The sequence below is a fragment of the Dyadobacter sp. CY347 genome (assembly GCF_021502655.1).
In the GTDB taxonomy this organism is placed as follows: Bacteria; Bacteroidota; Bacteroidia; order Cytophagales; family Spirosomataceae; genus Dyadobacter.
Genome location: NZ_JAKFFT010000009.1, coordinates 345,107 through 402,777 on the forward strand (window position 1 = coordinate 345,107; position 57,671 = coordinate 402,777).

41 protein-coding genes and 1 pseudogene (1 of these 42 cut by a window edge) are annotated in these 57,671 nt (G+C 45.9%); 25 read left to right on the forward strand and 17 right to left on the reverse strand.

Annotated elements, in window-relative coordinates:
* Positions 1–199 precede the first annotated feature (199 nt).
* Entirely contained in the window at positions 200–1,039 is an 840-nt protein-coding gene (locus L0659_RS22440) for a sulfurtransferase (protein WP_235128817.1), read from the reverse strand.
* Positions 1,040–1,150: 111 nt separating this feature from the next.
* On the opposite strand from L0659_RS22440, the gene L0659_RS22445 reads away from it, so the two are divergent.
* A complete protein-coding gene (locus L0659_RS22445; RefSeq protein ID WP_235128818.1) occupies positions 1,151–1,951 on the forward strand; it encodes a GNAT family N-acetyltransferase in 801 nt (266 codons plus the stop codon).
* Between the two features lie 58 nt (positions 1,952–2,009).
* Here the strand turns inward: L0659_RS22445 and L0659_RS22450 are convergent, their stop codons facing one another.
* Positions 2,010–2,702 carry a thioredoxin family protein gene (locus L0659_RS22450; protein WP_235128819.1) on the reverse strand — a complete coding sequence of 231 codons (693 nt, stop codon included), beginning with the start codon at positions 2,700–2,702 and terminating at the stop codon, positions 2,010–2,012.
* 198 nt (positions 2,703–2,900) lie between these two features.
* Here L0659_RS22450 and L0659_RS22455 point away from each other — a divergent pair, with 198 nt between their 5' ends.
* From L0659_RS22455 to L0659_RS22465, 3 genes are all read left to right on the forward strand, one after another.
* A complete protein-coding gene (locus L0659_RS22455) occupies positions 2,901–4,157 on the forward strand; it encodes a putative DNA modification/repair radical SAM protein (protein ID WP_235128820.1) in 1,257 nt (418 codons plus the stop codon).
* Entirely contained in the window at positions 4,157–4,927 is a 771-nt protein-coding gene (locus L0659_RS22460; protein ID WP_235128821.1) for a TIGR03915 family putative DNA repair protein, read from the forward strand. The genes L0659_RS22455 and L0659_RS22460 overlap by 1 nt, the downstream gene beginning before the upstream one ends.
* 226 nt (positions 4,928–5,153) lie before the next feature.
* Positions 5,154–8,957 (forward strand): CotH kinase family protein, encoded by a 3,804-nt coding sequence (locus tag L0659_RS22465; protein WP_235128822.1) that lies wholly within the window; start codon positions 5,154–5,156, stop codon positions 8,955–8,957.
* 68 nt (positions 8,958–9,025) lie between these two features.
* Here the strand turns inward: L0659_RS22465 and L0659_RS22470 are convergent, their stop codons facing one another.
* On the reverse strand, positions 9,026–10,843 hold the full coding sequence (locus L0659_RS22470; RefSeq protein WP_235128823.1) for a M61 family metallopeptidase: 1,818 nt from the start codon (positions 10,841–10,843) through the stop codon (positions 9,026–9,028).
* Positions 10,844–10,980: 137 nt separating this feature from the next.
* Here L0659_RS22470 and L0659_RS22475 point away from each other — a divergent pair, with 137 nt between their 5' ends.
* Together L0659_RS22475 and lspA are read left to right on the forward strand one after the other, a co-directional pair.
* Positions 10,981–11,670 carry a DUF1080 domain-containing protein gene (locus L0659_RS22475; RefSeq protein ID WP_235128824.1) on the forward strand — a complete coding sequence of 230 codons (690 nt, stop codon included), beginning with the start codon at positions 10,981–10,983 and terminating at the stop codon, positions 11,668–11,670.
* The gene (lspA, locus tag L0659_RS22480) at positions 11,671–12,183 is read left to right on the forward strand and encodes a signal peptidase II (RefSeq protein WP_235128825.1); all 513 of its coding nucleotides are present in this window, start codon (positions 11,671–11,673) and stop codon (positions 12,181–12,183) included.
* Between the two features lie 66 nt (positions 12,184–12,249).
* Here the strand turns inward: lspA and L0659_RS22485 are convergent, their stop codons facing one another.
* Together L0659_RS22485 and L0659_RS22490 are read right to left on the reverse strand one after the other, a co-directional pair.
* A complete protein-coding gene (locus L0659_RS22485; RefSeq protein WP_235128826.1) occupies positions 12,250–14,520 on the reverse strand; it encodes an aconitate hydratase in 2,271 nt (756 codons plus the stop codon).
* 57 nt (positions 14,521–14,577) lie between these two features.
* Positions 14,578–17,349: a bifunctional aconitate hydratase 2/2-methylisocitrate dehydratase gene (locus L0659_RS22490; protein WP_235128827.1), complete on the reverse strand. Its 2,772-nt coding sequence runs from the start codon at positions 17,347–17,349 to the stop codon at positions 14,578–14,580.
* 336 nt (positions 17,350–17,685) lie between these two features.
* Here L0659_RS22490 and topA point away from each other — a divergent pair, with 336 nt between their 5' ends.
* Genes topA through L0659_RS22510 form a run of 4 tightly spaced genes read left to right on the forward strand, consistent with a single transcriptional unit; the run spans position 17,686 to position 22,761 of the window.
* Entirely contained in the window at positions 17,686–20,139 is a 2,454-nt protein-coding gene (gene topA, locus L0659_RS22495; protein WP_235128828.1) for a type I DNA topoisomerase, read from the forward strand.
* 34 nt (positions 20,140–20,173) lie between these two features.
* Complete coding sequence (locus L0659_RS22500; RefSeq protein ID WP_235128829.1) at positions 20,174–20,860, forward strand: NAD-dependent deacylase; 687 nt, start codon at positions 20,174–20,176, stop codon at positions 20,858–20,860.
* Positions 20,860–21,741, forward strand: a complete 882-nt coding sequence (locus L0659_RS22505) for a bifunctional 5,10-methylenetetrahydrofolate dehydrogenase/5,10-methenyltetrahydrofolate cyclohydrolase (RefSeq protein ID WP_235128830.1) — start codon at positions 20,860–20,862, stop codon at positions 21,739–21,741. Before L0659_RS22500 ends, L0659_RS22505 begins: the two co-directional genes overlap by 1 nt.
* A 15-nt stretch (positions 21,742–21,756) precedes the next feature.
* A complete protein-coding gene (locus L0659_RS22510; RefSeq protein WP_235128831.1) occupies positions 21,757–22,761 on the forward strand; it encodes a helix-turn-helix transcriptional regulator in 1,005 nt (334 codons plus the stop codon).
* Here L0659_RS22510 and L0659_RS22515 read toward each other — a convergent pair whose 3' ends face one another.
* Both L0659_RS22515 and L0659_RS22520 read right to left on the reverse strand, forming a co-directional pair.
* A complete protein-coding gene (locus L0659_RS22515; RefSeq protein WP_235128832.1) occupies positions 22,762–23,535 on the reverse strand; it encodes a hypothetical protein in 774 nt (257 codons plus the stop codon).
* Positions 23,528–24,613, reverse strand: a complete 1,086-nt coding sequence (locus L0659_RS22520; protein ID WP_235128833.1) for an AMP-binding protein — start codon at positions 24,611–24,613, stop codon at positions 23,528–23,530. Before L0659_RS22520 ends, L0659_RS22515 begins: the two co-directional genes overlap by 8 nt.
* Before the next feature lie 113 nt (positions 24,614–24,726).
* Between L0659_RS22520 and menB the strand changes: the two genes are divergently transcribed.
* From menB to L0659_RS22590, 14 genes are all read left to right on the forward strand, one after another.
* On the forward strand, positions 24,727–25,551 hold the full coding sequence (gene menB, locus L0659_RS22525) for a 1,4-dihydroxy-2-naphthoyl-CoA synthase (RefSeq protein WP_082216399.1): 825 nt from the start codon (positions 24,727–24,729) through the stop codon (positions 25,549–25,551).
* A gap of 53 nt (positions 25,552–25,604) precedes the next feature.
* Positions 25,605–26,015 (forward strand): EVE domain-containing protein, encoded by a 411-nt coding sequence (locus L0659_RS22530; RefSeq protein WP_082216398.1) that lies wholly within the window; start codon positions 25,605–25,607, stop codon positions 26,013–26,015.
* Positions 26,005–27,579: a hypothetical protein gene (locus tag L0659_RS22535; protein ID WP_235128834.1), complete on the forward strand. Its 1,575-nt coding sequence runs from the start codon at positions 26,005–26,007 to the stop codon at positions 27,577–27,579. Before L0659_RS22530 ends, L0659_RS22535 begins: the two co-directional genes overlap by 11 nt.
* 54 nt (positions 27,580–27,633) lie before the next feature.
* Positions 27,634–28,521, forward strand: coding sequence for a class I SAM-dependent methyltransferase (locus L0659_RS22540; protein WP_235128835.1), 888 nt, complete (start codon positions 27,634–27,636; stop codon positions 28,519–28,521).
* Positions 28,514–29,710, forward strand: coding sequence for a lipopolysaccharide assembly protein LapB (locus tag L0659_RS22545; protein WP_235128836.1), 1,197 nt, complete (start codon positions 28,514–28,516; stop codon positions 29,708–29,710). The genes L0659_RS22540 and L0659_RS22545 overlap by 8 nt, the downstream gene beginning before the upstream one ends.
* Positions 29,711–29,769: 59 nt before the next feature.
* Positions 29,770–31,713: a threonine--tRNA ligase gene (thrS, locus tag L0659_RS22550; protein ID WP_235128837.1), complete on the forward strand. Its 1,944-nt coding sequence runs from the start codon at positions 29,770–29,772 to the stop codon at positions 31,711–31,713.
* Between the two features lie 113 nt (positions 31,714–31,826).
* Complete coding sequence (gene infC, locus L0659_RS22555) at positions 31,827–32,378, forward strand: translation initiation factor IF-3 (RefSeq protein ID WP_235128838.1); 552 nt, start codon at positions 31,827–31,829, stop codon at positions 32,376–32,378.
* 177 nt (positions 32,379–32,555) lie between these two features.
* The gene (gene rpmI / locus L0659_RS22560; protein ID WP_026631509.1) at positions 32,556–32,750 is read left to right on the forward strand and encodes a 50S ribosomal protein L35; all 195 of its coding nucleotides are present in this window, start codon (positions 32,556–32,558) and stop codon (positions 32,748–32,750) included.
* 102 nt (positions 32,751–32,852) lie between these two features.
* The gene (rplT, locus tag L0659_RS22565) at positions 32,853–33,197 is read left to right on the forward strand and encodes a 50S ribosomal protein L20 (RefSeq protein WP_026631508.1); all 345 of its coding nucleotides are present in this window, start codon (positions 32,853–32,855) and stop codon (positions 33,195–33,197) included.
* Positions 33,198–33,347: 150 nt separating this feature from the next.
* Complete coding sequence (locus tag L0659_RS22570) at positions 33,348–35,894, forward strand: phosphocholine-specific phospholipase C (RefSeq protein ID WP_235128839.1); 2,547 nt, start codon at positions 33,348–33,350, stop codon at positions 35,892–35,894.
* A gap of 186 nt (positions 35,895–36,080) precedes the next feature.
* On the forward strand, positions 36,081–37,994 hold the full coding sequence (gene dnaK, locus L0659_RS22575) for a molecular chaperone DnaK (RefSeq protein WP_235128840.1): 1,914 nt from the start codon (positions 36,081–36,083) through the stop codon (positions 37,992–37,994).
* 191 nt (positions 37,995–38,185) lie between these two features.
* On the forward strand, positions 38,186–38,401 hold the full coding sequence (locus L0659_RS22580; protein WP_035361740.1) for a hypothetical protein: 216 nt from the start codon (positions 38,186–38,188) through the stop codon (positions 38,399–38,401).
* Positions 38,398–39,222, forward strand: a complete 825-nt coding sequence (locus tag L0659_RS22585; RefSeq protein ID WP_235128841.1) for a glucose 1-dehydrogenase — start codon at positions 38,398–38,400, stop codon at positions 39,220–39,222. The genes L0659_RS22580 and L0659_RS22585 overlap by 4 nt, the downstream gene beginning before the upstream one ends.
* A 110-nt stretch (positions 39,223–39,332) precedes the next feature.
* On the forward strand, positions 39,333–39,719 hold the full coding sequence (locus L0659_RS22590; protein ID WP_235128842.1) for a VanZ family protein: 387 nt from the start codon (positions 39,333–39,335) through the stop codon (positions 39,717–39,719).
* Here L0659_RS22590 and pgi read toward each other — a convergent pair.
* The 3 genes from pgi to L0659_RS22605 all read right to left on the reverse strand — a co-directional run bounded on the left by pgi (position 39,698) and on the right by L0659_RS22605 (position 43,565).
* Complete coding sequence (gene pgi / locus L0659_RS22595; RefSeq protein WP_235128843.1) at positions 39,698–41,347, reverse strand: glucose-6-phosphate isomerase; 1,650 nt, start codon at positions 41,345–41,347, stop codon at positions 39,698–39,700. The two genes, L0659_RS22590 and pgi, sit on opposite strands and share 22 nt — an antisense overlap.
* Positions 41,348–41,454: 107 nt before the next feature.
* A complete protein-coding gene (locus L0659_RS22600) occupies positions 41,455–42,294 on the reverse strand; it encodes a sugar phosphate isomerase/epimerase (RefSeq protein WP_235128844.1) in 840 nt (279 codons plus the stop codon).
* Positions 42,295–42,359: 65 nt separating this feature from the next.
* Complete coding sequence (locus L0659_RS22605) at positions 42,360–43,565, reverse strand: DUF5009 domain-containing protein (RefSeq protein ID WP_235128845.1); 1,206 nt, start codon at positions 43,563–43,565, stop codon at positions 42,360–42,362.
* A gap of 204 nt (positions 43,566–43,769) precedes the next feature.
* On the opposite strand from L0659_RS22605, the gene L0659_RS22610 reads away from it, so the two are divergent.
* Positions 43,770–45,584 carry a glycosyltransferase gene (locus L0659_RS22610; protein WP_235128846.1) on the forward strand — a complete coding sequence of 605 codons (1,815 nt, stop codon included), beginning with the start codon at positions 43,770–43,772 and terminating at the stop codon, positions 45,582–45,584.
* Between the two features lie 116 nt (positions 45,585–45,700).
* On the opposite strand, the pseudogene L0659_RS22615 reads toward L0659_RS22610, so the two are convergent.
* The 7 genes and pseudogenes from L0659_RS22615 to L0659_RS22645 form a co-directional block, all read right to left on the reverse strand.
* Positions 45,701–46,435 (reverse strand): annotated as a pseudogene (locus tag L0659_RS22615) (DUF3800 domain-containing protein).
* 107 nt (positions 46,436–46,542) lie between these two features.
* Positions 46,543–47,724 carry a PP2C family protein-serine/threonine phosphatase gene (locus L0659_RS22620; protein ID WP_235128848.1) on the reverse strand — a complete coding sequence of 394 codons (1,182 nt, stop codon included), beginning with the start codon at positions 47,722–47,724 and terminating at the stop codon, positions 46,543–46,545.
* A gap of 60 nt (positions 47,725–47,784) precedes the next feature.
* Entirely contained in the window at positions 47,785–48,624 is an 840-nt protein-coding gene (locus L0659_RS22625; RefSeq protein ID WP_235128849.1) for a sensor histidine kinase, read from the reverse strand.
* A gap of 37 nt (positions 48,625–48,661) precedes the next feature.
* Complete coding sequence (locus L0659_RS22630) at positions 48,662–52,363, reverse strand: ATP-binding protein (RefSeq protein ID WP_235128850.1); 3,702 nt, start codon at positions 52,361–52,363, stop codon at positions 48,662–48,664.
* Complete coding sequence (locus L0659_RS26425) at positions 52,347–55,193, reverse strand: HEAT repeat domain-containing protein (RefSeq protein WP_235128851.1); 2,847 nt, start codon at positions 55,191–55,193, stop codon at positions 52,347–52,349. The genes L0659_RS22630 and L0659_RS26425 overlap by 17 nt, the downstream gene beginning before the upstream one ends.
* A 3-nt stretch (positions 55,194–55,196) precedes the next feature.
* On the reverse strand, positions 55,197–55,748 hold the full coding sequence (locus L0659_RS22640) for a GNAT family N-acetyltransferase (RefSeq protein WP_235128852.1): 552 nt from the start codon (positions 55,746–55,748) through the stop codon (positions 55,197–55,199).
* Between the two features lie 38 nt (positions 55,749–55,786).
* Positions 55,787–57,671, reverse strand: the 3' portion of a protein-coding gene (locus L0659_RS22645) for a TonB-dependent siderophore receptor (protein WP_235128853.1). Its footprint extends 743 nt past the window's final position; the window shows 1,885 of its 2,628 coding nt (coding positions 744–2,628); its start codon lies beyond the right edge, outside the window; its stop codon occupies positions 55,787–55,789.

Below are 57,671 nucleotides of genomic sequence, written 5' to 3' on the forward strand. Positions count from 1 at the left end.
TCTAATTACCAAATATCATACCACGGGTCTCTATTACCAGTTTAATACTCTCAAATTTAGACGAACACCCGTGGTTATGTTTTTTGAATACAGTAAAAAAATGATGGGCATGCGCATATCCCAATATGTGGGCTACTTCTTCCACAGATAGCGCAGGTCTTGCGAAATAATTTTACAAACTCGACAGAGTAAATTCAGGTTAATTTCCAATCGCCACCGGCCGGTCATTGCGTGACCATTCGCTCCATGATCCCACATAAAGGGCTGCGCCTTCGAGCCCTGCGTCAGCGAGCGCTAACAATGTATGACAGGCCGTCACACCGGATCCGCAATGCACGATCACGTGCTTCGGATCACGCGAGCCTAGAGCGCTCTTGTATTTTTCCGCCAATTCTTCACTGGACAGAAAATTGCCATCCTTATCCAGGTTTCCGGCAAATGGAATGTTGATCGCGCCGGGAATATGGCCTGCAACAAGATCAATAGGTTCACTTTCACCCACGTAACGATAATTTTCGCGAACATCAATCACCAAAAAATCTTGATTTTCGGCTGCGTCAGCAACCTCGTCCGCATCCACGCGGGGCAATTGATAATCCGTAAATGGATAATCATGCACGGCAACCGGGTTTTCAGGCGTGCCCTTTGTGATCGCAAAACCTTCTTTTTGCAATGCTTCAATCCCTCCGCTCACTACAAAAACTTTTTCATGACCCGCAGCTTTCAGCATCCACCAGAACCGCGCAGCAGCATTTGCTCCTTTTTTATCATCATATACGACCACGACAGCCTCGGGTGTAATGCCTAATTTTCCCAAGAAGGCTCCAAAAATTTTAGGCGCTGGCAGCGGGTGCCGACCACCATGCGCTGCATTGTCCGATTTCTCTGACAGATCCGTTTCCAAGTTGACAAAAAGCGCATTTTCAACATGTGCAGAGCGATAACGTTCCCACGCATCCGGGCCACCTCTGGCATCTATAATGATTGCTTTCTGGTCCTCGACAAGTTGTCTGACATCCCCGGCTTTAATGATCTCCATCGGTTTCGAATTTTGGAATTGATTGCTAAAAATATAAATATTTTTGGCCTGCGGTCAATTCTGAAAACGAATTTTAACTATTTAGCAACTCGAAAGCATCATTATCCCGCCATGAAAAGTACCGCATTTGTTACAGCAGATCTAGACCAACTTCCTGTCTTACAGCCTCCTGATTGGGGCAGCCTGATTCCCAGATTTGAATATTTTATCGCTTCGCCACTCTGTCATCCCATAAAAATTTCGGAGCAAGGTGAGCTCGTGGCCGTCGGCACGTCCATTATGCATGCGGATACGGTTTGGCTTGCATGCGTAGTTGTCCATGCCGGGCATCGGAACAAAGGTCTCGGAAAGGAGATCACGCAGGACCTGATCACCAACATTGACCAGACTCATTTTAAAACAATTTATCTGGATGCCACTGAATATGGGTTTCCTGTTTACTTAAAATTGGGGTTTGAGGTTGAAACCACTTATACGCATATGAGAAGCACAAGTGATTTGCTAACCGCTTCTTCCTCAGCATTTATCGTGCCTTTTGATGCACATTATCTGCCACAAATTCTTGCTATTGACCAGCATGTTTCCGGGGAAGACCGGAGCGGGGTGCTTTCTGATTTTATCCAAACATCACTATTATATGTTGCTGATGGCCAGGTGCTGGGATTTTACATTCCGGGCTGGGGCGACGGGCCGATTATCGCGATTTCAGAAGCGGCCGGAGCGGCTTTGATCAAGAAACGGGCGCAGGACGAAAATGCTGCCATCCTTCCTTCTGATCACGCTTTTGCTATAAATTGCCTGCAAGCGCTCTCTTTTAAAGAATACAGAACCTCACGGCGCATGTTTTTAGGAGAAAAAAGAATATGGCAGCCTACCGGGATCTACAACCGCATTAGCGGGCAGTTGGGCTAACAATTACTTTAAGCAACCTCAACCATATCAATTCGAGAACGATGAGATGATCTTTGTACTACCTCAGCACCAGATCACTGATCGAAGAAAACTCCGTGTGAGGAGCCATGGCTTTAATGTTTCCTTTTTTGTCCAATAAAATAAAAAAAGGCGTCTCGCTGATTTTGTAACGCTGGTTAAAACCATACGATTCCGGAACGGGGATGAAACCGCAGTTCCTTTTCGGGATCGCATCCAGGCATTCGTCTTCGGTATTCAGCGTGGTTCCCAGCGAAACTATTTCAATTCCTTTTTTACGGTTTTCATCAATAAAATTCGAGATTACTTTGGTGCTGGCCAGCGTGTAAAGGGGTTTTTCAAATTTGACCCAGAAACCGAGCAACACATATTTTCCTTTCAGTTTCTCCGAATTATATTCCTTTCCATCAAGCCCACGCATCACAAAAGGCGGCAATGGCTCCCCTATCTCGGGCATCAGATCAGGGTTTTGCATGACAGATCCATTATCCTGGATCAACAACTGGCTCTTTTTCACAATTTCAAAAGATGATGCTTTTCCAAATTTGTCAAAAATCGGCTGAGTCCTATAAACGCCTGGATTTTTTCGCAACATTTCATCATAGACAGCATAGCTGATCCGCTTGCCCGAAGCATGGTCATAAATGGGCGAGTCACGCGTCATCACGATCTTCTGGCTCACTTTTCCATTATACCGGGTCACTTTGGGCTCTTCCGGTTGGCCAAAAGCCAAGGAGCAAATTGAAGCGAAAAAAATGTGTAAAAAAATCTCAGTACGACCGAAATTCATCTGGAACGTTTTTATTAATTAAGATTCTGTGAGTATCAAATATTTGATACTATATTGCACTATTAAAACGCAAATATCGTTGTTATAACTGGTTAGTGCTTCACAATATTTTAAGTCGAGACCACTTATTGAAAAAAATATATGTTCGAGAGGATCCGTGAGAAGTTGGAAATTTTGGCAGATGCAGCTAAGTATGACGTATCTTGTTCATCCAGTGGCAGTAACAGAAAAAATGAAAATAAGGGTTTGGGCGACGCGGAAGGGACGGGGATTTGCCACACCTACACCGAAGATGGCCGCTGTGTTTCGCTGCTCAAAATCCTGCTGACCAATCATTGCATTTATGATTGCGCCTTCTGCGTTTCGCGGCGGAGCAATGATATAAAACGCGCAGCATTCACGGTTGACGAAGTGGTTGAGCTGACGATGAATTTCTATCGCCGCAACTACATTGAAGGTCTTTTCCTGAGTTCAGGAATCTTTAAGAATGCCGATTACACAATGGAGCGGCTGGTAAGGATCGTTAAAAAGCTTCGGAACGAGCAACGGTTCAATGGTTACATTCACCTCAAAACGATCCCCGGCGCAAGTGAGGAATTGCTGAAAGAAGCAGGCATGTATGCCGACCGGATGAGCATTAACCTTGAAATGCCTACTGAATCGGGTTTGAAGTTGCTTGCTCCCGAAAAGTCTCACGAAGACGTCAAGAAGCCGCTGGATTACATTCAGCAAACAATCACGCAGTTTTCGAGCGAAAAAGCGCTGATTAAGTCAGTTCCAAAATTTGTCCCTGCGGGCCAGAGCACGCAAATGGTGATCGGGGCGACGCCGGAATCTGATAAAGAAATTATGCATACCGCAAATGCGTTCTATAAAAATTTCTCGCTCAAAAGGGTTTATTACTCAGGCTATATTCCTATAAGTCAGGATGCCCGGTTGCCGGTCATCGGTTCGCAGCCGCCCCTGATCAGGGAAAATCGGCTATATCAAACGGACTGGCTGATGCGCTTTTACGGCTTTGATGTTAAAGAAATTTTGAATGACGCACATCCCAATCTTGACGTGGATATAGATCCTAAATTGAGTTGGGCTCTTCGGAATCTCGAAAAATTCCCGGTTGACGTCAATACGGCCGATTACAAAATGATCATGCGCGTACCGGGCATTGGCGTGGCGTCTGCCCTGAAAATTGTTCAGGCCAGAAAATTCGGGCGGCTTCATCAGGACCAGCTCAAAAAGATCGGGATCTCATTCAATAAAGCCAAACATTTTATAAGATATGCCGATAGCCCGCTGCAATTACGCGACTATGAAGCAGGGCACATCAAATCCGTGATTTTGTCTGAAAGCAGCAGCAAATACAACAAAGTACCGAAGAACCAGCTTTCTATTTTCTGATGGAAATATTCGTTTTCGACGGGACTTTGGAAGGCTTGCTAACAGCCGTTTTCGATTGTTATCAGAAGAAATCTGACGCTGTGAAACTCGTTAGCCAACTTCATTATGTGCCTGATGTTTTCAAAGAGGCATTTACCGTGATCAGTGACGATACAAAAGCAAAACGGGTTTGGAGTGGGTTGACCAAAAAGCTGGATAGTGACTGGATGAAATCAATTTACAAGTCTTTTCTCTCCGAACAGCCTGCTACATTTCAGGATCTCTTTGAATTCATACGGTACATTATAGATAGCCCGCCGGGTGCAGAGGCCAATTTTGGGAACAAATATGTTTTAGAGATTTCCCAAATGAGCCATAAGGTCCATCGTGAAAAGCATCGGATGGAAGCTTTTATCCGCTTTCAAAAAACAGGTGACAATATCTTTTACGCGCACATTGAACCGGATTTCAATGTTCTTCCCCTGATTATCGATCATTTCAAAAATCGCTACGCCGACCAGAAGTGGATCATCTACGACCTGAAAAGGAAATACGGGTTATTTTATGATCTTGAAAAAGTGGAGGAAATCGCCTTCGATTTCACCACAGAAATGTCGCCTGCCCTCAATGCCTTGCCTGCGAATGTGCTGGATCCACAGGAAGAACTTTACGCATTACTTTGGAAAGATTACTTCCGCAGCGTCAACATCCCGGCTCGAAAAAACATGAAACTCCACATCCGGCACGTGCCCAAGCGTTATTGGAAATATCTTTCCGAAAAGCAAAGTTGAAGTCACCATTATAGTCTGGCATTGCGAACTATAAATCAAAAGTTTACCAAAGTTATTCGATATCAAATCAAAAATTTATTCTAAAATATTTGGACTATTGTCTAGATTCAATGTGTAAACGGTAGTTTTCAATTATTATTCGGTAAGGTTGTAGACTATAAATATATTAAGTTTGAAATGCACTATCCGATTGTGGGTTAGCATTTACTACACAAAACTTAATAATATGAAACATCTGTTTTACCTGACTTTATGCTGGATGCTGTCCTTCGGCGCCTATGCTCAGATCCCCGCCGACAATTATAGGTTTTATGTAGATGAAGGACGAAAAATGATCGCCTGCAACCAGGTTCCAACGCAAGGGCAAATAACCGGTTCGCCAATTCAAATGCAGTTCGGGGCTAAGGTTTTTACCTTCCCTGGAAGTGTTACTACGCTAACCCACGGTGTTAAATATTTGGTTACCAACGCCGGACAACAATATTCTTTGTATTTCACACAATTGCCATTGGTGAACCTTGATGTGCCGGATCCTTCCCAGCTCAATCTGGAAGAGGAAATACCAGGTGGCATATCCATTGCGGAGGCGTCCAACTCTCCCCTGATCTCCAATATGGCCATCCGTATCCGAGGCAACAGTTCTTCATTTTTCCCAAAAAAGAATTACCGGGTTCAGTTTAAGGATGCGCAGGGTAAAAATAAAGATGAGTCTATTCTGGGGCTGAGGAGTGATAAACGCTGGCTGTTTTTTGGTATGTGGAATGAAGAACTGCGCGCTACGAACAATGTTTCACATAATCTCTGGATCGATATGCACAAGCTGTATTACGCTTCATCGGAGCCGTCAGCCGTTTCCTCGATCCGTACCCGATATGTCGAGGTTTTTATGAATAAATCATACAAGGGTGTTTATATGATCGGTGAGGATATGGACCGCAAGCAACTGCAATTGAAAAAGAATGACGGGGATGTGATCAGAGGCGAATTGTTCAAAGCGGATGATTGGTCTCTTTCCGCCGCATGGGAAGGAATTGGCGTGGCCAGACCAGTGGCAGGCGCGGAAGAATGGCAGAGCTGGGAACTTGAATATCCCGACTACAGCGATTGGAACAATCATCAAAGTTTATTGAAAGGCGTCATTGAATCATCAGACGATGAGTTCCGTGCTAACATCTGGACGCTTTTCAAGCAGGAAAATATTATTGACTATTTCATTTTCCTGAACCTGCTATCGGTGGAGGATAACATGGAAAAAAATTATTTTATCGGTCGCTACGACAAGGGACAGCCCTGGTTTTTTATTCCGTGGGATCTCGACGGGGCCTGGGGCTATTTCCCGGATGGGGTAAGAAGCAATAAAACGCAGGGCGACAGGCAAAATGGGTTATTTAAAAAGCTCTTCCGCGTTAATCCTGATGGCTTTAAAAACAAACTCGCCACCCGTTATTTTGAGCTCAGGCAAAATATTCTTGCAGAAGCCAATCTAAAAAACCGTTTCCAGGCAAATTATAATTTGCTCAATTCTAATCTGATTTACGAGCGCGACGCAGCCGTTTCACAAGACAATTACGGCGGCGCCAATCGTACCGGAGGTTTGGCATACGTGAACAACTACATTACGCAACGGCTCAGCTGGCTGGATGCCTATTTCTGCCCTATGAAGGATAGAGGCTGCAATGGCCAAACAACCTGCGCATTTGACATCACAGCAAACGCTTCCAACACCAGTCCGGCTTGCGCTGCAGATATCTCATTATCAACCACTTGCACAGGCGCAGATTGCTCGGGCGTAACGTACACCTGGACGGGAAATGGCATTAACCAAACGGGAAGCTCGATCAACATTATAGCTCCAGGCGCAAACGGTTCCTATGTTTACACTGTAAAAGCATCTAAAAGCGGCTGTACGGATAAAACGGCAACAGTGACTTTGAACATTACCAATTGCACCCCGCCAGTGGGCAACGATCCATTCAGCGCATGCCTGGAAGCGGAAAACCAAACTGGAAATGGTTTGATCACCGGCGATCCGAATGCCTCCAATGGCAGCACGCGGGGTGATAAAGATAATTACAATCATTATGTAGACTATGCAGTCAACGGTGTGAAAGCAACTGGCGCGCATCAGATAAAAGTTCGTTATTATGCCAATGCAGGAGCGCAAGCAAGTTTTTCTGTCAATGGAAATGTGGTTTTACCATCGGCCAGTTTCCCTCCTACTAATTCCTGGAACATTGTCTGGCGCGAGGAAACATTCAATGTTACATTGAATCAGGGCAATAATACGATCAGGATTCAGGGCTTACCGGGAGCCAGCATTCGACAGGATAAAATATGTGTGACCGGGCCAGGCAATCAGAACCCGCAGGAACCAACTTGTAATTTCAACATCACTGCAAATGCTTCCAATACAAGCCCGGCTTGCGCTGCAAATGTATCATTATCGACCACTTGCACAGGCGCTGAGTGCTCGGGTTTAACGTACACCTGGACAGGAAATGGCATTAACCAAACGGGAAGCTCGATCAACATGGCAGCTCCGGCCGGAAACGGTTCCTATGTTTACACTGTAAAAGCAGCTAAAAGCGGCTGTGCGGATAAAACGGCAACAGTGACTTTGAATATAACCAATTGCAACCCGCCCGTGGGCAACGATCCATTCAGCGCATGCCTGGAAGCTGAGAACCAAACTGGTAATGGATCTATAACCGGCGATCCGAATGCGTCCAATGGCAGCACGCGAGGTGATAAGGATAACTACAATCATTATGTGGACTATGCCATCAATGGGGTGAAAATAACCGGCGCGCATCAGGTGAAAGTCCGTTATTATGCAAATGCAGCAGCACAAGCGAGTTTTTCTGTGAATGGAAATGTGGTTTTACCATTGGCCAGCTTCCCTCCTACTTATTCATGGAACATTGTTTGGCGCGAGGAAACATTTAATGTTACATTGAATCAGGGCAATAATACGCTCAGAATTCAGGGTTTGCCGGGAGCCAGCATTCGACAGGATAAAATATGTGTAACCGGGCCGGGCAATCAAAACCCGCAGGAACCGACTTGTAATTTGAACATTACTGCGAATGCTTCCAATACAAGCCCGGCTTGCTCTGCAAATGTTACATTATCAACTAATTGCACAGGCGCTGATTGCCCAGGTGTAACATACACCTGGACAGGAAATGGCGTTAACCAAACGGGAAGCTCGATCAACATTGCAGCTCCTGGGGCAAATGGTTCCTATGTTTACACTGTAAAAGCAGCTAAAAGCGGCTGTGCGGATAAAACGGCAACGGTGACATTGAACATTACAGATTGCACGCCACCGGTAGGCGGTGATTTTGCGTTGTGCCTGGAAGCGGAATCCCAAAGCGGAAATGGCACGATTACCGGTGATCCGAATGCATCAGGCGGAAACACACGGGGAGTCAAAGAAAACTCCGACCATTATGTTGATTATGCAGTCAATGGCGTGCCCAGCGCCGGGACTTATCAGCTTAAATTGCGCTATTCAGCGAGTTCGAGCCCTGCGATCTCTATTTTGGTAAATAATGCTACGGCCATAGCAGCCACTAACCTGCCCGCTACAAATTCCTGGAACATTGTATTTCGTGAAGAAGTGTTTAACCTGACGCTTGCGGCTGGCAATAACGTTGTGCGCATTCAAGGATTAAATGGCCCGAGTATCCGGCAAGACAAACTTTGCATCAACAGCATCGCTCCAAAAACGGCAAGACTGGCTGCACCGGAAACCATGTTCAGGCTCGCCGGTCCCGACAATCGCCTGAATGTATTCCCTAATCCGGCCCCGGGCGAAATCACTGCGAAATTCAACCTTTCCAGCGAGGAAGGCGGAACTATAACCGTCACAGACATCCGGGGCCGCGTTTGGCATAACTCAAAAGTAAGTGGAATCGGGATGCATGAAGAAAAAATAAAGCTTGCTAATGCACCTGCGGGAGTTTATTTACTTCAAATTAGAAACGGGGAAACGATGGAAACCAAAAAGTTGGTGATCACAAACTAACAGGCGTATTAAAAAAAGCAGCAAAGCCGGGCATCAACCCGGCTTTGCTGCTTTCTAACATTAAGTAACTATTTGATTTTACTTCCGAGCCAGTCTTTACGGAATTTTTTCATTTCCTCGGTCACAGGCAAGTTCGCCGTTTCGTTCAATTCTACGATCCATTTCGGATTTTCCATCAATGTGATCATGCCTAGTTTAACATTCTCGCGGTGTCGATATTCGATGCTAATTTCCTCTCCGGGCTTGTGTGCATTGAGGATGGCGTTTAATTCTGCTTGTGTCGGTACAGCCTTTCCATCCAGTTTCAGGATCTGATCGTCAATGTCCAGTCCTGCCATGTATAATGGTGAATCAATAATTGTGTTGGATAAAACAGTGAGCCCCGTTCCCTCACCATACCGGACATCGCCGATCCATGCTCTTCCCGCAAATTGCTTTTTCAATGTAAATCCGGCCATTTGCAGCAAGGGAGCATAGTCGAACCATTCGTGACCATTGACATATTTGGCAAAAAAACCTTCTGCAAACGATTTATCCTTGCTATAAGCAACCAGCACTTCGGCCAGGTCGCTGACCTGATAAGCTATTTCCGGCTTTCCGAATTTTTGCCAAACCGCTTGCATGTATCCGTCAAGAGTGAGTCCGCGCGTTCGCAATTGCAGATCGAGCGCTAACGCGATGGAAGCGCCATACGGATAGTAGGACGTGTAAATGTTAGGATAATTGGTCTTGTCAATGGAGACACCCGCATCAACAAAAATCGCATTCGTACTGGCCTGAACAGGTGAAATACGCTTGGCCCCTGCTGTATTTTCTTTTGTGTTAACCAAAAAACTTAATGTCTGGGAATACTCTTCGGGCGAATCGAAACCTGCGCGGGCAAGGATAAGATCACCGTAATATTGCGTGAAACCTTCGGCGAACCAAAGTTCCAAACTCATGTTGCTCTTTTCGAAATTGAATGGTTCGAGCGTTTTTGGACGTATGCGTTCTACGTTCCAGGCGTGGAAAAATTCATGGGAAAATACGCCCAGGAGATTATTCGACGCATTAAAGGCAATTGGAATAGAGATCATTGTGCTATTCCGGTGCTCCATTCCATCGCCACGCACGTAGGGATTAATGCTTGCAAGAAATGTATATTGGCCGAAATCAAATGCCGGAAATTCGCCAAAGACCATCTGACTTTCCTGCGTAATGCGTTTGATCTTTGCAGCAAAACCGTCTGCTAGTGAATCACTTCCGCTAATTTCAAGTGCTAATTTAAACTTAGCAGGCTTTTTGTCCGGGTTATTCAATGTCCATTCCTTAATAGTCAGCTTTCCGATCTTGATCGGAGAGTCCATAAAATATTGCAGGTCCGACGCGCTGAATGTGTTGGGCTGTGCAGTGGCTTTAAGTTGGGTGGCAATGGTCCATTTCCCTTCTTTCGGTAAATTAAATTTTACTTCAATCGGCGCTTTCTGCAATTCTTTTACCCATAAAAAAGTCGCAGGCGCATTCAAATGGATGCTGTTCTGATCCAGACCTGCATATGTCCCGTCGGCGTGATTGGCATAAAGCGTGTATTGTACTTTTACAAAACCATTCAATCCTGAAACCTTATAAACGTCCCCGTCAACGCGCTGGATGGCAATTTCCTGGCCTGCCTTATCCAGTGCTTTCACATCATAAACATTCTTCCCGTACTCATGCGTGGCGTAGCGCCCGGGCGACGAGCGGCTCATGCGAAATGTCAGCTCCTTTTGCGGAACCTCAGTAACCGTTACAGCGATGTTGGCTTCGTGGTGAACGAGGTTTGGAAAGGAAACTTCATAATTGATCTTCTGCGCAAAAGCGCTGCCCACAAAGAATGGAAGCGAAAACAGGTAAATAAGTTTTTTCATAGCAATGATAAATTCAAAATCGAAGCGGTCAATTTAGTCCTAATCTTCTAAATTTAATATGGCAGTGATTGCACTCAGCCGATAATTGCTTAATTTTTACGTTCTAAATGATATTCAAACCTGAAATAAGCTTATTAATGAAACAAATACTTTTGCCCTTATGCATGCTTTTTCTGACCATTTCCCAACAAGCGCAAAGCCAGACGAAAACACTTTTTAATGGTAAAGACCTGAAAGGCTGGCACATTGACGTCCCGGATATGGACAAGGATCCGGCGTTGAAAACTCCGTTCATAGTGCGTAATGGTCTGTTGGTAAGCCTGGGATCGCCCGGCGGGCATTTGATTACGGATGGTCAGTATGAGAACTTCCGTTTCACATTTCAATATCGCTTTGCCGGCAAGCCTGGCAATTGCGGCGCGCTTGTTTTCGTTTCTACGCCCAGGGCTCTTTACGAAATGTTCCCGAAATCCATTGAAGTGCAGCTGATGAACCAGAATGCCGGTGATTTCTGGTGTATACAGGAAGACATTACCGTGCCGGATATGGAGAAAAGGCGCGGCCCGAAAGAAAAGTGGGGTGTTAACGGGGATAAATTAAGAAGGATCCCGAACCTGACAGACAGCACAGAAAAACCGCTGGGCGAATGGAATTCCATGACGATCGAATGCGTTGAAAATTCAATTAAAGTTTGGTTGAACGGAGTGATGGTTAACCATGGTTATAATGCAACAGCTCAGAAAGGTCAGATTGCCTTGCAGTCGGAAGGATCGGAGGTTGAGTTTAAGGAAGTCAAAGTTGCGGCTATTAAATCTTTCTCGAAATAAATGTTTGAAATTAAATCGGACCGGCTGATCAGGAACATTGCGTTTTTTTTAATTCTCCTTTCCAATTTCGGCTGCGACCAGATATCGAAGGATGTTATTCGCAAAAATGTCGGCTTTTACGAAACGATCAGTGTTGTAGAAAACATTGTGACGATCACTTATGTAGAAAATACTGGGGCTTTCCTTAGCATTGGCGCGGGGCTTCCGCACACATTGAAGGTTATTTTGCTTTCGGTTATTCCGCTCATCGTGCTCTTTTTCGGCGTTGCCTACATATTATTAAAAAGAAACCTGACGCTGATGAGCGCGCTGGCGCTGAGCTTTGCGATTGGCGGCGGCATCGGCAACATTTACGACCGGCTGATCCACGGCTCGGTCACCGATTTTCTGCACATTAACTTAGGCTTTTTTCAAACCGGCATTTTCAACATGGCCGATGTTTCGATCATGATGGGAATGTTCATCTTTTTTATCCAGTCGTATACAAGACAAAAGGCCCGGATTCTGCGTTAAGCAAATGCTTTATAATGCAAAAAACTCCTTCGCAGGAGTTTTTTGCATTATAAACTGGTTCAACGATTACGCTGCAGCAACCGATTTACGAATAATATTCAATGCAGAGCCTGCTTTGAACCATTCGATCTGCTGCTCATTGTAAGTATGATTTACGGGAATTTCTTCGTTTGTACCATCCGCATGATGCAGAACAATCGTTAGCGGTTGTCCTTCTGCAAAAGTTTCCAGTCCGACAATATCAATGGTATCGTCTTCCTGAATCTTGTCATAGTCAGTTGTGTTTGCAAACGTCAATGCGAGCATTCCCTGCTTTTTGAGGTTGGTTTCGTGGATACGGGCAAATGACTTCGTCAGGATTGCGCGCACGCCAAGGAAACGAGGCTCCATCGCTGCATGTTCGCGGGACGATCCTTCACCGTAGTTTTCATCACCCACAACGATTGTCCCGATGCCATGTGCTTTGTAATCACGCTGCACCGCAGGAACTTCTGCATATTGGTTAGTAAGCTGGTTTTTAATGGTGTTGGTTTTCTCGTTATAATAGTTAACCGCACCAATCAGCATGTTATTTGAGATATTATCAAGGTGTCCACGGTATTTCAACCAGGGACCAGCCATTGAAATATGGTCAGTTGTACATTTACCTTTTGCCTTAATGAGGAGTTTCAAACCTTTCAGATCCGTTCCTTCCCACTCAGCAAATGGTTCTAATAATTGCAAACGATCAGAAGTTGGGCTTACCAAAACCTGAACCTGACTAGGATCTTCGGCAGGAGCCTGATAACCGGCATCTTCTACTGCATATCCCCGGATTGGCTGCTCCAAACCGGTTGGCTCATCAAGCATTACTTCAATGCCTTCCGAATTAACAAGCGTATCCGTGCGAGGGTCGAAAGTAAGCCGACCGGCAATGGCCAGTGCAGTTACGATTTCCGGCGAAGCTACGAATGAGTGCGTATTAGGGTTACCATCCGCCCGTTTCGAGAAGTTACGGTTGAATGATGTAATAATTGAGTTTTTCTCACCTTTCTCAGCACCATGACGTGCCCACTGACCGATACAAGGTCCGCAAGCATTAGCCAGCACAACTCCGCCGATTTTAGCAAATGTATCCAGGTAACCATCCCGCTCCACCGTATAGCGAACGAGTTCCGAACCTGGCGTAATGGTGTATTCTGAGCTTACTGTCAGTTTTTTATCCACTGCCTGCTGCGCTAATGACGCCGCGCGGCTCACATCTTCATAACTTGAATTCGTACATGAACCGATCAAACCGACAGAAAGCACTTCCGGCCATCCGTTTTCTCTCACCGCAGTCGCGAATTTAGAAAGCGGCCAAGCCAAATCCGGTGTAAATGGTCCGTTTACGTGCGGTTCCAATGTTGAAAGATCCAGTTCGATCAATTGATCAAAATAGGTTGCAGGATCTGCATAAACCTCCTCATCAGAGCGCAGATATTCTTTAATGTTGTCCGCTGCGTCTGCGATTTCAGCTCTTTCCGTTGCTCTCAGATAAGCTGCGCTTCTTGCATCATAGGCAAAAATGGAGGTTGTAGCCCCAATCTCAGCACCCATGTTACAAATCGTCGCCTTACCTGTTGCTGAAATGCTTTCAGCTCCGTCGCCAAAATATTCAACAATGTATCCTGTTCCGCCTTTTACAGTCAACTGACCTGCAACCCAAAGAATTACATCTTTTGCAGCAGTCCAGCCGCTTAGCTTGCCAGTCAGTTTCACACCGATAAGGCGGGGCATTTTGAGCTCCCATGCCAAACCGGACATGACATCACTGGCATCAGCACCACCCACACCAATCGCGATCATTCCCAAACCACCCGCATTAGGCGTGTGAGAATCGGTTCCGATCATCATACCGCCTGGAAACGCGTAGTTTTCAAGCACAACCTGATGTATGATCCCAGCGCCCGCGCGCCAGAAGCCTAAGCCGTATTTATTGGAAACGGAAGAAAGGAAATCATAAACCTCCTTGTTCTTGTCAACCGCGTTTTTCAAATCCTGCGTGGCACCTACTTCCGCCTGGATCAGGTGATCGCAATGCACTGTTGATGGAACCGCAACCTGAGGCCTTCCGGCTTGCATGAATTGCAAAAGCGCCATTTGGGCCGTTGCATCCTGCATAGCAACACGGTCGGGAGCAAAATCCACGTAGGACTTGCCCCGTTCGTAAACTTGTGTAGGGGTTCCTTCCCACAAATGGGAATATAAAATCTTTTCTGCAAGCGTTAAAGGCCGCCCCTCTATCTTACGAGCAGCTTCTACCCTTTCCTGCATACGGGCATAAACGCCCTTAATCATGTCTAAGTCAAAAGCCATAGTAATTTTTATTTATGCGAATACATTCACACGCGTCAACAACTGTGCCAGTATGGATTATCTTGCCAATTGCTTAACCGGTGGTGCAAACTTGGTCAGGTCAATGCCCACCACCGCTGCTTTATATTCATTGATATTAGGAATGCGGCCAAGAATTGCGGACAAAACCACAACCGGCGTCGACGCCAGCAGCGATTCTCCTTTTTTACGATCCGAATCTTCAACAACCCTTCCCTGGAAAAGACGGGTCGAAGTGGCCAGAACCGTATCGCCTTTGGCCGCTTTTTCCTGGTTACCCATGCAAAGGTTACAGCCCGGACGTTCCAGGTACATCATATTTTCATACTCTGTACGTGCTGCAACTTTTGGAGCGCTGTCGTTGAATTCAAAACCGGAGTATTTCTGCAAAACATCCCAGTCACCTTCGTTTTTAAGCTCTTCTACTATATTATATGTAGGTGCTGCTACTACAAGCGGCGCGCGGAACTCCACTTTGCCTCGCTGTTCTTCCAGGTTGCGCAGCATTTGAGACACAATTTTCAAATCCCCTTTGTGCACCATGCAAGAACCTACAAAACCCAGATCCACTTTTTTGTCTTCTCCGTAATACGAGAGCGCCCGGATCGTATCGTGCGTGTAACGCTTCGATACATCTTTATTATTAACATCCGGATCCGCGATCATTGGTTCCACGATCACATCCAGGTCGATCACGACCTCGGCGTAATATTTGGCATTGGCATCAGGGACCAGCGCAGGTTTTTCACCTGATTTGATTTCAGCAATGCGCTTATCTGCTTTATTGATCAAACCTTGTAAAACCTGCTTATGATTTTCCATGCCTTTATCGATCATGATCTGGATCCTGCCTTTGGCAATTTCCAGTGATTCTATCAATGTGTCGTCTTCGGAAATACAGATGGAAGCTTTCGCCTTCATTTCTGCGGTCCAGTCAGTAAATGTGAATGCCTGATCCGCCGGAAGCGTTCCCAAATGCACTTCAATGATGCGCCCCTGGAATACGTTTTCACCACCGAATTTTTGAAGCATCTGCGCTTGCGTGGCATGAACCACATCACGGAAATCCATGTGATCCTTCATGTCGCCCTTGAATGTTACTTTCACGGATTCAGGGATCGGCATGGAAGCTTCGCCCGTTGCCAATGCAAGTGCAACGGTTCCTGAGTCAGCACCAAAAGCAACGCCTTTGGACATTCTTGTATGTGAATCGCCACCGATGATGATGGCCCATTCGTCAATGGTAATGTCGTTCAGCACTTTATGGATCACGTCCGTCATGGCGTGGTATTCCCCTTTCGGGTCACGGGCGGTGATCAAACCAAAATCATTCATGAACTTCATGAGCTTTGGAATATTAGCCTGCGCTTTTTTATCCCAAACAGAAGCCGTATGACAGCCAGACTGATATGCCCCATCCACGATAGGTGAAATGGTCGTTGCGGCCATCGATTCCAGTTCCTGCGCGGTCATCAAACCAGTCGTATCCTGTGAACCGACAATGTTAACCTCCACACGAACATCCGAACCGGCATGCAACACTTTACCCGGCGTAATGCCGACAGCATTTCTATTGAATATTTTTTCAACCGCTGTCAAACCTTGTCCTTCGTTGGAAATTTCTTTTGAAGGAGCAAATACAAGCGGAATTTCGATGCCCAAGATCTTGGATGCAATCGTCTGGATTTTTTTACCAAAAACAATGGCATATGAACCGCCTGCTCTGATGAATTCCTTTTTCTGAGGCGTAAGCGCTTTCGAAATGTCAATCAGTTCGCGGTCGCCTTGATATAGTTTTTTAGTTTTTGTATTAATGGTCAGCACAGTGCCCGTTTCTACAGAGTAAACCTCTTCAAGAATTGGATCACCATTCTCATTGCGGACAACAGCACCATTTTCATCAACTTTTTTAACCCAGTTTTTCAGGTCAATTCCAATTCCGCCTGTCACATCAACCGTGGTAAGGAAAATCGGGGAAATGCCGTTTGTTCCGCCAACAATCGGAGCAATGTTCACAAATGGAATGTAAGGGCTGGCCTGTTTACCCGTCCACAAAGCCACATTGTTCACGCCCGACATCCTGGATGAACCTACACCCATTGTTCCTTTTTCAGCGATCAGCATCACGCTTTTGCCCGGATGTTGTTCCTGCAATGCCTGAATTTGGTTCTGCGCTTGCGGCGTGATCATGCATTTACCATGCAACTCGCGGTCGGAACGCGAATGCGCCTGGTTGCCCGGAGACAGCAAATCCGTAGAAATGTCGCCCTCGCCGGCAATGAAAGTGACGATCTGAATTTCCTCAGGCACTTCGGGCAGATTCGTAAAGAACTCGGCCTGCGCGTAGCTGCGGATAATGTCTTTCGCGATCTCATTATCGCTTTTGAATGCTTCTTTTAAACGGTCTATATCGGCGTCGTAAAGGAAAACCTGTGTCTTCAAGACCTCAGCGGCTTGCCCTGCGATCGTAATGTCATCGCCCAGTGCCAGGTCCAGCAAAACTTCAATGGAAGGACCGCCTTTCATGTGAGACAAAAGCTCAAATGCAAAAGTTGGCGTGATCTCCGGCAATACGGATTCCCCGAGAATGATTTCCTTCAGGAAGCGTGCTTTTACACTCGCAGCGCTTGTGGTTCCGGGTAATGTGTTGTAAATAAAAAATTTAAGAGAGTCTTCGCGATGCGCGTTATTGACATCCTTGATCTGTGCAATGATTTCGCCCAGCAATTCAGCGCCGTCTATCGGCTTAGGATGAAGTCCCTGGGTTGCTCTTTCTTCAATCTCCTTAATGTAATCGTTATAAATGTTCATAGTGAAAGTTTCAATATACGCCTCTTTATTTTGGAAGAATTCATGTCAATAAAACACGCGAAAATACAAATTTGCAGCATATACGCAGGCGTAACAGGTGTTTTTCGGCATTATTTAGCATCATTATATACTAAGGACGCATTTAAATAACCTCGCCCTGAATCTTTTTGTTCTTACAGCCGGGATATTTAGGAAATTATTTCAAAAAGGCCGAACCGGGCCTGCCGCATTATCGGCGATTTTAGATTACCTTTTCAGCGGCACTTTGATTTTTTGCAGGATTGTACCCTATATTTGGACATTCAAAGTGCTACAAGATCCCTTAAATCCAAAGTTATGTCAAAAAATCTGGTGATCGTAGAGTCACCGGCGAAGGCCAAAACCATTGAAAGTTATTTAGGAGCAGATTTCACCGTCAAGTCAAGTTTCGGGCACGTTCGTGACCTTCCGGAGCATGATATGGGCGTGGATGTTGAGCATGGTTTCCAGCCTTCTTATGAAATTTCAGCTGATAAAGTCAAGGTGATATCCGAACTTAAAAAACTGGCCAAAGGCGCAGAAGTGTGGCTGGCAACGGATGATGACCGCGAAGGAGAGGCGATTTCGTGGCACTTGAAAGAAGCGTTGGGGTTACCCGACGACACCAAAAGAATTGTGTTCCGGGAGATTACGAAAACTGCTTTACAAAATGCGATTTCCAAACCGCGTATAATAGATGTAGATCTGGTGGACGCCCAGCAGGCACGCAGGATCCTCGACAGGCTCGTAGGTTATGAGCTTTCTCCCGTGCTTTGGAAGAAGATAAGGATTGGGAAATCCAACCTCTCAGCCGGCCGTGTGCAATCTGTGGCGGTTCGTATTATTGTTGAAAGGGAAAGGGAAATTGATGCGTTCAGGAGCAAAAGCAGCTTTAAGGTAACCGCCCATTTTGACCTGGGTAATGGTAAAGTGCTGAATGCGGAGCTAGCCAAAAACTTCCCGCAGGAAGAGGATGCCATGAAATTCCTCGAAAAATGCATCGGCGCACAATTCTCGATCAAAAGCCTTGAAGTAAAACCAGCCAAAAAAACCCCAGCACCGCCATTCACAACTTCTACATTACAACAGGAAGCATCCCGTAAGCTGAGCTTTTCCGTAGCGCAAACCATGACGGTGGCGCAGCGGCTGTACGAAGCAGGTAAGATTTCCTATATGAGAACGGATTCCACCAATTTGTCGGAGGAAGCATTGGAAAAGGCCCGGGTTCAGATTACGAAGGAATACGGACAGGATTACTATAATAAAAGGATATTCAAGACCAAAAACGAGTCGGCCCAGGAAGCTCACGAAGCCATCAGGCCAACTGATTTTTCGACATTGAATGGCAGCAGCGACCGTAACGAGCAGCGCTTATATGAGCTAATCTGGAAACGTGCCATTGCATCTCAAATGTCAGATGCGCAACTGGAACGCACCACAGCAACCATTTCCATCTCAACCACTTCGGAAGAACTGGTTGCACAAGGCGAGGTGATAAAATTTGAAGGATTCCTGAAAGTATATCTGGAATCAAGCGACGATGAAGGCGATGAGGAACAAAAAGGAATGCTGCCCCCGCTGAACATTAACCAGATCCTTAACCTGGCAGACATGAAAGCGACGGAACGCTTCACAAGAAACCCGCCGCGCTATACGGAAGCGAGCTTGGTAAAAAAACTGGAAGAAATGGGCATCGGACGTCCATCCACATACGCGCCCACAATTTCTACCATATTAAGGCGCGAATACATTGTAAAAGAAGACCGCCAGGGAACAGAACGTGATTTTAAAGAACTGACGCTGGCTAATAACCAGATCAACAGCAAGGTTAATAAAGAAATTTACGGTTCGGAAAAGTCAAAACTCTTCCCTACCAGCACAGGAATGGTCGTTAACGACTTTCTGGTAAGCCATTTCAATGACATTATCGATTATTCTTTCACGGCGAATGTTGAAAAGGATTTTGACCACATCGCCGAAGGCCAGCTCGAATGGCGCCAGATGATCAAGAACTTTTACACGCCATTTCAGAAGAAAGTAACCGAAGCAAACGAAGAAGCCATCGACCGGAGCCTGACTTCCCGCGATTTGGGTGAAGATCCGGCAACGGGTAAAAAAGTCTCCGTAAGAATCGGAAAATACGGCCCTTATGTGCAGATAGGCGATGCGGAAGATGAGGAAAAACCGAAATTTGCGAGCTTAATGAAGGGCCAGCTGATGGAGAACATTACGCTGGAAGAAGCTTTTGAACTTTTCAAATTGCCGCGCGAAGTAGGTTTGTATGAAGAGAAAGAACTGATTGTGAACATTGGAAAATTCGGTCCTTATGTGAAGCATGACGGAAAATATTATTCTCTGGCAAGAACGGATGATCCAATGGCTGTCACGGAGGACAGACTTGTGGAAATCATCACCGAAAAACGCTTACAGGACAGCAACAGGACCATTAAAGAGTTTGCCGAAGACCCGGACGCAAAAGTGCTTAATGGTAAATACGGACCTTACATTGCTTTTGGAAAAAAGAATGTAAAAATCCCAAAAGGTACGGAGCCTACTTCACTTACATATGAAGATGTGGTGAAGCTGGCCGCTGAAACACCAGACAAACCAGCAGGAAGATTCGGTAAAAAGCCAGCGGCAAAAGCAGCAGCTGCGAAAGCGCCGGCAGAGAAAAAACCGGCAGCCGAAAAAAAGCCAGCGGCCAAGAAACCAGCAGCGAAAAAGCCCGCAGCGAAAAAAGCAGCGGCACCAAAAGCACCCAAAAAGAGCTAATAAATAATCAGTTACACACTAGAAAATAAAAATCATGAAAAAACTTGTAGTGCTGTCGGGAGCGGGCATCAGTGCCGAAAGCGGGATCAGTACATTCCGCGACAATGGTGGCTTGTGGGACAATTTTCGCATTGAAGACGTAGCCACGCCCGAGGCCTGGCAGCGTAACCAGGAGCTTGTGCTGGACTTTTACAACCAGCGCAGAAAGCAGGCAGCTGACGTGAAACCAAACGCCGCCCATTATGCGTTGGCTGAATTGGAAAAGGATTTTGATGTGACCATTATCACGCAAAACGTTGATAATCTGCATGAAGTCGCTGGCTCTTCGAATGTGATCCATTTGCATGGCGAACTTTTCAAATCAAGAAGCACAAAAAACCCGGACCTGATTTACGAAATGACTTCGTGGGAGCTGAAAACGGGAGATCTTTGTGAGCTGGGAAGTCAGTTAAGGCCGCATATCGTGTGGTTTGGCGAAGAAGTCCCGATGATGGAAATAGCGATGGATATTACAGAAGAAGCCGACATCTTCGTTGTTGTGGGCACATCTCTGGCAGTTTATCCCGCCGCGGGACTTGTGCATTATGTGGGCGCTGACAAACCTATTTACATTATTGATCCCGCACAACCGGATATCAGCCTGAAACCCAATATGACATTCATCCAGGAAAAGGCGACTACGGGAATGGAAATTCTTATTAAAAACATCATCAATAAATAATGCAGTTACTAGACGGGAAAGCAATTTCATCCCAAATTAAGTTTGAAATAAAAAACGAAGTGGAAGCGTGGGTTGCTAATGGTGGCAAAAAGCCACATTTGGCAGCAATCCTCGTGGGTGCCGACGGCGCGAGCGAAACCTATGTGGCATCGAAAATCAGGAGCTGCGAGGAAATCGGTTTTACTTCTACATTACTAAGATTCGGTCCCGAAATAAGTGAAAAAGAACTACTGGACGCCGTTGAAGGATTGAATAATGATCCTGATGTGGACGGATTTATCGTGCAGCTTCCCTTGCCCAAACATATTTCTGAAAACACTATTATGGAAGCCGTTAGCCCGGCCAAGGATGTGGATGGTTTTCATCCCGTGAATGTCGGTAAAATGTGCAAAGGCCTTCCTGCATACATTTCGGCAACACCGTTCGGCATCCTGGAAATGCTGATCCGTGCTAACATTGAAACGAGCGGCAAACATTGCGTAGTAATAGGCCGCAGCCAGATTGTGGGCCTGCCAATGAGCATATTAATGCAGCGTAACGAATATCCGGGCAATTGTACGGTGACTATCACGCATTCAAAAACGCAAAATCTGAAAGAGATCTGCCAGACAGCGGATATTTTGATCGTTGCGCTGGGCAGACCAGAATTTGTGACCGCAGATTACGTTAAAGAGGGAGCAGTGGTGATTGACGTCGGCATCACGAGAGTTGTGGATGAAACCAAGAAGAGTGGCTTCGCGATTAAAGGGGACGTTAATTTCAATGATGTCGCACCGAAAACAAGTTACATTACACCTGTGCCGGGTGGCGTTGGCCTGATGACCATTTGTGGTTTGTTAACCAACACATTTAAAGCTGCTAAGAAGGAAATTTACCAATAACCTGAAAGCATTACAATGAGCATCGTAAGCAATAACATCAAATATCTCAGAAGGCTCAACGGCCTTACACAAGAGCAATTTGCAAGGAAGATCGCTATAAAGCGCTCATTGCTTGGCGCTTACGAGGAAGCCCGAGCCAACCCAAACCTGACAAATCTAAAAAATATGGCGGCGGCGTTTGGCATTACGGTGGATAACCTGCTCAAAAATGACCTCAGAAAATTAAGGGAAACACCCGATATGTCGTTGCCCATGAATGCCGGTCGCCCAATGACGGTGTCGCATTCGGGAAATGTGCCTGCGCCATCGCAAATCCGCATTCCGGCTTTTTCGGAACCACAACCTTTATCTAAAATCATCGATAAATATCAGCAGCCGGAACCTGAAATCCGGATGGTTTCCAAGCAGGTTAATTTCAAACCTGTGAATGGTGAGCCGCAAAGTCAGCCAGCGGTTCATGCCCGGCCGGATGCTCAGTTGCCTGTTTTTAACAATCAGTTTGAGGGCAGCCAGTTTAATGCCCAGGTTGAAGAAAAGGTGGTTAACTACCCCACTATTCAATGGGTTGCGAAAGATTTGCAGCAGGAATATCTTGCTAACTTCCAAAACCCGGCCTATTTAAATCAACTGCCCGTTTTCCAGCTCCCTAACCTGCCTATGGGCTATTATCGGGCATTTGAAAGTGGTGAAGATTTCACATATCCGGGCTCTATCCTGGTCGGGACCTTTGTAAGAAACTGGTACGACATTAAGGATGGTATGCAATACATTTTCGTTCTGCGTGGTCACGGTTTTGTGTACAGAACAGCATTTAATCAGGTCAAAACTTCCGGATTACTGCTCCTAACATCCCATATGGCCGATTTGGAAGAACTTGAAGTTCCATTGCAAGATGTGCAGGAGGTTTGGGAGGTGAAGGCATTTGTGAGTTTGCAGCTCCCAACGCCGCAACCATCATTGGAAAGGGTCAGCCTGCTGGTAGATGAATTGCAGCAGGAACTGAACCAATACAGATCTTAATTATTTGGACAAAGCATTGAATAATGCTTCAATCTTTTCTAAATCTTTGCTTTTCCCAGTCGTTTCCAGGATTGCGACGCCCATTTGATACCAAAGGCCATCACCGGCAGTAATGTATTTTCCTTTTTTGGAAGGCTTCTTATCCGAAGCATTGTCCGGCACGAATTCGGCTTTGTAAACCGTATCCATGATCTTCTGCAATTGCGACCATTCCAGTTTCCGGGCCGGCGCCTGATCCTTCACTAATGTGAACGACTTTTCCGCAAATGATGCCCGCAGGTCTAACTGTTTTTGATTATCCCCATCAATTTCCAGATAGGTAAGCTCAAACGGCTTCTCTCTCCCACCCGCTTCAAAAACCGCTTGCATGAACTCCTGCAAGAAATACGACCAGCGCTCCTTATCAACCGGATAAATGGTCACCATTTTGCCATTTTCATCTAATTCAATTTCTATAAAATCCTCAAATTCACTTTCTTCCCTCTTTCTGATAATTTTGGAAGAAGCCATAATGTCCTGGAACTGATCAACCCAGATCGCAGGAACATTGCCTTTCCATGCATAATCATCATCCGGCGAAAAACCTTCATCCAAAAGATCGTCCTCATCCAGCTCATCTCGATCCAGATATTTAATGTCAAAATCAACCGTAAGCTGATCTTTGGAAGCAATGTTCAGTTTTAATGTATAAAAGTGCGAGTAAGGAGCCGGAACGACGGATGCCGTTTGAAAACGAATGATGTAGTAACCTGGAATTTGAATATTTTTATCCATTTTGAGATGCTAAAAGTTGTTGGACCGTGTGCCGCTTATCGACCTTGTCCGTGGTGGTTTTACTAAAATGCTGCACAAAGTAAACATGTTTCGGGGTTTCATAGGCGGAAAGGCGCTTCCTAATTTTCAAAATGATCTGATCAACGGGCAGTGCATTTTCTGTTCCTTCAATGACCAGCACCAGTTTCTGACCTAATTTTTCATCAGGAACAGACCAATTGAAAAACGCATTATGGATTTTGAATTCATAAAATACTTCACCCACGCGCTCATCAATTTTATCCAAAACAATCTTCACACCACCCGAATTGATCACATTATCCGCCCTTCCGATCCATTTGAATGTATTTCCGGAAATCTCGACCAGATCATTCGTTTGTACAACCCCACCATTCGTTACAGGGCCGGAAATGTGCAGACATCCGCGCTCATCTGTGCCGAAATCAATGTTGGGCAGGAAGTGGTAATCTTCCGAAGATTTTGCTCCGTTCAACCTGCGCAATGCAATGTGCGAAACCGTTTCCGTCATGCCGTAACTTTGGTAAATCGGAATGGTTAATGCTTCGATTTCCCTTTGCAAAGTGACATTAACCGGTGCGCCGCCGAGGAGTATTTTACCTAACCGTTCAATCTGTTTTTCTGTCTGCGGATTTTCCAGAATAGCAGTGAGTTGCAACGGGACCAATGCAGTAAAATCGAATTCAGCATGAGAATCAAACTCCAGTAAAGGGTTAGCAGACGGTTCAATGATTGTCATCTCCCAATCCAGCTCCATCCCCCGAACAAGCATCATCAACCCAGCTATATAATGTACATTCAGACAAACGAGTGCGCGCGTTCCCCTGCCAAGGTCAAGCGCCTTGCCCGTCATTTGTGCACTGGCGATTAACTGGTTTCTGTCAATTTCGATGGGCTTGGGAGTGCCCGTTGAACCGGATGTTTGTAATGTGAATGTTTGTTGCCCATTCAGCCACGATTGCATGAAATCATAGGCTTTGCCAAAGTAGGGATCCGCAGGGCGATCCTGGGTTCGGATAGCGGTTATACTTGTGTTCCAGGGCATTGGAAAGTTATTCATTTGTTTTTGAAGGAAACCCAAACAATCTGTAATTTCGCAGATTGTTGCGAACGAGTTAACGGCCGTTATAGTTAACTTTTTAACGCCAGATTATTCATTTACATTCCGAATTTATGTCAAGCTCAATCCAGTGGGAAACCATTAAAGAATACGAAGAAATCCTTTTTACGCTTCACGAAGGCATTGCAAAAATAAGCATAAATCGCCCGCATAAACACAACGCATTCACGCCGCTCACCGTCACGGAAATGATCGACGCGATGCACATTTGCCGCGAAGACACGCGCATTGACGTTATTATTTTAACCGGAGAAGGCGGAAAAGCATTCTGCTCCGGCGGCGACCAGTCTGTTCGCGGGCACGGCGGTTACATTGGCGACGACCATGTGCCGCGCTTGAATGTGCTCGACCTGCAACGCATGATCCGGTCTATCCCTAAGGCAGTTATCGCGATGGTTGCGGGCTGGGCAATTGGCGGCGGACACGTGCTGCACGTGATTTGCGACCTTTCTATTGCAGCTGAAAATGCGAGGTTCGGACAAACCGGGCCGAAAGTCGGAAGCTTTGACGGCGGTTTCGGTGCGTCTTATCTGGCAAGGGTAGTTGGACAGAAAAAAGCACGTGAAATCTGGTTTCTATGCGATCAATATGACGCGCAGGAGGCATTGCAAATGGGTTTGGTGAATAAAGTCGTTCCTTTGGAAGATTTGGAAACGACGACCGTTGAATGGTGTAAAAAAATTCAGGAAAAAAGCCCGCTATCGATCAGAATGCTGAAAAGCTCATTCAATGCGGAGCTCGATGGACAGGCAGGAATTCAGGAATTGGCCGGAAACGCAACGTTGCTTTACTATCTGAGCGAAGAAGCGAAAGAGGGACAAAAGTCGTTTCTTGAAAAGAGAAAGCCTGATTTCAGCAAGTACCCGAAGTTTCCCTGATCGCAAGAAGCGCCCATCAACCATAAAATCCGTTCAAAACCTAACTGTAATCCATGAACCATTGGCTTGTAAAAAGTGAACCGAATAAATATTCCTGGGACCATCTTGTAAAAGAAAAGGAAGGCATGTGGGACGGCGTCAGGAATTTTGCCGCGCGCAATAACCTGATGGCGATGAAAAAGGGCGACCTTGTTCTTTTCTATCACAGCAACATCGGGAAGGAAGTGGTGGGTTTGGCAAAAGTTTCAAAAGAACATTATCCCGATCCAACCATTGATACGGGTGACTGGGTCGTAGTGAATGTGGTTCCGGTGGAGCATTTCCCTAAAACAGTGACGCTTGAACAGATCAAAAAACACGATATACTTAAAAATATGGAGCTCGTGCGTCTTTCCCGGTTGTCCGTAGTGCCGGTAAAGCGTGAGGAATTCGACATTATTGTTGCCTTAGCACATGAATCTTAATTTTTCAGCATTTCGTCAGATTTTATTGATCTTAATCCTCACGGCAACATCATTAATCGTTGCTGCACAAGGTGTTAAGAGAATAGAATTGCCTTTGTCGGGGAATATGGCTTACCAAACCGTTCCGCTTGGCGCGCAAGGGGTTTTGCTTATTTCAAAACCTGAGAAAGGCACATTTAATGTTCAAAAGTTTGATACAAACCTGGAACGCGTTTGGTCGATTGACGGCCCTATTGAATCAAATCTGGATTACATTGCTTCTTCCTACGACGGACAGGCTGTGTTTTTGCTTTTCAGTAAATATCGGAGTTCCTTATACCAGATCGTGAAAGTGAATGTTGGCCCCGGCTTCGTGGAAACATTTACCATTAACACGCTCGACCGGTTTGAGATAACTGATTTCAAGACATTGGGTTACTCCGTTTTTATGGCCGGAATGGTCCGTAACGAGCCTGTTCTAATCTTGACCCAGCTCAGGACGTCCCAAACGAAGATCCTGCCATCCGCGATCAAAGGTTCTAATGCCATCCAGACCGTTGAGGTGGACACGGCGCATCATTTAGTAAATGTTTGTTTTGCTGTCAAAAAAGGAAGGCAAACCCGCATTGTGGCCCGCTCGTATGAGGAAACGGGAGAACTTTATGCACAGGTTTCGGTTGATCCCGAAGATGATTATTCGTTGCTAAGCGGCAGGTTACAGGTGCTGAATGATTCAGTCCGGGTTGTGATCGGCACATATGGTTATAGAAATATGCAGAGCGCTTCCAATGCTGCTTCGCAGGGACTTTATATCAGCAAAATCGTTGGTAATGAGCCCGTTTTCACACGTTACCACAGTTTTACCGAGTTCAAGAACTTCTTCAATTTCATGAATGAGCGGCAACAGGAAAAGATGGAAAAGCGCATTCGAAAAAAGAAAGAAAGCGGCGACGATCTGAAACTGAATTACCGTCTGCTGGTGCATGACATTGTTCCCAAAAACAATAATTTTCTATTAGTAGCCGAAGTTTTTTATCCCGAGTATCGTTACCAGAATCCAACCATGATGGGTGGCCTGGGTTACGGCAGCATGATGGGTTACCCGTTTGGAATGGGGCTTTATAACCCTTACTTATGGAATCCGATGTACGGCGGACGCGGTTACAACCAGCAGGTTTTCGATGGCTTCACTTATACGCACGCAGTAGTGGCCGATGTGGACGAAAACGGTAGATTACTCTGGGATAACAGCATTAACTTCGACAATGTAAAAAGCATGGAACTGCGCGAAAAAATCAAAGTGCAGACTTTCACTAACGGCAATTCGCGCCTGGTTTACAGCCATAATGGCGCCATTCGCAGCAAGATCATTAAGGGAAACCAGGTGGTCGACAGCGACCGGGTAATTCCGAACGAAACCAATGTGGAAGGTGATAAGGTAAGAAAAACCAGCACCGACGACATTGATTACTGGTACGAAAACTTTTATCTGGCATGGGGCGAGCAACGCATTATCAACGCCGCCGGAGATCCGCAGACCAGAGGCAGACGCAATGTATTTTATTTAAACAAAATCGCCTATTAATCCCATTCCCCCATTCCCGTCGGCTTAAGCCAACGGAAATTTTAAAATATTTTCATGATTTTATTATCTCCAGAGCAACATACAGATTACGAATTGATCGACACCGGCGGTTTCGAAAAGCTCGAACGGTTCGGCCCATATATTTTGTCGCGCCCTGAGCCACAGGCGATCTGGGATAAGTCCCTTTCTGAGGCCGAATGGGAAAAGCGCTCGAATGCGGTTTTCAAAAGAGATAAAAATTCACAGGAAAAAGGCCAGTGGATTGCTAAGGACGGCATGCCCGATAAGTGGGTTTTTCAATATCGGACCAAAGAACTGCATTTACGCTCGAAGCTCGCATTATCCTCATTCAAGCATGTAGGCGTATTTCCGGAACAGGCAACTAACTGGGATTACATTGCAAAAAAATTAAAACAAATCCCGGAAACGAAGCCTTCTGTACTAAACCTGTTTGCTTATACAGGCATCGCTTCACTTGCGGCAAAAGCTTCCGGAGCGGATGTTACGCACGTTGATTCCATAAAGCAGGTGATCAGCTGGTCGCGTGAAAATATGGAGCTGAGCGGGCTGGACAACATTCGCTGGGTTGTAGAAGATGCCTTGAAATTTGTTCAGAGAGAAGTGCGCCGCGGCAATCAGTACAACGGCATTATCCTTGATCCGCCCGCATATGGCCGTGGGCCGGATGGAGAAAAATGGCTTTTGGAAGAAAGTCTGAATGAGATCCTGAAACTTTGTGCATTACTTTTAAAGAAAGAAAATTTCTTTTTTATCATCAATTTATATTCTTTGGGCTTCTCGGCGCTCATTGTGGAAAATTTGATCAAAGCACATTTCGGAACGCAGATTCACCATGAATTTGGTGAGCTTTTCATTCCGGATTCTTTTGGCAAAAACCTTCCGCTAGGCGTATTTTCAAGATTCTCGGACCAGAATGTCTAAAACTTTCGAACGCATATCCCTTTTGCTTTGCATTGTTTTGGCCGGGTTGAATCAATCCTGCCAAAGCGACGCCAGGAATTCCACGCGCATTCCGCCCGTTGTGAAAAAATCTCATGAGCAATGGCAGAACGACGCCCTGCTTTCACTCACTGAGCTCATTAACCGCAGCATTGACACCGACCAGAATTATTTCAAACGAGCCCGCATTTACTTCGAAAGAGAACAATATACCGAGGCGCTTGACGATATCAACGAATCCATTTACGAGCAGGAAAATGTGAGTGAATATTTTCTTCTGCGTGGGAAGATCAACCGTGAGCTCGGCGAAATCGACAAAGCATTGGAGGACGCGCAGCGTGCAGAAGCATTACAGCAAAGCAGTCCGGAGCTGTATGTGTTGCTGGCTGATGTCCTTCAAGCCAAGGGGCGTTTCAGGGAAGCAGTCAATTACCTGAATCAGGCATTGAAAATGGCGCCTTATGACGGCTCTGCTTATTATGTAAAGGGAATGTTGCAGGCCAGGCAGGGCGATTCGTTAGCAAGTCTTTCCAGTTTTAAATATGCTATGAATGTGAATCCGAAGCTTTTGAGAGCTTACGAACAAAGCATTATTATACTAAGAAAACTGAACAATCCTGCCGAAGCGCTTACCATTAATGATCGGGCGATCAAACGCTTTCCAAAAGTGCCCGGCCTCTATTTCGAGCAGGGAGAAATTTTCAATGCATTGGCACGGCCGGATACAGCATTAATTAGTTACCAGAAAGCCATTGCCTTAAAGCCCGCATACGAGGAAGCGCTGATGCGCGTAGCGACGGTTGGGACACAATTGAAAGAATATTATAAAGCGATCCGTGCCTTGGAGCAGCTTTTGAAAATAAAGCCGAAGTCCAAGGATATCAATAATATGCTTGGTTATGCCTATGAAAAAGCGGGCGATTATACCAAAGCAGTCGATTATTATTCCACGGCGCTGGTCCTGAGCCCTGGTGATCAAAGCGCGCGAAACGGGCTTTACAGGATCAGGAGAGAAGAGAATGCCGACATTTACTCAACATATGATCCCAATGAAAGCGCAAGTTCAGGTTACAAGCTGCTGGACACGTCGCGGGTGAAAATTAACATTATCAGGCCGAGAGGAACTACAAATATCCGCGTAGACTCGTCTCGAAAAGCTAAAATTGAATAGATTTGTACTTTGTGGCCCTCACAAGCCTTTGATCAATTGTCATAGAATTAAATTTTTGAATGGAAGACGCGTCTCAAGTAAAAATTACCCTGCCCGACGGAAGTGAACGGTTTTACCCAAAAGGTATAACTGCTATGGGCATTGCGCTCAGTATCAGTGAAGGTTTGGCGCGAAATGTGATCGCAGCCAAAGTGAACAGTGAAGTTTGGGACCCTACGCGTGAGATCACGCAGGATTCCCTTGTGAAATTGCTCACCTGGAATGACGAAGACGGCAAATCTACGTTCTGGCATTCGTCTGCCCACTTGCTGGCGGAAGCTTTGGAAGCATTGTATCCGGGTGTAAAATTCGGAACAGGACCGTCGATTGAAAAAGGGTTTTACTATGACGTCGATTTAGGCGAGAATTCGATCTCTCAGGATGATTTTCCAAAGATCGAAGCCAAGATGCTTGAACTGGCGCGTCAGAAAAATGAGTATGTCAGAAAGCCCATCAGCAAGGCGGATGCATTAGAATTATTCACCCAAAAAGGTGACGAATATAAACTGGAACTGATTGATGGCCTGGAAGATGGCTCCATCACATTATACGAGCAAGGCGGCTTTACTGACCTTTGCCGCGGGCCGCATATCCCGAACACCAGCTTCATTAAAGCGGTTAAGCTAACCAACATTGCTGGCGCTTACTGGCGTAACAAGCAGGAAAACAAAATGTTGACCCGCATTTACGGGATTACTTTTCCAAAACAAAAAGAACTGGAAGAGTATGTAACATTGATGGAAGAAGCGAAAAAGCGTGACCACAGAAAACTGGGAAAAGAGCTGGAATTGTTCGCATTCTCGGAAAAAGTGGGTCAGGGACTTCCGTTGTGGCTGCCAAAGGGCGCTATGCTCCGCGAACGTCTTCAATCGTTTTTGAGCAAAGCACAATCGCGTGCAGGTTATCTTCCCGTGATCACGCCAAACATTGGCAGCAAAGAACTTTACGTTACTTCCGGCCACTGGGAAAAATATGGTAAGGATTCATTCCAGCCTATTAAGACACCCAATCCGGGCGAGGAATATTTGCTGAAACCAATGAACTGCCCGCATCACTGCGAGATCTATAAAACCTCTCCGCGCTCCTACAAAGATCTCCCATTGCGGTTTTCGGAGTTCGGAACGGTTTACAGATATGAGCAAAGCGGTGAATTGCATGGACTTACGCGTGTGCGTGGATTCACGCAAGATGACGCACACATTTTCTGCCGCCCGGATCAGGTGAAGGAAGAATTTGTCCGCGTAATTGACCTTGTATTATATGTTTTCAAATCCCTTGGTTTCGAGGATTACAGCGCGCAGATCTCGCTTCGTGATCCGAACGACAAGGTAAAATACATTGGAAAAGACGAAGATTGGGAAAGGGCTGAAAATGCGATCATTGAAGCGGCTCAGGAACGTGGGTTAAGCACGGTAACTGAACTGGGTGAAGCGGCATTCTACGGCCCGAAACTCGATTTCATGGTGCGTGATGCATTGGGAAGAAAGTGGCAGCTGGGCACAATCCAGGTGGATTACCAGATGCCAAAACGTTTTGGTCTTGAATACACAGGTTCTGATAATCAGAAGCATCAGCCGGTCATGATCCACCGCGCGCCGTTTGGTTCAATGGAAAGGTTCATTGCCATCCTGATCGAAAACACGGCCGGGCAGTTCCCATTGTGGCTTTCACCGGATCAGATCGCTATCCTGCCCATTTCTGAGAAGTTTGCGGATTATGCAGAAGATGTTTTCTTCCAATTACAGGATCACGACATCCGAGGCTTTGTGGATCACCGCGATGAGAAGATTGGTCGCAAGATCCGTGATGCGGAAGTTAGCAAGGTTCCTTTTATGCTGATCGTAGGCGAGAAAGAAGCGGCGGAGGGCAGATTGTCAGTCCGCAGAAAAGGCGAAGGTGACCTTGGAAGCATGACAATAGCGGAATTTGCCAGCTTTTTCAAGAAAGAAGCTGCCATTATTTGATGATTTTCTAACTTTTTGTTATTATTCCGGCACTAAGGCACTATTTTTGTGACAGCAGTGTTACCTTTTTTGATTTTTACCAACAAAACCCAAAGTACACCAAACCAAGTTATATGGCATTAAGACCCCCGAGTGGACGGTTAAGAGTTCCCGAAGAACCTTATAAAATAAACGAACGGATTACAGCAAAAGAAGTACGTCTGGTTGGAGAAAATATTGAACCAGGCATAGTTGATATTAATACAGCCCGAGCGCTTGCGAAGGCACAAAGCCTTGATCTAGTTGAAATTGCGCCGACAGCGGTTCCGCCTGTTTGCAAAGTGGTTGACTATTCAAAGTTCAAATACGAGCAGAAGAAGAAACAGAAGGAGATCAAGGCGAAGGCAATGAAAGTTGTCATCAAAGAAATCCGTTTCGGCCCTAATACGGATGATCACGATTTTGATTTTAAATTAAAGCATGCGATAAATTTCCTTAAAGAAGGTTCGAAAGTAAAAGCTTACGTGCATTTCGTGGGCCGTACCATTGTTTTTAAAGAAAGAGGTGTGAATCTGCTTAACAAATTCTCAGAAGCCCTTTCGGATTATGGTAAGGTTGAAATGGAGCCAAAACTGGAAGGAAAGAGAATGACGATCATTCTGGCGCCTGCTCCTGCTAAAAAATAGATTTCAATTGAGGTTGTTGATCGGGCATTTGGCTCGTCGGCACCTGAATTTACTCATATATCAAGTTTGACTGGATCGTGTCTTTGACTTTGTCGGGGACACGATTTTCATTTTAGAAACATTTTGGCTAATTTTGCGCGCTGTTTTATATTTTATCAATTAATAATTTTTTGAATCATGCCAAAAATGAAAAGCAACTCTGGTGCTAAAAAGCGTTTCGCGCTGACCGGCACTGGGAAAATCAAACGCAAACACGCGTTTCACAGCCACATCCTGACAAAGAAATCAAACAAGCGCAAGCGTGGGTTGGTTAAAACTGGTCTGATCGATGTGTCTAATGTTAAGCAGGTGATGGCTATGCTTGCGAAATAATTCGCAGCCATTAATTAGAATATTAATTCTGGTTTTTTGTTCAACCCGATAGAAGGCATTTCAAGACTCATCAGAGCGCCGACCATCAAAAACAGTTAAATTATGCCACGTTCAGTAAATCACGTTGCGTCACGTGCAAGACGTAAAAAAGTATTAAAACTTGCGAAAGGCTATTTCGGCCGTCGTAAAAATGTGTGGACAGTAGCTAAAAACGCAGTAGAGCGCGGTTTGGCATACGCATACAAAGGTCGTAAGCAAAAGAAACGTAACTTCCGTGCATTGTGGATCCAGCGTATCAACGCAGGAGCCCGTCTTCACGGTTTATCATATTCTGCTTTCATCGGCAAGCTAAGTGCATCAGGCATCGAGCTTAACCGTAAAGTTCTCGCTGACTTGGCGATGAATCATCCGGAAGCATTCAAAGCGATCGTTGATCAGGTAAAATAAAACAGCATCCCGCCTTAACGGCGGGATTTTTTTTGCCCTTTCGGGCCACGCTTAACATTAAATTAATTCTTTGAAATCTTAAATGGTGGTACTTTAGCAGAAATAAGGGGTAATGTAAAAGCGTTACCAAAACCTATTCCTGATAGCACCATGGACTCTAGAAGAGAATTTATCAAAAAGGCAACCCTGCTTACGGGAGCAGCCGGAATGTTTAGCGCGCTGCCACCATCCATTCAACGGGCGCTCGCCATTGATCCAAAAAAAGGAAGCACTTACCTCGATGCCGAACATGTGGTAATCCTGATGCAGGAAAACCGGTCGTTCGACCATTGTTATGGTTCGCTGCGCGGCGTTCGCGGCTTTAATGATCCCCGGGCCATCACCCTTCCCAATAAAAATCTTGTCTGGCTGCAAACCAATGCGTTTGGCGAAACCTACGTTCCGTTTCGGCTGAATATGCGCGAGTCGAATGCAACCTGGATGGGCTCCCTACCCCACTCCTGGCCTAACCAGGTGGATGCGCGTAATGATGGCAAATATGATAAATGGCTCATTGCTAAGCAACCAGGACATAAGGACTATGCCAAAATGCCTCTGACGCAAGGTTTTTACAACCGTGAAGACATTCCATTTTATTACGCTTTGGCCGATGCTTTCACTGTTTGCGATCAGAATTTCTGTTCGTCCCTGACCGGCACAACGCCTAACCGGCTTTACCTATGGTCGGGAACGGTTCGGGAGAAGCCAAGTCCTGAACATTATGCCAATGTCAGAAACGAGAATGTGACGGATGATAAGGAAGCGTCATGGATGACATTCCCCGAGCGCCTCGAAGACAATGGTGTTTCATGGCGAATTTATCAGAACGAACTAAGCATTAATACAGGTCTCACAGGTGAAGAAGATTCCTGGCTGGCCAACTTTACGGACAACCCGATCGAATGGTTTAGCCAATACCAGATTCGTTATCATACAGGTTATCAGAAATATCAAAAGGCGAGAATAACAGCACTTCCGGACGAAATAAAAGAAACGGAGGCAAAACTGGCCAAAGCTGAAAAAGGCTCGAAACAAGCGGCTGATCTTGAAAAGTCGCTCAATGCGAAGCAAAAGGAGATTGTTTTTGCGAAACAAGAGCTGGAAAGGTGGACGCCGGAGAACTATGAAAAGCTTTCTCAGCGGGCCAAAAACATTCATGAAAAAGCATTCACAACCAATAAAAAAGACCCGGATTACCGCAAGGTAACCAATGTCAAATATCTTGACGGCGACATTGAGCACGACGCCAAAGCGCCGCAAGGTGATATTTTATATCAATTTCGCTCCGATGTGAAGAGCGGAAAATTACCAACCGTATCCTGGCTCGTTGCACCTGAAAACTTCTCCGATCACCCTACATCGCCGTGGTACGGTGCTTGGTACGTTTCCGAGGTGATGGACATTCTTACGGCTGATCCGGAGGTTTGGAAAAAAACCATTTTCATCCTTTGCTATGATGAGAACGACGGCTATTTCGACCACGTCCCTCCTTTCGTGGTTCCCAATCCATACAAAGAAAACACCGGCGCAGTTTCCGAAGGCATTGACTGCAAAACGGAATTTGTGACCATGGAACAGGATATGACCCAGAAGGAAAAAAAGGAAAGCCGGGAAAGCCCGATTGGGCTGGGTTTCCGTGTTCCGCTGGTTGTGGCCTCACCTTGGAACCGCGGTGGCAATGTGTGCTCGGAAGTTTTTGACCATACTTCCATTTTGCAGTTTTTGGAAAAATTCACAAGCCACAAATCCGGTAAGAAGATCGAAGAAACGAACATTAGCGCGTGGCGAAGGACCATTTGCGGTGATCTAACTTCAACTTTCACGCCCTATGAAGGCGAAAAAATTCCTTTGCCCACATTCTTGGCGCGCAACGAATTCATGGAAGGGATTTATAATGCACAGTTCAAAAAACTGCCTAACGCTTACAAAGCGTTGTCCAAGGGGGAAATTGAGCAGATCAATAAAAACCCGTTGACCTCTCCCCTCATGCCGAAGCAGGAAAAGGGAACGCGTCCCGCCTGCCCCGTTCCTTATGAACTGGCGGCCGAGGGCAGCTTTAACTCTGCCAAAAATGCATTTGAGATTAAGCTTGAAGCCAAAAATGGCATATTCCGCGACAAGGCAGCCGGTGCTCCATTTATGGTATATGCGCCGGGAAAATTCAAAAATGAAGAGGTTAAGGTCTGGAATTACGCTGTAAAAGCCGGCGATGCCCTCACGGCATCATGGAAACCCGAGGATTTTGAAGGCGGAAAATATCACCTGCGGGTTTATGGCCCCAACGGTTTTTTCAGAGAATTCGAGGGCAATAAAGCCGCAGGCAATGTGAAAGTTGGGTTTAACTATCAGCTGGATAAAAACGGCAAGCCAACCGGCAACATTGAGCTGAAACTGGAAGGCGATAAGCAGGCTTTAAAAAGCGCATTTCTGATTCAGGATAACGCTTATGGTGCTAGTAATCAATTAACAACATTAGCTAGTGATAGTGGAATTACAGCGCTTGAAAAAACCCTGGTCTTGAATCTCGACAAAAGCTTCCAATGGTATGACTTCTCCGTCACATTGGAAGATCAGCCCGGGTTCCTGGTTCGCCTGGCCGGCCATGTAGAAACCGGTCGGATCAGCAGCAGCGATCCGCTCATGGGTGACTTTGCATGAGAGTCTTCTTATTTAAAAGTGTCAGGCATTCAGTCGCCTGACACTTTGTCATTCCCCTTTTATTGATTTGTTTCTGGTACGGGCTTTTTAGTAAAGCCTCTGAACCACTGTTGCGGTAAGCGTCAAGCGATGACCGCGGCAGCGAATTAGTCAGAATCAAATTATACTTAACTTTAATATAGAACAATGGGAAAAATTATTGGCATAGACTTAGGAACAACGAACTCCTGTGTGGCTGTCATGGAGGGTAACGAGCCGGTTGTGATTGCAAACAGCGAAGGTGCCCGTACAACCCCTTCAGTGGTTGCATTCATGGATAATGGTGAACGCAAAATCGGTGCACCAGCCAAACGCCAGGCGATCACGAATCCCAAGCATACTATCAGCTCCATAAAAAGATTTATGGGCAAAAAATACGATGATGTAACCAGTGAGCAAAAAACTGTTGCATACACCGTTGATAAAGGTCCTAACAACACGCCTCGTATCCCCATCGGAGACAGGTTATATACGCCACAAGAAGTGTCTGCATTCATTTTGCAGAAAATGAGACAAACTGCTGAGGATTATCTTGGTCAGGAAGTGACAGAAGCGGTTATTACTGTTCCTGCTTACTTCAATGATGCAGAACGTCAGGCTACAAAAGAAGCAGGTCAGATTGCAGGTCTTGATGTGAAACGTATTATCAACGAGCCTACTGCTGCTGCGCTTGCTTACGGTCTTGACAAGCAACACCTGGATATGAAAATCGCGGTGTTCGACTTAGGTGGTGGTACATTTGACGTTTCGATCCTTGAATTGGGTGACGGCGTTTTTGAGGTAAAATCTACGGATGGTGATACACACCTTGGTGGTGACGACTTTGACCAGGTGATCATTAACTGGCTTGCAGACGAATTCCAGAAAGACGAAGCTGTTGATTTGAGAAGAGATGCAATGGCATTGCAACGTTTGAAAGAAGCTGCGGAAAAAGCCAAAGTAGAATTGTCCAGCTCAACACAAACTGAGATCAACCTACCTTATATTTTCCCGGTTGATGGCATTCCAAAGCACCTTGTACGCACATTGACCCGTGCGAAATTTGAGCAACTTGCTGATTCATTGTTCCAGAGAATGATGGAGCCTTGCAAGAAGGCGATGAAAAACGCAGGTTATACCAACAATGATATCAATGAAGTAATCCTGGTTGGTGGATCTACGCGTATCCCACGTGTGCAGGAAGAAGTGGAAAAGTTCTTCGGCAGAAAACCTTCGAAAGGCGTTAACCCGGACGAAGCTGTGGCAATCGGTGCGGCCATTCAGGGTGGTGTTTTGACAGGTGAAGTGAAAGATGTACTTCTTTTGGACGTGATTCCATTGTCATTAGGTATCGAAACATTGGGCGGTGTATTCACCAAACTGATCGAAGCCAACACGACAATCCCGTCTAAAAAGACAGAAACATTCTCGACTGCTGCTGATAACCAGCCTTCTGTTGAAATTCACGTGTTGCAAGGTGAGCGCCCGATGGCTACGCAAAACCGTACATTAGGACGTTTCCACTTATCGGATATTCCACCGGCCCAACGCGGAACACCACAAATTGAAGTAACATTCGACGTGGATGCAAACGGAATCCTGCATGTGTCTGCAAAAGATAAAGGCACAAACAAAGAGCAGAAAATCCGTATCGAAGCTTCAAGCGGTTTAACAGATGCAGAAATCACCCGTATGCGTGAAGAAGCAAAAGCAAACGAAGCAGCGGATAAAGCAGAACGTGAAAAAATCGAGAAAATCAATGCTGCCGACAGCCTGATCTTTTCTACTGATAAACAATTGAAAGAATTCGGCGACAAGCTTTCTGCTGGAAATAAGTCAGCGATTGAAGGAGCATTAGCTGAATTGAGAACTGCGCATCAAAGCCAGGATCTTACAGGAATTGACACTTCCATGGAGAAATTGAATGCCGCATGGCAAGCCGCTTCCCAGGAAATGTACGCACAAGGTGGTGAGCCTCAACCAGGCGAGCCAACTGGCGAGCCGCAAGGTAACCCAGGCGCTGCAAATGGAAACAGCGCAACCGACGACGTGACGGACGTCAATTTTGAGGAAGTCAAATAATAAGGCAACTTAAAAAATCCCCGTCTTTAACCAGATGGGGATTTTTTTTACACGCAATTTTTTCAAAAGTGTGTAATTCCGTTCTGCATAAAGTATAAAAAACACCAGTCGTTTCTGGCACTAAATTTTACGCAATCCAATAACATATCATCAGACTAAAAAACCACTTCCAACTAAAATTCGATAATCTAATGGACAACAGAATCGCATTACCAGAGTTGATGTATTTGTCTCCTACGACCCGAGAAAAGGCGGTCACCATTGCTCAGGAGCTTTTAAGAACAAACAATATTTCTCCTCGTGAGGCGGTTGCAAAAGCAATTTTAATTGCTAAAAACTGGGCGGTAAAAAATGTGAACCGTCGGGTGTGGAAGAAATTAAAATCATTTGAAAAAGAGATTATATGATAGGTTCAGATCTGAAATTCAAAGATCAGGTTGCGATCGTTACAGGGTCAAGTTCAGGAATTGGTAAGGCATGCGCCATTCATCTTGCCGAGCTTGGCGCAAAAGTGGTTGTAAATTATAGTTCAAACCTGGAAGAAGGTGAAAAGACGCTCAATGAGATTATCTCAAAAGGCGGATCCGGAATTTTGGTTAAGGCTGATGTAAGCCATGAAGAAGAAGTCAAGGCGCTGTTTAACGAAACCATTAGCAAGTACGGCCGTTTGGATATCGTTGTCAGCAATGCCGGTCTTCAAAAAGATTCGTCGTTCCTCGATATGACATTGGAGCAATGGCAGAAAGTGATTGACGTAAATTTAACAGGTCAGTTTTTGGTTTGTCGTGAGGCTGCAAGGCAATTTGTAGCACAGGAAAAAGCAACTACCGAAGTGAACCACAGTGAGCTTTCAATCGGAAAGATTGTTCTTATGAGCTCCGTGCATGATGTTATTCCCTGGGCTGGGCATGTAAACTATGCTGCCTCAAAAGGAGGCATTATGATGTTTATGAAATCCATCTCACAGGAACTTGCTCCGCATAAAATCCGGGTAAATTCAGTTAGTCCGGGTGCAATCAAAACATCAATCAACAAAGACGTATGGGCTGATCCGGATAAATATAAAGGTCTGTTGCAGTTAATCCCGTATAAAAGGATCGGAACGCCGCAGGATGTGGCAAAAGCAGTGGCCTGGCTTGCGTCGGATGATTCTGATTATGTTAATGGAGAAACACTTTACATTGACGGCGGAATGACATTATACCCCGAATTTGCCGACAATGGCTAATTTTTGGAATTACACTTCATCATAACAAGATAGCGCCGGGACCTACTTCCGGCGCTTTTCGTTTATAGTTAAATTTTCTGAAAGTAAATTGCGTGCTGAAACCGACAACGATGATTTCCAGATTTTTCCAAAGCACGATTGATTTTTTTTCAAGAAACCCATGGATCGCATGGCTGTGGACAATCCTGATCCTGTTGGCCTGCACCTGGCCTGGGAAAGATATTCCTTCTGCACCGATTGTCGGTTTCGACAAGATCGTGCATGCAGGCCTTTTTATTGTTTGGATTGTGTTATGGACATTGGCTTATCCAAAAAAAGCAAGACTTTTCGTGCTGCTCGGAATGGCTTATGGGCTGGGCCTGGAATTTTACCAGCAGCTTCTGCCCTTCGATCGCACCTTTGACTGGTGGGACGCTGTCGCAGACGCTGTTGGCGTATTAATTGGGTTTGGATTTAAATCTTTACTAATTGATCATTACCGCCACCGTTTGTATTGATTGATAAGACCATTGGTAGAACTGTCGTGGTTCGACACTGGCCAGTCATTTTGCAGTTCAGGGTAAATTTTGTTGGCAAGCTGCTTACCAAGCTCCACGCCCCACTGATCAAAGCTGAAAATGTTCCAAATGATGCCTTGCACGAAGATCTTGTGCTCATACATTGCGATCAGGCTTCCCAGCGTCTTAGGAGTGATTTTTTTCACCAAAATAGAGTTTGTAGGGCGATTGCCTGAAAAGACTTTGAACGGTGTTAGAAATTCTATCTCCTCTTTTGACTTCTTCGCACCGACCAATTCAGCTCTCACTTCCTCTTCCGTTTTGCCATTCATTAATGCCTCTGTTTGTGCAAAAAAGTTGGACAAAAGCATTTTATGATGCTCACCAAGCGGGTTATGGCTGGTGGCTGGTGCAATAAAGTCGCAAGGGATCAACTTCGTTCCCTGGTGGATCAGTTGATAAAAGGCATGCTGACCATTCGTTCCAGGCTCACCCCAAATGACCGGCCCGGTTTGGTAACCCACCGGCTTACCGTCGCGACCTGTGCTTTTACCATTGCTTTCCATATCGCCCTGCTGGAAATAGGCTGCAAAACGGTGTAAATATTGATCGTAAGGCAGGATAGCCTGCGTTTGCGCATCGAAAAAGTCATTATACCAAACACCCAGCAACGCAAGGATAACAGGAATGTTCCGTTCGAATTTCGTTGTCCTGAAATGTTTATCCATTTCATGTGCGCCCGAAAGCAGCTGCTCGAAATTTTGGAAACCCACAAAACATGCAATTGAAAGCCCGATTGCTGACCATAATGAGTAGCGACCGCCAACCCAATCCCAGAATCCGAACATGTTCTCCGGGTCGATGCCGAATTTCTCAACTTCTGCCTGGTTCGTTGAAATCGCCACAAAATGTTTTTTCACATGTTCCTTATTCCCGGCTTTTTCCAAAAACCATGAGCGTGCGCTGTGTGCATTCGTCATTGTTTCCTGCGTCGTGAAAGTTTTGGAAGCGATCATAAACAATGTCGTTTCCGGGTTTAGCGACTTAATGGTTTCTGCAATATGCGTTCCGTCCACATTGGATACGAAATGCACATTCAAACCTGGCTTGCCGTACGCTTTCAAAGCTTCGGTCACCATAACCGGGCCTAAATCACTGCCGCCGATGCCAATGTTTACAATGTCAGAGATCTCTTTCCCTGAATAACCTTTCCAGCTGCCCGATCTTACTTTGCCCGAAAACTCCTTCATTTTGGCCAACACCGCATTCACATCCGGCATAACATCTTTTCCGTCTGACAAGATCGGTTCATTGGAACGGTTGCGCAATGCTACATGCAGCACCGAGCGATCTTCCGTCGCATTGATTTTTTCGCCTGTAAACATCTGTTCAATCGCATCTGCAAGCCCTGCTTCTTCCGCAAGCTGCACCAGATATGAGCGCGTGCGGGTAGTGATGCGGTTTTTAGAATAATCGAGCAGAATGTCACCAAACCGGATCGAGAACTTTTTATGACGGTCCGCATCTTCCTCGAAAAACGATTTTAAATGTTTCTGAGAAATGGTTTTATGATGTGTTTTCAGCTTTTTATAAGCTGCCAGCTGGTCAAAGGGCACGGTTTTGAGCATTTCTTATGGCGTTATGTTTATAAATCAATTTTGAGGTCACTTATCGCGACCATAACATTCATTTCGATGCAAAAATATGATTTTACACCACTTGAATCGACTTTTACTTAACTCACTGCATCGCAAACTCCCTTGAAATAACCCACGGATTCTGCAATTCCAGCCAGCGGATCTTTCATATCTTTCTCATATTCAAGGCTACAGCAACCGTCGTACTTCACTTTTCTGAGCATTTTAACAAATGCAGGAATATCAATAATTCCCCGCCCGAGTTCGCAGGTTTTGCCCTCTTTGGTAGCGGCGGTTACGTTTTTCAAATGTATATCAAAAATCCTTTTGGAATATTTACCCAGATCTGCCACTGAATCCTGGTTATCGCGGCGGTTATGGCCCATATCAAAGCAAATGCCCACACCAGGATCCAGATCTTTGATCAGGTTATGGATAGAAGTTGCATTGGGATACAATTTGTCGTCGGGACCGTGATTGTGAATGGCGTACCGAATGCCTGTTTCTTTCACCTTTCCACTCACGTATTTGAGGTCTTCGTGATTGGGAATGCCCACGATCAGCTTCACGCCTACTCTTTTTGCATAATCAAATGCATTATCAATGTCTTGCGGCGTTTTTGTATAAATAGGGCCAACTGCATATCCGGTGACACCGGCTTGTTTGAGTTTTTCGTGGAAAGCTGCGATTTCCTCCGCTGTACTTTTATAAGGCAGGTGAAAATCCTTGATGCACAGATAATGTACATCCGTGCGTTTCATCATTTCCAGCGATTCGTCCAGCTTGAAATTTACAAAGCTGAAACCGGCCATAGCCAGCTTGAATGTGTCCGGTTTTTTTTCAAACACAAAATCTTTTGCGAAAGCATTTTGAGACAAAACACCACCCGCAACAAGCCCGGCAACTCCTTTTTTTACAAAATCTCTTCTTGTATCCATTGTTTATCGATTAAAATCCGCGTACAATAGAAAAGACGAAGGTTTGCAGATTTACCACTCCTTTGTCAAATCTTAAGCCTGATCCCCGCGCGGTTAATGAGTCCGGTGACGATGATGACCAGCAATGCAAAGCAGAACGACTTGATGAGCCCGATAATCCCCGTCCTGAAAAACTCCGGCAAGCTGAAACCAACAAGCGTAAGCACTGCGTACCAGATGTAAGGAACCAGATAACACGTTAATGTGGCCGTTCCGGCGGGTTTGATCACATTTGCCCAGCTTTTTATTTTTTTCAAATCCACCAACCAGAATAAAAAGGCAAACGCGATGAAAGCGATCCCGCTGCAAATCCCTACCCATGCCGGCGTTGCCCTGATCTTGGAGATTCCCCAGAATGGTCGCGTTCCGAAGCCGTATAGCAGACAAACAATGCCTAAAACTATCAAAATCAACAAATAAGTCGTGGTAATGCCGTTCTTCTTGCTGTAAAGCCGGTAAATCACAGACGCTATGACGCCCGCCATTGTAAACGCAGGCATCGCTCCGCTTCCCACAATCCAGACATATTCTTTAAGCGGATCTAAAAAAGAAAGCATTCCTGCAAAATCAGCCAGATTGAACAGCACAAAAAATAACCAGCCCAACACATTCAGGATCAGATTGTCACCCGCTGCAAAATACACGAGCGCACAAAGCAAATACGCCCAGCCGATAAGTCCGAGAATGCCATACCAATGCGTGCCCATCCAGGAAGGATTAGATTCATCACCGCCCTTATAAATTATCGCCAGGCCAACCAGGAGCAGATATCCAAGCACTTTCAACCCGGTATAGAGCGGTTTCTTTTCAGGTTTGTCAGGATAAACATTCCAGATCAGGAAAAAAGCGACTATCATCAGGATCTCCCAGACATATTTGCTCACGATCATTCCTGAGCTAACCGCGCTTTCGTAATTCACGATAAAAATGCCCATTAAGAGCAGTGCAAAAGTGCGTTCGGCAATGTGGTATAGAATTGTCCCGTTGCTATCCCCTTTTGATCTCCTATTTGCAATGGCAAAAGGAATGGATAAACCCACAATGAACAGGAAAACGGGAAAGACAACGTCCGAAAGCCCCATCGCATCGTCAGGACCTTTGCTGTGCTCCATCCACTCGGGAACACCATTTAAAGTCCAGAAATCATTTACGAAAATCATGAGCAACATGGTAACCGCGCGGAAAATATCGATCGAGTCCAGGCGCAGTGAGGCGGGCAGTACAGGTTTCATCAAGGAATTCAGGAATGAATGTTCAGGAACCGAATATACGGGAAATTAGCCAGTAGCGTAATGCTTTTATTGCACAGAAGCAGCTCAGCACCGCTTTTAGCTGTCTTACCATCCGATTTTGCTGCTTAGCATATTCGTATTCACCATATCTTATTTAAGTAATTAATTTTAATTGAAATATCCTACCCTTACCCTCTTATCATTTTGAAACCGAATACACTTCTGTTTGAAATTGCCTGGGAAGTCTGTAACCAGATCGGCGGGATATATACGTTCATCAAGTCCAAAGTGCCGACGATGACGGACACTTACGGCGACAATTATTTCCTCCTCGGCCCCTATTTCCCTGAAAAAGCCAAGCTGGATTTCCGTCCGATCCGAGAGCTGGATGATTCTCCGCTATCCAAAGCAATCCTGCATGTCCGGAGCCTTGGATTTGAGATACATTTTGGCTACTGGCTGCTGGAAGAAGCCCGTCCGAAAGTAATCCTGATCAACCCTGTTATCCCGACGGAATCGCTTAATGTTGCAAAAACTGCACTGTGGCAGCAGCAGGAAATTTCTGCACTCGAAAGCAATGTGCTGCTCGACCAAGTCATTGGATTTGGGGAAGTTACCCGCCTTTTTCTTACTAAACTCATCGAAGAAATTGACGTTCAACAAGACGTTATCGCACATTTTCACGAGTGGATGACAACATCCGGGCTGCCCGAGCTAATGTCCAGGCAAGTGCGGATCGCAACCATTTTTACCGCTCATGCCACCTTGCTGGGCCGCTATCTTGCACCGAATGAAAATGAATATTTTTCCAAAATTACGACATATAACTGGCAGCAAAAAGCGCAGGAATACGGCATTGAAGCACAGGTAAAGATCGAAAGAAACGCCGCCCGATATGCCCATGTGCTGGTTACAAACAGTGAAATCACCGCCGGCGAATGTGAAGCATTTCTTGGGCGTTACCCGGATAGTATAGTGCATAGCGGTATCCACCGGAAGCCGGGCGTTGGGCACGAGGTTTTCGAATGGCATTTGCATAATCGCGAAAAGATCGATGCGTTTGTCAAGGCTTTATTTTCGCCTAGTTATCAGCTGCGGAGTGACAAAACGCTCTATTTTTTCACATCCGGGCGCTATGAGTTTTACAACAAAGGTTTTGATATCACATTACAAGCCATCTCGCGGCTTAATGAGGAACTGGTCCGCAGGAAATCTGATATGAATGTGGTGCTTTTTATTATTTCCAAACAGCCGTTTCACAACATTAAGCCGGATGTTCTGGAAGCCAGGCAGCGGTTTCAGGAATTGCAGCGGATCTGTAAGATGATCAGTGCCAAGCTTGGCCCCAGGATTTACGCCAATGTCACAGGCTCAGCAGGCCACAAGCTCCCCGACCTGAACCAACTCATTGACGATGACCTTCAGATGACCTGGCGGCAAGCACTCGCCAATTTTAAGAGAAAAGGCCTTCCCCCGGTTACAACCCATCATTTAAAAGGGCAGGATAACATTCTCGAATTTTGTGCACAGGCAGGTTTGAATAACAAGGAAGAGGACCGCGTTAAAATCATTTACCACCCCGATTTCATTGAGCGCGCCACTTCGCTGTTATCTATGGAGTATCTGGAATTTGTAAGAGGCTGTCATTTGGGCGTCTTCCCATCGTTATACGAGCCCTGGGGATACGCGCCTATGGAAACCGTCCTCCACGGAACGCCGGTTGTTACCAGCGATGTTTCCGGTTTCGGCAGGTTTGCGAGGCAAGCTGCCGAGATGGAAGGCAATAACGAAGTAAAAATCGTAAAACGACGTGAACAATCCAGCGAAGAAGCCATCATCCAACTCACCGAAATCTTCATTCAATTCCTAGAAGACTTTGAAAATCACCAATATATCCCCCGCGCCACCCTCCCCAAATCCGTTCTGGACTCCCTATGCTGGTCCGAACTCCAAAAACGCTACGAAGAAAACTACAAGCTGGCACTTATGAGATACCAGCCTGTTGCAGGGTTGTATTGAAAATTATCAACTCCTCTTTTTTGACTTTAATAAAAAAGATCTACATTTGTCCTGGGATTGGGGTTTCCCCGGTCGGCAAAAGAGTTTAACAGTTTTCTGTTAAGCTCTTTTGTTTTTTAAGGGAATATCTTCAAACCATACACCCTGCCATTTTTTTGATAGATTTTATTTTCAAAAATCGCGAAGGACGTATTGCCTGCTTTCATATCAATAACCCGCCTGGCAATTGGGTAAGCAATCAAATCTGCTAATTGAAGGCCGGTAACATTTTCTTTCTTATCCCTGAATTCTATTTCAATGTTACAACGAGCCATTCAGACTTTGGAAACATAGTATGTTCCCTTACTCCTGATATTCTCAAAATGCTCTGCAAGCTTCCTGTCCTCCTTCTTGCCGCGCTTCTCAATGATAACGAGGACTTTTATATTTTTTAGTTTAAGCCCTTCCAACAAGAATACCATCCGTTCAATTACAAATGATAGTGCAATGTCATAAGGATCCTGGCCAACGATTGCGTAGCGTTCGGCATAAGAGAATTTGTCTATTGCGGCTGCAATAATGGTGTAAGGTGTTTCGCAAATAATCGCATTAAGATCCCGGTAGAATAGAGTTTTGATATCTTGGTTTAACAAGACGCAAAACTCCTTTTCGCACTTTCTGATATCCCTGGAATGCAGAATGACGTTGCTATGCCCGAAAAAATAAGTCTTACATGTGGCAACGGACTCGCAAAAGGTGGGATAATCGCCGTCCTTGAACAGAACGCCGCATAACACAAAAACAGGAAATCCGGGATCGATCCGTGCTAAACCCTGATCCCCACACTCATCTAAATAAAATGTAAAATTCATAAGAAACTAAAAAGGGGTTTCAATCGAAACCCCTGATGCTTACAATGGTTTTACATTTAGACGTTAGAAAAGCTTTCTGGTAACGCTTTAATGTTATTCTCAAAAAATCAGCTCGCCAAATATCTCAGTGATAGCATGGTAATGTCGTCAAATTGTGTGGCTGGTCCGATGAAGTCGATCAGGCTTTCCAGTGTTGATTCGTTCATTTCTTTGGCTGTTTCTTTGGTGGAGCCTTCGCCGGATGTGAAGAAATCTTGGAGATAATGTAAGCCGTAACGGGCTCCGGCCAGGTTGTTGGCGTCGGTTACGCCGTCTGTGTAGAGTACAAATTTATCTCCCGGGTTCAATGTCAGCGTATGGGATTCGAATTCAAATGTTGGATCAAAGCACAACGCCATGCCTCCCTCCTTTTTGACCAGTTCCGTTTCACCATTGGCGCGAATGATTACCGGAGGTTCATGGCCTGCATCCACATATTCCACAACCCCTGTTTTCACATTCAGAATACAAACGAACGCTGTAACGAACATATAGGAAGAATTATCTTCACTCAAAAACTCATTAACGATCTTCACTTTTTGCGTTATCGAATCACCATTCCGATTGGAAAACTGGCTTTTGAAAATCGCCTTACTGATCGCCATGAACAATGCTGCCGGCACGCCCTTGTCCGAAACATCACCGATCATGAAAAACAAATGCTCGGAATCCATCATGAAATAATCATACAAATCGCCACCCACAACCTTGGCAGGATGAATAAATGCATGCAGATCCACACCCGCTTTGCCAATATTGGCAGGAACCGTTTTTGGTAACATGGACATCTGGATCTCCTTCGCAACGCTCAGATCATTCTGGATGGCGATCAGTTGCTCGCGGCCTTTTTCCAAACTGGTCAGCATTTCAATGTGCTCCACGGTCTTGGAAATGGTGATTTCCAGATCTTCAAAATTCACCGGCTTGGTCACAAAGTCGAACGCGCCGCGGTTCATAGCCGTCCGAATGTTGTCCATATCGCCATATGCCGACACCATGATCGATTTCAGCAACGGGTTCTGCCGCTCATTCACCTTTGAAAGGAACGTCAGGCCGTCCATGCCGGGCATGTTAATGTCGGATAGTATAAGTGCAATGTCATCAGACTCTTCCAACCGCTCCAATGCTTCAATGCCGTTATTAGCAAACACAAATTCGTATTTCTTATCCCGGATCTGCTTACGGAACAATTGGAGAATCAACATCTCCATGTCCTGCTCGTCATCTACACTTAATATTCTGATAGCCATTATCTTATAATTTTTTGAAATTGATATCTTGTTAAATAAAACCTCTTCGGACCCCTGTTTTCAGGCTGCCTGGACCGGGATCACAATCGTAAACTCCGTTTTCTCCCCTAATACAGAAGTCACATGAATGCTTCCTTTGTGTGTGTCCGTCACGCTCGTATAGGTGAGCGACAGGCCCAGGCCGGTTCCTTTCCCCTGCGGTTTTGTTGTAAAGAACGGCTTAAAAAGCTTGGCAACAATATCTTCCGGAATGCCGATGCCATTATCACAGATCCTGATCTCCACCTCCTGACCAATTCGCGTCGTTGTAATTTCGATAACCGGTTCATAACCTTCTTCATGCCGTTTTGCCTTTTCATTCACGGCATAGCAAGCATTATTAACCAGGTTTACGATCACCCGCCCAAATTCCCCTTTCGCTACTTTCACACTGCCAACCTCCGGATCAAATTTATATTTGAGCATGACATTGAATGCGCTGTCATCCGCACGCACGCCCTGATAAGCAAGCTTGCTGTATTCTTCCAGCAGCTGATTGAGGTCTGTCGGTTCGAGGATAGCGGCATCGGAGCGGGCCTGTGCGAGCATTCCCTGGATGATCCGTTCGATGCGTTTGCCGTTTTCGTTGATCTTGACGAGGTTCTGCGAGAGGGTTTCCAGCAGGTCTTTTTCATCCGCGATGTCCGTATCGCTCATCTGGGAAAGCGGTTTTTGGCAGATGTCCAGGATCTCGCCCACCAATCCCTGCGAAAGTCGGGAAAAGTTATTGACAAAACTCACCGGATTTTTTATTTCATGTAAAATGCCTGCACTCAGTTGCCCTATTTCCGCGAGCCTGTTGAGCTCAATGATCTTTTGCTGATACAGTTCAATGTCGTGTTCCGTTGTTCCGGCTCCCATAGTCATGGTAATTAAAAAATTTGCAGCATTTAGCGTGTTAAGCGACAACCGGGAGGAAAATTTCTATTTCGGTAAACACTCCTTCCAACGAGTTTACCGACATGCGCCCTTTGTGATATTCGATAATGTCCTTACTCATATATAAGCCCAATCCTGTTCCTTTTGAAGTGGGTTTTGTTGTAAAAAATGGATTGAACAGCTGCTCCTGCTCCTTGGCAGGAATGCCTTTCCCATTATCGCGAACGATAATGCAAACCCCGCCGGCAACCAGCTTGGAAGAGATAAGGACCTGAGGTTCAAATGTTTTATCAACCCTCGCTTTTTCCAGTAAAGCATAGCATGCATTGCTGATGAGATTGACGATCACTTGTGCGAACTCGTACGGAAGCACACTCACTTTCACCGGATTGCCGTATAGAGCCATATCCAGCTTCACGGATGCATCCTTATACTCGGCCAGCGCTTCTTGAATGGCCGTTTTTGCCTTTGCTTCCAGGAAAGGGTTCAATTCCGTAACGATGAAATCACTCGATTTTCCTTTCAGCAATTTTTGCATATCCTTTACGATGCGCGTGGTGCTGTTGCCATGTTCGTAGATCTTTTCCAGGTTTTTTTGAAGCATACTAAAACCGCTGTCAAGATCATCCTTTTCATCTTCCGACAATCCATCCTGGTGTTTATCAGTCACTTCTGTTATTTCCTTCAAAAGCTTACCGGACGATTGCGAGAAGTTGTTAATGTAGTTCAGCGGGTTCAGAATTCGGTCCACGATCCCCTTGGTAAGGCTGCCTACCGATGCCAGGCGTTCCTGCCGGATCAGTTCTTCCTGTGTTGATTTGAGGTTGGACAGTGTATTTTCGAGGTTTTCAAGAATGTTTGTTTTAATGTATGCCCCGATCAAATGTTCTTTCAGGTTTTTGACAACATTAAAATCCCGCTCGGAGAATGCATTTTCACGGTCTGTGTTTTCCAGGGTAATGTAGCTTTTTACATTGCCATCCACCCGTATCAAAATCGTGATCAGGGCCTTGGGAGAAAAGAGCTCGCTGATCGACTCATTTGCATTCTGCTTTCGAAAATCATTTTTGAGAAAAATATCTTCCAGAATTTCTTCGCCGTTCTCCACATATCGCTGCTCGGCCTCCTTTGCTGTGAGTCTGACATTATCCACTTTCGCGTTTTCCACTGCGCCTGCCAGTGCTATGAACTGGTAATTGTCCGTAGCGCTGTTGTATACCAATGCAGATGCTCCGTTCACATTTTGAAATTCGCATAATTTGTTCAAAACCAGCTGAAACAAGCGGCCTGTGTTAACCTCCCCATTGATTGACTTCACAAATTCGTCGATCCTTTCCAGCTGATCGTTTGTTGCCGACAATTCTTCCGATTGTAATTCCAGTTCTTCTTTCTGGTTCACAACTTCTTCCGTGCGTTCGAGGATCCGCGTTTCCAGTTCTTCCTTCTCTCTCAAAATCCTTCTCAATCTCCAACGGACCACATAATAGATGGTTGCGCTGAATATAATCAGATATAAAGCAATCATATACCATTGCCTGAACCAGGGCACGCGGATCTTAAAAGCCAGTGAAGTTTCTTTGGAAACGTGATCGTAAACATCTCTTGCGCGCACTTTGAAATTATAGCTTCCGGATGGCAAACCGCTGTATTCCTTACGCGTCAGCGATCCCCAATCGGACCATTCCTTATCGTAATTTTCAAGAAAGTATTGGTACTGAACCTCTTGATTCGTGTGATAACTTGGCAATGCAAACTCAAAGATCAGGTTATTCTGACGGTGGCTCAGCGGCTTGGAAAGCGTTCCGTTTTGCGCAAATTGCAGCAGGCTATCCTGTGTCGCCACGCTCCTCAGCATGACCGGATATTCGTATACATATTGGTCGGGCACCTGCATATCGAGCCGGTAAAGGCCCTGATCACCGCCCAGCCAGGCAGTGCCATCCTCGTCCGGAAAAATGATCTCAAACGGAACATCGGCGATGGGCATCAATGGTGTTTCCAGCAGTTCGAAACCGCCGGAAGGCTTCTTTTTGAAAAATGATGCCCACTTTTTGTCTCCGCGGGTTGTCCAGATGTTGCCCTTACCATCGCCCTGGACACGGTCAAACCAGGTTTTGTCTTCGTGCAGCCAGACGGCGCGTGCAAAATGATCGGCTTCGGGCTTATATTCGAAAAGTCCATCCTTATTAGAGACCATGAGTTTGTTTTCGTACAGGGCGAGCTTGTTGTATAAAGGGCTGGAAATGCCTTGCGCAGCCGAAAAACGTTTGATCGTTCCCGACTTTCCGTCCAGCTTGATAATGCCATTGGAAAGGGTTTCGAGCCAATAAGTGGCTGGCAGAAATTCCGTAACGCCAACAATTTGCTCGGTAACCGCCTTTACCCGCTCTGCCCGCCAGTCGCCGCCTGAGCGCGTGAACCTGGTTAACCCGTCCTGCATGCCCACAAACAGCTCATTACCAGACTGCGAAGCAGTTACACTGAGTGAAAAAATCGAATTTATTTTAGAAATCCCGGATCCCTTCGTCCATTGAAAAAGGCCTTTGTTTGAAGCAATGTACAGCGAACCATTAGCTTCGTCCAGGCCCAGACAACTTCCTGACAAGCCGTTGACATGGACAATCTGATTGTTTTCAATATAATACAACCCATTCAATGTGCCCACAACAACCCGCCCCTGAAAACGCCTGATCGCTGTCACAGAACCCCTCAGGCCATCTCCGGTGGCAAAAAGCGAAATTGGGGAAGGCAGGTCGAAACGCGCGATCCCATCATTGAGTGCGAGCCAGAGATTATGCTCGCGATCCGTGAACATGGCCGAAACCTGGGTTTCCTGCAAATCCGTATCGGCATTCACAGGATATTGGACATTTCCATCAGCATTCACCACGAGCATCCCGCCCGTTGCCATGCTGATCGCAATTGTTCCGTCCTGCAATTTGGTCGCATAGGTGGCCTGATTTCGAACAATGACAGGATTTACATTTCCGCCGATTACCTCAATGCGGTTTATTCTTAATCTGAAAATACCCTGGCTTGACGTTACCAACAGTGCGGAACCGTCGCCCAGCTGCACCACCGAAGTAAGGTCCAGCAATGCAGGCACGTCGCTGTTTTGCTGTATCTGGGAAATCTGTTTGCCATTGATCAACATCATCCCTTTATTTTTTGCATAAACCAGCATTGCGTCTTTGAACGGAAATGCAGCCTGGATTCTCAGGTTATGCTTAAAGGGCGTTACAGTTGAGCCATTCCAGAAAAAATTTATTTGATCCGTTACAAACCAGGCACCAGCTTTCGTAGGGACGATTTGAATCACTTGTGCAAACTTCTCCTTCAATTTCGCCGACAAATCCACGAACCGCTGAACGCCAAAAGCATCTTTACCCAGATATCCAAACTCCCCGTTTGCCCCGACCAGCACCCGGCCCTTTGCATCCGTGGCAAGTGCAGATACGCGTGTAATGTTGGTGGTCTGGATCGTTTTCCATACAACGCCATCGAATTCCAGCACGCCCGCAAAATTGGCAAAATACATGATGCCCGCCTTGTCCTGGGTAATGGCAAAATTCTGGTCGTGCGCACGATATTCAGACGATGAGTAAAAGCCCGACAATGGCCTTCCTAAATCCGGTTTTGCCACATTCGCCAGCTGCGCCCACAGCGATGCCGAGCCGTTAAGGCAGATCAGAACAATAAATAGTTTAATGGATCTCAACACTTTCCTCCACATTTTGCCTGACATTAAGATCTTTTAAAAGAAAATTTTCAATGATATAGAATTCCGTGTCTTCCAGCACATTAGGGATCATTACAACGCCTAACTTGCTCAGCTCAGCCACATTCCGGATGCTCCCTGCTTCCAGCGCCCCGATCTTCGAGAAAAACAATTTTCCATAGGTTACCAAAATCGAGACATCGCCGTCGCTGAGGTGTTTTCGCAGATCAATAACATCGCCTGCTTCCTCCTGAAAATAGGCGGAAGTGAGCAAGATCTTTTGCAGTTCACCGCTCAGCAATCCGCTTAACGCGTGCGTTTCGCGCAAGCGCCGGAGCTTGGAAATGAGCAGATCTTCCTCCGTCGAAAGCCACTCAAGCGGCTTCATGATTTCGACGTGAAAAGTATCATTGTTTCGTATCATCACATCGAGCAGCGAACGAAAACGGCCTGGGTTCACAATTCTGAGAATATAGAAAGCAGTTTGCGAAATGACCTTGGACCGAGACACGGCATTGGAAACCAGGACCGGTGTGACAATGCCTGAATCGAAATGCCGCAATTCCCTGATCGCTACGGCCTTGGTCCATCGGGAAATGCGGGTGTAATCCCTGTTAATGATGTCGATCAAACGTTCCGCCACCGGGAGCGAATCGAGTGGATAAATTTCTGCATAGCGGCGCCGCATTTCATCCAGTGAATCGCTGTCCAGGTAAGGAAGCACTTTGTTTTTGATATTTTCCGGCAGCAACAGGTCGCAGATTTCCGTCAGATAATCCCTGGCATCCGTAGTCTGGTCGCTTTTAAGCAATGTTACGGCATGGAACCGGGAACCGTAAACGGCTTCCAGCACAATGAATGCTTTCCGCATGATCCGCAGCTTTTCCATTTCCATGTTCAGCATCAGCGGACTTTCTGGCTCATAGGTTTCCATGAGGTCGTGCTGCGCCGATAGCAGCCAGGCGAAAGTTTTCAAATGTTCGTCCAGCTCATTCAGCATATAGGATTGCTCGGTGCTGTTGCAGGTGTAACGAAGGTTCCGTAATGCCTCCATCACCTTATCCTTGACAAACCGATTCGGGTTTTCCAGATTTCTGCGCAGGAACCGGATAGCGTCCGCGCCTCCGATCTGTTCCACAATTTTCAGCAAATGAAGCTGCCTGTAACGATTGTCATTATCGCTCAAAAACGATTTCTCAATGTATTTCAGCAAAGGCGGCCCCGATTTCACAAGGGCTTCAAAAGCAACCGAATAATAGCGGTCCAGCTCCATCTGCTCCATTAGAAACGGCCAAAGTTCATGTCTTCTCAATTCACCCGCCGTGTAAATGGCGGCTTCCCGAACCCTTTTACTGGGATCCTGTAATAGCGGGATCAGATATTTGTAGGCCAAGAACCTGTTGGCACCGCCGAGCCCTATCGCGGCCTCAATGCGATCCGCCTCATTTGGCGAAAAAACCTGGTTAATGAGTTGTTCAAAAGATTTATCCGAACTTACCTGCGCCGGAACATAGGCATCCTTTCTCCTCGATTTCTCAGGGAATTGAAACACCTTATCCCGCACCATTTTCTTATAAGAATTCTCACCGACGAACGCCACGAAGGTCCAGCAGACCGCCACGACAAGAAACAGGATCGCCAGCTGCAAAGCGTCCATCTTCGAAAGGTTGACGAGCGCAAAAAGTAAGATCCCGGCCGCCAGACCGCCCATCGCTTTGGCCCTTCCCTCGATCCTGCCCTGGATATTCAACCGGAAACGTGCTTGAATAGGCTGATATAGCACCTGGTATGCCGGCTCGGCAATGGCCTTTCGTACGGCGCTCATGAAAAACCGCGATAATGCAATGCACGCAAAAAAGATGGCAGCAGTATCGTAACCCAGGCCGTAGATGACCGAAACCGCAAAGCTGAAAACAAGGCTCAAAGGCAGGATCAGGATGCCGAATTTCAAGCCGTATTTGCTGATCAGTCTATTGTAAAGAAATGTCTTGATAAAAAATTCAAGGATGGCGCTGATACCAAAGAAAAACCCGAGAAAACTGGCCAGCGATTCTTTATTTGGAAACACATTCCGCGACTCGGTGAAGAAAATATATTCCACATAAAACAATGCAAAAACAGGCAGCAGCGCCAGCAGAAATATATTGCGGTAATAACTGGGATCAACCACATCGGTCTCAATGTGCTCCGCCGCCTTTGCCTTGATCTGTATGGATGTATGGTCTGCTGTGACGTAGCGCTTGTGAATTTTTCTTAGTAAAACTGCGCAGACGATCAGGAAACCGACGGCCAGAATGAGCAGCGAATCAATCGGCAAAAGCTTGACCAATGCTGGAACGGCCAGATACATGATCACGGACGAAAAAACCTCCCCGCTGTTAATGAGCGATGATAATCTTTTGGATTGCTGAAAGTTGAAAAGCTTCACAACAACCGCCCAGAATGTAACGCCATTCACTAAAACAAAAATACGGTTCCAGATAAATAGGAAAAAGAAGACCCATTTACTGCCGGTCAGATGATAAACGATAAGGAAAAATGCGATGGAAACGATCAGGAAAAGCAATGCATTTTCCCCCAGCCTATCAAATGCAATGCGCTTTTGAACCCGCGTTAAGCCCAGTCCGAGAAGATAAACGAAGACACCGCCCACCACATAAACCTGCGGCAGCATTAACCTGTCGAAACTCACCAGATACGATGAAGCCACCACCGTATAGAACAATGCCGTTGCGCCGCCCATAAAAAAAGAATAGGCCATCAGCAGGCTCACGAGACCTTCCTCGTCCTTTCTGATGTTGAGCATCCGCGATATGTCCTTGATTTTTCTCACAAATTATTTGTCTAATTCTTTGATCATGAAATAGATCTGACGTTCGGGCATCTGGTATAGCGGCCTGATTTTGCCTAAATACAAAAATCCAAGATCTTCCAAAGGTTTAATGCGCGAAGCAACGGGCTGGGCAATGATCATCTTAATGCCATGAGCAGCAGCAAAATTGATCCGCGCTTCGTCCAGTAATGTCGAAAAACCATTTCCCCGATAGCCCGGCGCAACCACAAGCCGGTTTAAAGAAGCATAAGGGCCTTTTCCGAAACCTTCCAGGATCGAGCCGTCGAAAAGATCGGCGTGCGGGATGGAGCTGTAATCGGGATGAAAGCTCATGCGTGCGGCTGCAACTATCTCTTTATTATGGAGAATGATCCAATGATGCGCCAGCAGATCTTCGTCGTCCAGCCACGCCTTGTGCGAGAAAAAGTCCTGGCTTATGCCCTGCTCGTCTTTCCAGGCCAGCACCCTGAGCGCCCCCATTTCGTCCAGGCGTTCGGGATAATCCAGCTTCATGAGCAGAAACTCCGAATTTCTGATTTCAAACCTTGTTTCCATTAAGCGAGGGGGTTTTATATACACTGATTCCATTTCAGTTATTTTCTGTTTGTATCAAAAAGAAGCCCGACTGAGAATACGCGGCCTTCCTGCGGGTATCGCGAGGCGGACGTAACGCCCTCAGCAGCGCGGATGCCCGGCACAAAATATCCGTGGTTAAGCACATTCGAAACCTGAACCTGTAAACTGAACAGGTTCAGGATATTATGATAGGTTAATGTAGAATTAAGCAGGTAAATCGCGTCGAATCTGGTAATGGGGTTACTGCTGCCGGATGTCCCGATCCCGGTTTTTCTTGCACTGACGTAATTGTTTGTAACGCTGATGCTCAGGTTCTTAACCGGGTCATAAACAGCCCCCAGGTTAGCAGACCAGGGCGCAATGTCACTCACCGGGATTTTCTGGCCTTCCACTTTGCTCAGATCGCGTGGACTGCTGTGCGTGAAATTGCCCCAGACATTCAGGTTTTTGATATCGTATCGCGCCTCCGACTGGATTCCCCAAATGCGCTGCCTGCCCAAGGCCTGGAACTGCTGCGTCGGCAGACCGGCCGGTGTCGTTGCGGCCGCAAGTCCCACCGCGTTGCTGTAATTGGCAACATAACCCGACACATTGAAAGACAATGCTTTATTAAACCGCACAGAAACACTGCCTTCCACATTTTTCACACGCTCAGGCTGCAAAGTCGGATTGTTAAGCTGCCGCTCGCGGTTGGTGGCATATTTTTGCAGATAAGACGCGTCTTTAAATGCCTCAGTATAAATGCCTTTGAATACAAATTTACCTCTTGAATAAATTAAGCTCAACCGCGGATTGAACACAAATCCATAACCTCCATTGGAACGGATCTGGTTGTGATCGAGCCGTGAACCGAGGACCATTTTGAGACTTTCTGTCCAGTTATAAGTGGCTTGTGTGAATATTCCAATGTCAAAAACGCGGAAGTTATCGCCGCCTGCCAATGTTGAATCCGGGCGTCCGGTTTCGTCGGCATTTTCTGTTTGGGCAGTAATGTAATTGGCCTGGATAATGCTGTTCCGGATTTCAATGCCACTGTTAATGTCGAGCTTTGGCAATGGCGTGAGCAGCACGCGGAACTCGTTACGCAGCTGGTTGGACACGCGATACCAGTAAGGGACCGAATAGGTCGGTTTGCGCTGGTTCAGGAGGTCGATAATGCCATAACTTCCGTTATAATAGCCTCTGTAAGTGGGCAAGTTCGTAGCACCGTTCAGCTCATGCAGCCGATAGGACGTCAGGTTCATGATCTGCACTTTTTCCGAGATGAATTTATTATAGGTCAAAGAAAAAGCCTTGTTATTGGCCACCCATCGCGAAAGTTCAGGCGTCACGATCCGGGAACGGTTGGTATACCAGGGCGTAGCGCCTTCATCCGTTTTCCAGCTCATGAGCGAGATCATGAAATCTTTGAATTCAATTTTAGCCCGGATATAAAAGTTTTTGGAATCGTCATTGAAACCCACTTGGCTGCCGTTAATGTTGGCCTGGAAAAGATTGGCATTATCCAGCTCCGCCGCCCTCGCTTTTCCGGCATCGGTAAGGCTCAGCGCATTTGCAGCGCCGTTGGCATCATAGCCTATTTGGTATAAATCACTATTTGGAAAAAGTTCGGTAAGCTTGTTATTGGTTACGTACGTCTGCGCGGCGGCTCCCTTTATATTTTGCTGTATAGGATAACTATTTGCCGTTCTGGGATCGTAATTCCATTCGGGATATTTACTGTAATCCAGTTCATTAGAGGAGAAATACCGGGAGGTCACCGAAACAGCAACGTCTTTGGTCCGCACCGTTACAACGCCATCCACGAGCTTGGTATTCAGTGATCCGTAGCGTACCTGGCCATTGGTGGAAACAACCATTTTCTTTCCTTCGGGCATTTCCCGATCCAGAAAACGCTTGGTA

Excerpts from the sequence above, each read along its gene's own strand:
- L0659_RS22485 (WP_235128826.1), bottom strand. The coding sequence starts at position 14,520 with ATGGCTTTTGACTTAGACATGATTAAGGGCGTTTATGCCCGTATGCAG.
- L0659_RS22545 (WP_235128836.1), top strand. The coding sequence starts at position 28,514 with ATGTCTAAAACTTTCGAACGCATATCCCTTTTGCTTTGCATTGTTTTG.
- L0659_RS22455 (WP_235128820.1), top strand. The coding sequence starts at position 2,901 with ATGTTCGAGAGGATCCGTGAGAAGTTGGAAATTTTGGCAGATGCAGCT.
- L0659_RS22540 (WP_235128835.1), top strand. The coding sequence starts at position 27,634 with ATGATTTTATTATCTCCAGAGCAACATACAGATTACGAATTGATCGAC.
- L0659_RS22620 (WP_235128848.1), bottom strand. The coding sequence starts at position 47,724 with ATGGCTATCAGAATATTAAGTGTAGATGACGAGCAGGACATGGAGATG.
- L0659_RS22640 (WP_235128852.1), bottom strand. The coding sequence starts at position 55,748 with ATGGAAACAAGGTTTGAAATCAGAAATTCGGAGTTTCTGCTCATGAAG.
- L0659_RS22570 (WP_235128839.1), top strand. The coding sequence starts at position 33,348 with ATGGACTCTAGAAGAGAATTTATCAAAAAGGCAACCCTGCTTACGGGA.
- lspA (WP_235128825.1), top strand. The coding sequence starts at position 11,671 with ATGTTTGAAATTAAATCGGACCGGCTGATCAGGAACATTGCGTTTTTT.
- L0659_RS22445 (WP_235128818.1), top strand. The coding sequence starts at position 1,151 with ATGAAAAGTACCGCATTTGTTACAGCAGATCTAGACCAACTTCCTGTC.
- L0659_RS22580 (WP_035361740.1), top strand. The coding sequence starts at position 38,186 with ATGGACAACAGAATCGCATTACCAGAGTTGATGTATTTGTCTCCTACG.
- L0659_RS22460 (WP_235128821.1), top strand. The coding sequence starts at position 4,157 with ATGGAAATATTCGTTTTCGACGGGACTTTGGAAGGCTTGCTAACAGCC.
- L0659_RS22470 (WP_235128823.1), bottom strand. The coding sequence starts at position 10,843 with ATGAAAAAACTTATTTACCTGTTTTCGCTTCCATTCTTTGTGGGCAGC.
- L0659_RS22500 (WP_235128829.1), top strand. The coding sequence starts at position 20,174 with ATGAAAAAACTTGTAGTGCTGTCGGGAGCGGGCATCAGTGCCGAAAGC.
- L0659_RS22515 (WP_235128832.1), bottom strand. The coding sequence starts at position 23,535 with ATGGATAAAAATATTCAAATTCCAGGTTACTACATCATTCGTTTTCAA.
- topA (WP_235128828.1), top strand. The coding sequence starts at position 17,686 with ATGTCAAAAAATCTGGTGATCGTAGAGTCACCGGCGAAGGCCAAAACC.
- L0659_RS22625 (WP_235128849.1), bottom strand. The coding sequence starts at position 48,624 with ATGGGAGCCGGAACAACGGAACACGACATTGAACTGTATCAGCAAAAG.
- L0659_RS22585 (WP_235128841.1), top strand. The coding sequence starts at position 38,398 with ATGATAGGTTCAGATCTGAAATTCAAAGATCAGGTTGCGATCGTTACA.
- L0659_RS22440 (WP_235128817.1), bottom strand. The coding sequence starts at position 1,039 with ATGGAGATCATTAAAGCCGGGGATGTCAGACAACTTGTCGAGGACCAG.
- pgi (WP_235128843.1), bottom strand. The coding sequence starts at position 41,347 with ATGCTCAAAACCGTGCCCTTTGACCAGCTGGCAGCTTATAAAAAGCTG.
- menB (WP_082216399.1), top strand. The coding sequence starts at position 24,727 with ATGTCAAGCTCAATCCAGTGGGAAACCATTAAAGAATACGAAGAAATC.
- L0659_RS22530 (WP_082216398.1), top strand. The coding sequence starts at position 25,605 with ATGAACCATTGGCTTGTAAAAAGTGAACCGAATAAATATTCCTGGGAC.
- L0659_RS22520 (WP_235128833.1), bottom strand. The coding sequence starts at position 24,613 with ATGAATAACTTTCCAATGCCCTGGAACACAAGTATAACCGCTATCCGA.
- L0659_RS22535 (WP_235128834.1), top strand. The coding sequence starts at position 26,005 with ATGAATCTTAATTTTTCAGCATTTCGTCAGATTTTATTGATCTTAATC.
- rplT (WP_026631508.1), top strand. The coding sequence starts at position 32,853 with ATGCCACGTTCAGTAAATCACGTTGCGTCACGTGCAAGACGTAAAAAA.
- infC (WP_235128838.1), top strand. The coding sequence starts at position 31,827 with ATGGCATTAAGACCCCCGAGTGGACGGTTAAGAGTTCCCGAAGAACCT.
- L0659_RS22590 (WP_235128842.1), top strand. The coding sequence starts at position 39,333 with ATGATTTCCAGATTTTTCCAAAGCACGATTGATTTTTTTTCAAGAAAC.
- thrS (WP_235128837.1), top strand. The coding sequence starts at position 29,770 with ATGGAAGACGCGTCTCAAGTAAAAATTACCCTGCCCGACGGAAGTGAA.
- L0659_RS22600 (WP_235128844.1), bottom strand. The coding sequence starts at position 42,294 with ATGGATACAAGAAGAGATTTTGTAAAAAAAGGAGTTGCCGGGCTTGTT.
- L0659_RS22465 (WP_235128822.1), top strand. The coding sequence starts at position 5,154 with ATGAAACATCTGTTTTACCTGACTTTATGCTGGATGCTGTCCTTCGGC.
- L0659_RS22490 (WP_235128827.1), bottom strand. The coding sequence starts at position 17,349 with ATGAACATTTATAACGATTACATTAAGGAGATTGAAGAAAGAGCAACC.
- rpmI (WP_026631509.1), top strand. The coding sequence starts at position 32,556 with ATGCCAAAAATGAAAAGCAACTCTGGTGCTAAAAAGCGTTTCGCGCTG.
- L0659_RS22510 (WP_235128831.1), top strand. The coding sequence starts at position 21,757 with ATGAGCATCGTAAGCAATAACATCAAATATCTCAGAAGGCTCAACGGC.
- L0659_RS22505 (WP_235128830.1), top strand. The coding sequence starts at position 20,860 with ATGCAGTTACTAGACGGGAAAGCAATTTCATCCCAAATTAAGTTTGAA.
- dnaK (WP_235128840.1), top strand. The coding sequence starts at position 36,081 with ATGGGAAAAATTATTGGCATAGACTTAGGAACAACGAACTCCTGTGTG.
- L0659_RS22605 (WP_235128845.1), bottom strand. The coding sequence starts at position 43,565 with ATGAAACCTGTACTGCCCGCCTCACTGCGCCTGGACTCGATCGATATT.
- L0659_RS22475 (WP_235128824.1), top strand. The coding sequence starts at position 10,981 with ATGAAACAAATACTTTTGCCCTTATGCATGCTTTTTCTGACCATTTCC.